Origin of the sequence: Duganella sp. HH101 (genome assembly GCF_001758795.1) — a bacterium.
Lineage (GTDB): Bacteria > Pseudomonadota > Gammaproteobacteria > Burkholderiales > Burkholderiaceae_D > Rugamonas > Rugamonas rivuli.
Genome location: NZ_LRON01000036.1, coordinates 1 through 44,744, shown reverse-complemented (window position 1 = coordinate 44,744; position 44,744 = coordinate 1). Strand labels below are relative to the sequence as shown.

General features: G+C 65.7%; 40 protein-coding genes. 13 read left to right on the top strand and 27 right to left on the bottom strand.

The window, feature by feature from the left end:
- From DUGA2_RS30935 to DUGA2_RS30925, 3 genes are all read right to left on the bottom strand, one after another.
- A partial coding sequence (locus DUGA2_RS30935; RefSeq protein ID WP_168167840.1) for a HAMP domain-containing protein occupies positions 1 to 985 on the bottom strand: 985 nt, incomplete at its 3' end.
- Between the two features lie 4 nt (positions 986 to 989).
- Complete coding sequence (locus DUGA2_RS30930) at positions 990 to 2,882, bottom strand: bifunctional diguanylate cyclase/phosphodiesterase (protein ID WP_070273144.1); 1,893 nt, start codon at positions 2,880 to 2,882, stop codon at positions 990 to 992.
- Positions 2,883 to 3,051: 169 nt separating this feature from the next.
- Positions 3,052 to 4,656 (bottom strand): CehA/McbA family metallohydrolase, encoded by a 1,605-nt coding sequence (locus DUGA2_RS30925; protein WP_070273148.1) that lies wholly within the window; start codon positions 4,654 to 4,656, stop codon positions 3,052 to 3,054.
- A 194-nt stretch (positions 4,657 to 4,850) separates the two neighbouring features.
- Between DUGA2_RS30925 and DUGA2_RS30920 the strand changes: the two genes are divergently transcribed.
- The 4 genes from DUGA2_RS30920 to recD are packed head-to-tail and all read left to right on the top strand — an operon-like array spanning position 4,851 to position 17,165.
- Positions 4,851 to 7,994 (top strand): CHASE domain-containing protein, encoded by a 3,144-nt coding sequence (locus tag DUGA2_RS30920; RefSeq protein WP_070273143.1) that lies wholly within the window; start codon positions 4,851 to 4,853, stop codon positions 7,992 to 7,994.
- 36 nt (positions 7,995 to 8,030) lie between these two features.
- Entirely contained in the window at positions 8,031 to 11,441 is a 3,411-nt protein-coding gene (gene recC, locus DUGA2_RS30915; RefSeq protein WP_070273142.1) for an exodeoxyribonuclease V subunit gamma, read from the top strand.
- Positions 11,438 to 15,199 (top strand): exodeoxyribonuclease V subunit beta, encoded by a 3,762-nt coding sequence (recB, locus tag DUGA2_RS30910; RefSeq protein WP_070273141.1) that lies wholly within the window; start codon positions 11,438 to 11,440, stop codon positions 15,197 to 15,199. The genes recC and recB overlap by 4 nt, the downstream gene beginning before the upstream one ends.
- Positions 15,189 to 17,165, top strand: coding sequence for an exodeoxyribonuclease V subunit alpha (gene recD / locus DUGA2_RS30905; RefSeq protein ID WP_070273140.1), 1,977 nt, complete (start codon positions 15,189 to 15,191; stop codon positions 17,163 to 17,165). Before recB ends, recD begins: the two co-directional genes overlap by 11 nt.
- Positions 17,166 to 17,315: 150 nt before the next feature.
- Here recD and DUGA2_RS30900 read toward each other — a convergent pair whose 3' ends face one another.
- From DUGA2_RS30900 to DUGA2_RS30890, 3 genes are all read right to left on the bottom strand, one after another.
- Positions 17,316 to 18,188: a serine hydrolase gene (locus tag DUGA2_RS30900; protein WP_008449516.1), complete on the bottom strand. Its 873-nt coding sequence runs from the start codon at positions 18,186 to 18,188 to the stop codon at positions 17,316 to 17,318.
- 320 nt (positions 18,189 to 18,508) lie between these two features.
- Entirely contained in the window at positions 18,509 to 18,733 is a 225-nt protein-coding gene (locus tag DUGA2_RS30895) for a molybdopterin-binding protein (RefSeq protein ID WP_008449515.1), read from the bottom strand.
- 82 nt (positions 18,734 to 18,815) lie between these two features.
- Entirely contained in the window at positions 18,816 to 19,838 is a 1,023-nt protein-coding gene (locus DUGA2_RS30890) for a sulfate ABC transporter substrate-binding protein (RefSeq protein WP_070273139.1), read from the bottom strand.
- Positions 19,839 to 20,209: 371 nt separating this feature from the next.
- Here DUGA2_RS30890 and DUGA2_RS30885 point away from each other — a divergent pair, with 371 nt between their 5' ends.
- Positions 20,210 to 20,683: a GNAT family N-acetyltransferase gene (locus DUGA2_RS30885; protein ID WP_229214816.1), complete on the top strand. Its 474-nt coding sequence runs from the start codon at positions 20,210 to 20,212 to the stop codon at positions 20,681 to 20,683.
- Between the two features lie 18 nt (positions 20,684 to 20,701).
- Here DUGA2_RS30885 and DUGA2_RS30880 read toward each other — a convergent pair whose 3' ends face one another.
- Entirely contained in the window at positions 20,702 to 21,499 is a 798-nt protein-coding gene (locus tag DUGA2_RS30880; RefSeq protein WP_071659005.1) for a class II glutamine amidotransferase, read from the bottom strand.
- Between the two features lie 155 nt (positions 21,500 to 21,654).
- On the opposite strand from DUGA2_RS30880, the gene DUGA2_RS30875 reads away from it, so the two are divergent.
- The 7 genes from DUGA2_RS30875 (at position 21,655) to DUGA2_RS30845 (ending at position 28,165) form a co-directional block, all read left to right on the top strand.
- Positions 21,655 to 22,479: an EAL domain-containing protein gene (locus DUGA2_RS30875; protein WP_070273136.1), complete on the top strand. Its 825-nt coding sequence runs from the start codon at positions 21,655 to 21,657 to the stop codon at positions 22,477 to 22,479.
- Between the two features lie 151 nt (positions 22,480 to 22,630).
- Positions 22,631 to 23,077, top strand: coding sequence for a hypothetical protein (locus tag DUGA2_RS30870; protein ID WP_070273135.1), 447 nt, complete (start codon positions 22,631 to 22,633; stop codon positions 23,075 to 23,077).
- A 103-nt stretch (positions 23,078 to 23,180) separates the two neighbouring features.
- On the top strand, positions 23,181 to 23,957 hold the full coding sequence (locus DUGA2_RS30865; protein ID WP_373994864.1) for a YcbK family protein: 777 nt from the start codon (positions 23,181 to 23,183) through the stop codon (positions 23,955 to 23,957).
- Positions 23,958 to 24,003: 46 nt separating this feature from the next.
- Entirely contained in the window at positions 24,004 to 24,414 is a 411-nt protein-coding gene (locus DUGA2_RS30860; RefSeq protein WP_070273134.1) for a hypothetical protein, read from the top strand.
- Positions 24,415 to 24,439: 25 nt separating this feature from the next.
- On the top strand, positions 24,440 to 25,240 hold the full coding sequence (locus tag DUGA2_RS30855; protein WP_070273133.1) for a transporter substrate-binding domain-containing protein: 801 nt from the start codon (positions 24,440 to 24,442) through the stop codon (positions 25,238 to 25,240).
- A gap of 2 nt (positions 25,241 to 25,242) precedes the next feature.
- Positions 25,243 to 25,908: an amino acid ABC transporter permease gene (locus DUGA2_RS30850; protein ID WP_070273132.1), complete on the top strand. Its 666-nt coding sequence runs from the start codon at positions 25,243 to 25,245 to the stop codon at positions 25,906 to 25,908.
- Between the two features lie 67 nt (positions 25,909 to 25,975).
- Complete coding sequence (locus DUGA2_RS30845; protein ID WP_070273131.1) at positions 25,976 to 28,165, top strand: bifunctional diguanylate cyclase/phosphodiesterase; 2,190 nt, start codon at positions 25,976 to 25,978, stop codon at positions 28,163 to 28,165.
- A 9-nt stretch (positions 28,166 to 28,174) separates the two neighbouring features.
- Here the strand turns inward: DUGA2_RS30845 and DUGA2_RS30840 are convergent, their stop codons facing one another.
- From DUGA2_RS30840 to flgB, 12 genes are all read right to left on the bottom strand, one after another.
- Entirely contained in the window at positions 28,175 to 29,215 is a 1,041-nt protein-coding gene (locus tag DUGA2_RS30840) for a hypothetical protein (RefSeq protein WP_070273130.1), read from the bottom strand.
- Positions 29,216 to 29,232: 17 nt separating this feature from the next.
- Positions 29,233 to 30,144 (bottom strand): flagellar hook-associated protein FlgL, encoded by a 912-nt coding sequence (gene flgL, locus DUGA2_RS30835; RefSeq protein ID WP_070273129.1) that lies wholly within the window; start codon positions 30,142 to 30,144, stop codon positions 29,233 to 29,235.
- A gap of 11 nt (positions 30,145 to 30,155) precedes the next feature.
- Complete coding sequence (flgK, locus tag DUGA2_RS30830; RefSeq protein WP_008449498.1) at positions 30,156 to 31,526, bottom strand: flagellar hook-associated protein FlgK; 1,371 nt, start codon at positions 31,524 to 31,526, stop codon at positions 30,156 to 30,158.
- Positions 31,527 to 31,620: 94 nt separating this feature from the next.
- Positions 31,621 to 32,076, bottom strand: a complete 456-nt coding sequence (locus tag DUGA2_RS30825) for a rod-binding protein (protein WP_070273128.1) — start codon at positions 32,074 to 32,076, stop codon at positions 31,621 to 31,623.
- Between the two features lie 8 nt (positions 32,077 to 32,084).
- The gene (locus DUGA2_RS30820; protein ID WP_070273127.1) at positions 32,085 to 33,206 is read right to left on the bottom strand and encodes a flagellar basal body P-ring protein FlgI; all 1,122 of its coding nucleotides are present in this window, start codon (positions 33,204 to 33,206) and stop codon (positions 32,085 to 32,087) included.
- A 29-nt stretch (positions 33,207 to 33,235) separates the two neighbouring features.
- Positions 33,236 to 33,907: a flagellar basal body L-ring protein FlgH gene (gene flgH, locus DUGA2_RS30815; protein WP_070273126.1), complete on the bottom strand. Its 672-nt coding sequence runs from the start codon at positions 33,905 to 33,907 to the stop codon at positions 33,236 to 33,238.
- Positions 33,907 to 34,698, bottom strand: a complete 792-nt coding sequence (flgG, locus tag DUGA2_RS30810) for a flagellar basal-body rod protein FlgG (RefSeq protein ID WP_008449492.1) — start codon at positions 34,696 to 34,698, stop codon at positions 33,907 to 33,909. Before flgG ends, flgH begins: the two co-directional genes overlap by 1 nt.
- Before the next feature lie 31 nt (positions 34,699 to 34,729).
- Positions 34,730 to 35,455, bottom strand: coding sequence for a flagellar basal body rod protein FlgF (locus DUGA2_RS30805; RefSeq protein WP_008449491.1), 726 nt, complete (start codon positions 35,453 to 35,455; stop codon positions 34,730 to 34,732).
- Between the two features lie 12 nt (positions 35,456 to 35,467).
- On the bottom strand, positions 35,468 to 36,736 hold the full coding sequence (locus tag DUGA2_RS30800) for a flagellar hook protein FlgE (protein ID WP_070273125.1): 1,269 nt from the start codon (positions 36,734 to 36,736) through the stop codon (positions 35,468 to 35,470).
- A gap of 14 nt (positions 36,737 to 36,750) precedes the next feature.
- The gene (locus DUGA2_RS30795) at positions 36,751 to 37,440 is read right to left on the bottom strand and encodes a flagellar hook capping FlgD N-terminal domain-containing protein (RefSeq protein ID WP_070273124.1); all 690 of its coding nucleotides are present in this window, start codon (positions 37,438 to 37,440) and stop codon (positions 36,751 to 36,753) included.
- 3 nt (positions 37,441 to 37,443) lie between these two features.
- The gene (flgC, locus tag DUGA2_RS30790; protein WP_070273123.1) at positions 37,444 to 37,866 is read right to left on the bottom strand and encodes a flagellar basal body rod protein FlgC; all 423 of its coding nucleotides are present in this window, start codon (positions 37,864 to 37,866) and stop codon (positions 37,444 to 37,446) included.
- 11 nt (positions 37,867 to 37,877) lie between these two features.
- The gene (gene flgB / locus DUGA2_RS30785) at positions 37,878 to 38,240 is read right to left on the bottom strand and encodes a flagellar basal body rod protein FlgB (protein WP_008449487.1); all 363 of its coding nucleotides are present in this window, start codon (positions 38,238 to 38,240) and stop codon (positions 37,878 to 37,880) included.
- A gap of 239 nt (positions 38,241 to 38,479) precedes the next feature.
- Here flgB and flgA point away from each other — a divergent pair, with 239 nt between their 5' ends.
- Entirely contained in the window at positions 38,480 to 39,127 is a 648-nt protein-coding gene (gene flgA, locus DUGA2_RS30780; protein WP_070273122.1) for a flagellar basal body P-ring formation chaperone FlgA, read from the top strand.
- On the opposite strand, the gene DUGA2_RS30775 is transcribed toward flgA, so the two are convergent.
- The 8 genes from DUGA2_RS30775 to DUGA2_RS30740 form a co-directional block, all read right to left on the bottom strand.
- Positions 39,108 to 39,869, bottom strand: a complete 762-nt coding sequence (locus tag DUGA2_RS30775) for a glycoside hydrolase family 73 protein (RefSeq protein ID WP_070273121.1) — start codon at positions 39,867 to 39,869, stop codon at positions 39,108 to 39,110. The genes flgA and DUGA2_RS30775 overlap by 20 nt on opposite strands.
- A complete protein-coding gene (gene flgN, locus DUGA2_RS30770; RefSeq protein WP_083296549.1) occupies positions 39,856 to 40,308 on the bottom strand; it encodes a flagellar export chaperone FlgN in 453 nt (150 codons plus the stop codon). Before flgN ends, DUGA2_RS30775 begins: the two co-directional genes overlap by 14 nt.
- Positions 40,305 to 40,580 (bottom strand): flagellar biosynthesis anti-sigma factor FlgM, encoded by a 276-nt coding sequence (gene flgM, locus DUGA2_RS30765; protein ID WP_070273120.1) that lies wholly within the window; start codon positions 40,578 to 40,580, stop codon positions 40,305 to 40,307. Before flgM ends, flgN begins: the two co-directional genes overlap by 4 nt.
- Before the next feature lie 40 nt (positions 40,581 to 40,620).
- Positions 40,621 to 41,670 (bottom strand): flagellar motor protein MotB, encoded by a 1,050-nt coding sequence (locus DUGA2_RS30760; RefSeq protein ID WP_070273119.1) that lies wholly within the window; start codon positions 41,668 to 41,670, stop codon positions 40,621 to 40,623.
- Positions 41,627 to 42,547 (bottom strand): flagellar motor stator protein MotA, encoded by a 921-nt coding sequence (motA, locus tag DUGA2_RS30755; RefSeq protein ID WP_070273118.1) that lies wholly within the window; start codon positions 42,545 to 42,547, stop codon positions 41,627 to 41,629. Before motA ends, DUGA2_RS30760 begins: the two co-directional genes overlap by 44 nt.
- A gap of 54 nt (positions 42,548 to 42,601) precedes the next feature.
- Entirely contained in the window at positions 42,602 to 43,339 is a 738-nt protein-coding gene (locus DUGA2_RS30750) for a FliA/WhiG family RNA polymerase sigma factor (protein ID WP_070273117.1), read from the bottom strand.
- A gap of 45 nt (positions 43,340 to 43,384) precedes the next feature.
- A complete protein-coding gene (locus DUGA2_RS30745; RefSeq protein ID WP_083296548.1) occupies positions 43,385 to 43,873 on the bottom strand; it encodes a flagellar basal body-associated FliL family protein in 489 nt (162 codons plus the stop codon).
- A gap of 7 nt (positions 43,874 to 43,880) precedes the next feature.
- Positions 43,881 to 44,744 (bottom strand): flagellar hook-length control protein FliK (locus tag DUGA2_RS30740; protein WP_141753436.1); only part of this gene is annotated, 864 nt, incomplete at its 5' end.

Here is a 44,744-nt window from a genome sequence, read left to right as displayed (position 1 = left end):
TGATGGTGTTTTTCAGTTCGAGAATCTCGCCCTTCACGTCCACCGTGATCTTCTTGGACAAGTCGCCGTTCGCCACCGCCGTCGTCACCGCCGCGATGTTACGCACCTGGCCTGTCAAGTTGGAGGCCATGAAGTTCACGTTATCGGTCAAGTCCTTCCAGGTGCCGCCGACGCCCGGCACATACGCCTGTCCGCCCAGCTTGCCCTCGGTACCCACCTCGCGCGCCACCCGCGTCACCTCGGATGCGAAGGAAGACAATTGGTCCACCATCACGTTGATGGTGTTTTTCAGTTCGAGAATCTCGCCCTTCACGTCCACCGTGATCTTCTTGGACAAGTCGCCGTTCGCCACCGCCGTCGTCACCTCGGCGATGTTGCGCACCTGGGACGTCAAGTTACCCGCCATCGAGTTCACCGAGTCGGTCAAGTCCTTCCAGGTGCCGGCCACGCCTTTCACCTGCGCCTGGCCCCCCAGCTTGCCCTCGGTACCCACCTCGCGCGCCACCCGCGTCACCTCGGAGGAGAACGACGACAGCTGTTCCACCATGGTGTTGGCGGTGGTCGCCGCCCGCAGGTACTGGCCTTTCAGCGGCACGCCGTCCACCTCCAGCGCCATGGTCTGCGACAGGTCGCCTTTCGCCACGGCGCCGATCACGCGGGCCATCTCGGTGGTCGGCCGCACCAGGTCGTCGATCAGCGCATTGACGGCGCTGACGATGGTGGCCCAGCCGCCGGACATATTCGGTACCTGGGCGCGCTGCGTCAGCCGGCCTTCGCGGCCCACCACGCGGCTCACGTCCGTCACCACCTGCACCATTTTTTCCTTGGTCTCGATGATGTCGTTCAGCGTGTCGGCGATCTTGCCCGCCATGCCGGTCCAGTCGGACGGCATGCGGGCGGTGAAGTCGCCTTTTTTCAGTGCCATCAGCGTAGCGAGCAGTCTTTTGGCGTCGATCTGCTCGCCCATGTCGGTCATGTCATTCATCGGCTTAGTCCTCGTTATTTAGGAGGGAATGGGGTTCGGTGGTGGGTGATGCCTGCCGGGCGCCGGCGTGTTCGAGCAGATCGGCGGCGGGCAGCGGCGCGAAAAACAGCTCGCCCTGGCAGCTGTCGCAGCCCAGCGCGCGCAGTGCGTCGAGCTGCTCGCGACAGTCTACGCCCAGCGCCACGACCCTCATGGACAGGGCGCGCGCCAGGTGGATGACGGCGGCGACGATGTCGCTGCCGCCTTCGTCGTTGCCGATCGACTGGATGAAGCTGCGGTCTATCTTCAGCACGTCGAGCTGCCAGCGCTTGCAGGCGGCCAGCGAGGAACGCGCGCTGCCGAAATCGTCCAGCGCGGCGAGCACGCCGCCGCTTTGCAATTGCTGCAGCAGCTGGGCCAGCGGCTCGGTCGCGCCCAGCAGCAGTTTTTCGTTCAGCTCCACGCCGATGCTGCCCGGCGCCAGGTGCTGCTTGCGGATCGCCGGCAGCAGCGTTTGCAGCAGGTCGGCGGTGAGCTGCGGCGTCGCCAGGTTGATCCAGATGCACAGCGGCGTGCCGAGGCGCGCGCCGGCGCCGGACGCCGCCACCCGTTGCCACAGGGTGGCCTGGGCGCAGGCTTGCGCGATCACCCAGGCGTCGATGCGGTCCAGCAGTCCGCGTTCCTGCACATGCGGCAGGAACGCGGACGCATCCAGCATGCCTTTGGCCGGATGGTGCCAGTACAGCTGCGCCTCGGCGCCGGTCGTGCGGCCGCTGGCGATATCGACCTGCGGCTGGTAGCGCAGCTCCAGCTGGCCCGAAGCGAGCGCCTTGCGCAGCTCCAGCGTCCATTGCTCGCGTTCGCGCTCGCGCACGTTGAGCTCTTCGTGGAAGAACTGCACCGGCCCGGCGTCGTTCTGCTTGGCGTGGTACATGGCGGTGTCGGCGTTCTTCATCAGCGCCTGGGCGTTGTTGCCGTCCTGCGGATAGATGGCGATGCCGATGCTGGCCGCCGTCTTCAGGCGATGGCTGCCGATGTCGAAGGGCAGGGCGCAGGCCAGTTCGATCTTGCGCGCCACGCGCGCGGCGTTGGCCGCCGCCGCCCGGCCTTCGATCAGCACCACGAATTCATCGCCGCCCAGCCGCGCCACCACGTCGGCCACGCGCACCGCCGCCGTCAGCCGCGCCGACACCTGGCGCAGCAGCTCGTCGCCGGCCTCGTGCCCGTAGTTGTCGTTGATCTGCTTGAACTTGTCGAGATCGAGGAACAGCAGCGCGAAGCCGGCGCCGCTGCGGTCCGAGGTGGCCACCGCGTGCTCCAGCTGCTGGATCAGCGCGCGGCGGTTGACCAGGTTGGTCAGCGCGTCGCGGGTGGAGAGCTCGTGGGCGCGCAACTCGGCCTGTTTGCGGTCCTTGATTTCCTGTTCCAGCTCGCCGTTGATGCGCTCCAGGTCCTGCAGGCGCTGCACGCGCAAGTCCTGGTTCAGGCGGGCCAGCTGCTCGCTTTTTTTGCGCAGCAGGATATTCTTCTTCGTCATCTCGACGAACACCGCCACCTTGGCCTGCAGGATCTGCGGGATCACCGGCGTGAACAGGTAGTCCGCCGCGCCTTTCTGGTAGGCCTTGAGGCGGTTGATCTCGTCCGCGTAGTGCGCGGTGATGAAGATGATGGGCACGCCCGCCGAACGCGGATGGGAGTGGATGGCTTCTGCCGTCTCAAAACCGTCCATGCCGGGCATGCTGACGTCGAGCAGGATGACGGCGAATTCGTGCAGCAGCACCTGGCGCAGCGCTTCCTTGCCGGAACCGGCCGTGATCAGCTCATATATATGCTGGTCGGCCGCTTCCGACAGCAGGCTCTCCAGCGCATACAAGCTGGCTGGATCGTCGTTGACGAGGAGGACTTTTGGGATAGGCACGGCTGGCTGATCAGTTAAGGTATCGGACGGTCGCACTGTGTCTGGAAGGTAAAAGATACTCTGGAATATCCGGGAGTCAAGCAAAATTGCACTCGACTACAAGATGATGAAACCCCTATTTTATCAATCTGACAATCGTTATGTAGAATATTTTTTACGAGCAATAAGATTATCGGAGTTCAACGTTCCGCAGCGCACGATTGCGCGGCTGCTGGCTGACCCAAATCGGCGCGCTCCACAGCATTTTTCCATCGTCCTGGGTCACGCGGGCGTAGTAGAAATGCTCGCCGGCGGCGGGGGTGAGGACGGTGCGGGCCTTGCCGCCGACGGCGGCGACGGCGCCGTTCCGCCCGGGCACGCCGTGGAAGACGGTGACGGCGGCGGCGCGGCGGCCGCCCTGGCTGAGGTAGCTGGCCCGCAGCGTCAGCTTGCCGTGATTGACGAAGCGTTCGCCCATCATGTGGCCGTTGGCGGTGAGGATGAGACGGGAATTTTTATCCATCGTGGCGAATACGCGACGGGCGCGCAGCGCGGCCAGCAGGCTGTCGACGTCCAGCGCCGTGCCACGCTCGACCAGCACGCCGGTGCGGTTGCTGTAGGAGGCGCCCCAGTTGGCGCAATGGTTGTCCTGGGCGCTGCTGAAGGCCAGGTGGTAGCCCGCCTCCAGCAGCTGGTTGCAGGCGGCTTCGTAAGTGCTCAAGCGCGGTTCGGCCTCGTCGGTGCGGACCGAAAAGGCGTTGCTGTTCATGACTTCGCACAGCAGCATGGCCTGGTCGCCGTCCGCATTCCAGGCCAGCGGCTTGCCGCCGATGGCGAACTGATCGCCCTGCGGATGGTTGAACTGGCCGACCCAGCCCCGTTCACGCATCAGCCGGTACAGCGCGGCGTAGTCGTTCCTGGGAGTTTCCGTATCGGCCAGCAGTTCGCCCCGGGCGTTGCGCTCCCAACCCAGCAGTTCGCCGCTGTTGAGGATGTTGAGGTGGCCGCCGTGGCTGATGACGCCCCATTCCTGGCCGTAGATGGCGAGCAAGCCGGGATGGTCGCGGTTCCATTCTGCCGCCGCCTGCAGGCCGCTGCGGTACAAGGCCGTGGCGGCGGCCGGATCGGCCTCGCGGTTGGTGCCGTCCGAGCCGTCGTACATGTGGTTGTGCTCGGATGTCATCAGGAAGTCCAGGCCGTGTTGCCGGGCGTAGGCATAGGCATCGGCCGGCCCCGGCGCCGCGCTCTGCGGCGCCTGCGCGCCGGTGCAATGGGCTAGCGCGCCGCCGCCGTCGCTGTGATTGGTCTGGCTGTGCAGATTGCCCAGGTAGACGGTGTAGGGCCAGGCCTCCGCCGGGTCCGCCGCGCGCAGCGATGCGGCCGGGGCCGCCGGGAGGGCGCCGACCGCCACGCTCCAGTCCTGCTCGACGGCCGGACCGCCGCCGGCGCGGGCGCGCAGCCGCAGCCGGTAGATGCCGTGGCGCAGCGCCGGCGCCGCGCGCCAGCGTATCGCCACGTCACGCTCCGGTGCTTCTTGCGGCTGGGTCCGGCGCCAGGTGCGCAGCACGCGTCCGCCTGGCGCGAGCAAGTCCAGGCGCCAGCGCAGCGTCCCGCCCGGCCGCGCATCGGGTGTGGAAAAGTGCAGCGTCAGCGTGCGCGTGCCGCCGGCGCCGGCGTGGAAGGGCGCCTCCAGCCAGGCCTCGAATTCGTGATGGTCAACAGTCGTCGCATAACCGCTATCCGGCATGCAGATGATGCTGACGGCAAATACCGTTATGATAGATACTGCGCGCATGATGGCCTCCGGCAACGCCGGCAGTTTCCGGTCTCATCATTTAGAGCGCGCCTTGCTGTATATGGTTCCCTTGAATTTCGCGCCGTATCGTTGCGAAATCTCTCCAATTGTTTCACTGGTTCCGGGGCGGCATTAATAGTATGCTGCTGTGATGCAAATTTTTCCGCAAATATATCGACCTAAAGTGATGGCGAATGCTCAAAACGGGTAATGCGACGCAAGCGGTCCGCAGTCCCCGCCTGCTGTTCTGGCTGGCGGGCGGCGCGTTGGCGCTGGCCGTCGGCGCGGCCCTGTATGGCGCCGCCGCCAAGACGGTCGACGACGACGCCAGCCAGCGTTTCGAGAACCTGGCGCGCAGCACGCAATACGGCATTTCGGCCCGCATCAAATCGTATTCCGATCTGACGCGCGGCCTGGTGGCGCTGTTCCAGACCAGCGATGATTTGACACGCCTGCAGTTTCACCAGTACGTGGCCAGCCTGGAGATTCCGCGCCACTTCCCGGCCATCGAGGCGGTGACGTGGGCGCCGCTGGTGACGGACGAGCAGCGCGACGCCTTCGTCGCCCGCGTGCGCGCCGACCGCAGCATGTCGCCGCAGGGGTATCCGAACTTCGACATCAAGCCGCCGGGCCGGCGCCCGCACTACGCGGTGCTGACGTATCTGGAGCCGGCGTCGATGGTGGACGAAAAGATGGGCGTCGACGTGGTCGTCAATCCGGCCATCGACAAGCTGGTGGCGGCCTCGCGCGACAGCGGCCAGGTCAGCGCGTCCGGCCAGCCCATCGTGATCCAGCGGCCGACGCCGCACATCGGCCTGGGCATCCGCCTGCCGGTCTACCGGCGCGGCATGCCGGTGGCCGACGTGGCGGGGCGCCGCGCCGCCTATCTGGGATCGGTGGGCATAGGCTTCAGCGTGCCCAAGCTGGTGCAGGGCGCCATCGACGAGATGACGGTGCGCCAGGTGCACCTGATGCTGTACGCCGACGGCAGCAAGGACGTCGAACAGCGCCGCCTGGTGATCGAGCATAACGACCGCCTGCTGTTCAACGATAACGGCACGATGAAGGCCGAGGCCATCCCGGCGTCCCGGCGCGCCGAGTATTTCGAGTCGGTGCTGCCTATCGATTTCAACGGCAGCCTGTGGAAGGCGCAGTTCCAGGTCCGCAAGTCCGAACTGCTGACCGGCTTCGACCTGTATTTCCCATGGATCGCGGGCTTGACCGGCTTTGCCGGCACCATGCTGTTGTACGGTTACTTCTTCGTGCTGTACTCCTCGCGCCGGCGCGCTCTCAAGCAGGGCGTGCTGCTCGACACGGTGCTCAACAACGTCGACGCCCACGTCTACATGAAGGACCAGAGGCGCCGCTACATCTACGTCAACGCCAAGATGGCCGACTCGATGGGATTGCCGGTGGAGGATATCGTCGGCAAGCTCGATCGCGAGCTGATGCCGACCGCCGTCGCCGACGCCGCGTGGGCGCAGGAGCGGCCGGTATTCGCCGACAACGTCAAGCGCTCCGGCGAGACCCGGTATGTGGGCCGCGACGGCGTGGTGCAGCACCTGTGGACCGTCAAGGTGCCGGTGGAGATAGACCGCGCCGTCACGGCCGTCATCGGCCTGTCGACCGACGTCACCGAGCTGCATCAGCTGAAGGAAGAAGCCGACGCCGCCAACCAGGCCAAGAGCGACTTCCTGTCGAACATGAGCCACGAGATCCGCACGCCGATGAACAGTATCATCGGCATGGCCCACCTGGCGCTGAAATCGGTCACGCATCCGAAGCAGCGCGATTATCTGCAGAAGATCTACCACTCGGGCCAGCACCTGCTGGGCATCATCAACGACATCCTGGATTTCTCCAAGATCGAAGCGGGCAAGATGGACCTGGAGGTATTGGACTTCTCGCTCGATGCGCTGCTGTCGAATATGTCCAGCCAATTGGGCGAGAGTGCGGCGGCCAAGGGGCTGGAGCTGGTGTATGAAATCTGGCCGGGCCTGTCGCAGCAACTGCGCGGCGATCCGCTGCGGCTGGAGCAGGTGCTGCTCAACTTCACCAGCAACGCCATCAAGTTCTCGGAGAACGGCAAGGTGTATGTGCGCGCGCGGCCGCTGGAGGAGCGCGACGGCCGTATCCTGGTGCGCTTCGAGGTGGAGGACCATGGCATCGGCATGTCGGCGGACCAGCTGGAGCAGCTTTTCCAGTCCTTCCACCAGGCCGATACCTCGACCACGCGCCGCTACGGCGGCACGGGCCTGGGGCTGGTCATCAGCAAGCAGCTGGCGGAGCTGATGGGCGGCGGCGTCGGCGTCGACAGCCAGCCCGGCACCGGCAGCATCTTCTGGTTCACGGCGCGGCTGGACAAGGGCGTCAGCATGCTGCAGCCCAGCGACGATTCGGTGCAGCCGGATGTGCTGGACAGCATACGCGGCGCCTCCATCCTGCTGGTCGAGGACAATATCTTCAGCCAGCAGGTGGGCCAGGAGCTGCTGGAGGACGCCGGCGCCACCGTCTGCGTGGCCAACAACGGCAAGGAGGCGATCGACCTGCTGCTGAAGGAGCGCTTCGATTGCGTGCTGATGGACGTGCAAATGCCGGTGATGGACGGCTACGAAACCACGCGCCTGATCCGCGCCCATCCGAAGCTGTCGGCCACGCTGATCATCGCGATGACGGCCAACGCCGGGCGCGACGACCAGGAGCGCTGCCTGAGCGCGGGCATGGACGAATTTGTCACCAAGCCGATCGCGCCCAAGCTGCTGTTCAACATGCTGTCCAAGTGGATGAGCCAGAGGGCGCGCGCCGCCGGCCTGGCGCGGCCGCTGGCGCCGCCGCCGCCGTCGTACTTCACCATGGCCGATGGCGCCGCCGTCACCGCGCCGCTGCAGCCGCAGATGCAGGCGATGGCGTCGGGCCTGCCGCCGCTGGCCGCGCGCATCGAACCGGCACCGCCCGCAACGCCTGCGGCGCCGGCGGAGCAGGAAGAAGCGGAGCTGCTCGACGTCGCCGCGCTGGCCCAGACCTTTGGCGGCAAGGCCGACAAGATGCGCAAGTACGCGCTGCTGTTCCTGGAGTCGGCCCGCGAAGGACTGCGGGAGGTCGACGCCGCGCTGGCGCGGGAGGATCTGGTCCAGCTGTCCGAACTGGGCCACCGCATCAAGTCCTCGGCGCGCGCGGTGGGTGCGATGCGCTTCGGGAACCTGTGCCTGGCGCTGGAAAAGGTGCGCCATGACGCCGATTGCGTCAACGCGCGCCAGCTGGTCGAGCGGATGCACGCCATGCTGGCGGTGCTGAACGAGCGTATGGAGCAGGAACTGCTGGCCTACGATCCCGGCTAGAGCGATAATACGGGCTTCCATCCCACGAAGAGCCCTATGCATTCGAGCATCACCCCCGGCCTGTTGATCCTGCACGGTAATCAAATGGAGCAGCTGCGCGCGGCGGTGTTCCAATGGCTGCGCAATCATCCGCTGGGCGCGCTCGAATCGGAAACCGTGCTGGTGCAGTCGAACGGCGTGGCCGAATGGCTGAAGATCGCGCTGGCCGAGGAGATGCGGGTCTGCGCCGCCACCCGCGTGGCGCTGCCGGCGCGTTTTTTGTGGGAGACCTACCGCGGCATGCTGGGGCGCGACCGGGTGCCGGTGCGCTCTGCCTTCGACAAGGGGCCGTTGACCTGGCGTCTGATGCGCCTGCTGCCTACCTTGCTGGCCGATCCCGTCTTCACGCCGCTGCGTCACTTCCTGGCCGACGGCGAGGCCGAACGCCGGCTGCAACTGGCCGAACGCCTGGCCGACTTGTTCGATCAATACCAGGTGTACCGCGCCGACTGGCTGGACGATTGGGCGCAAGGCCGCGATCAAATGCGCAACGCCCGCAACGAAGTGCAGCCGCTGCCGGAAGACCAGCGCTGGCAAGGCCAGTTGTGGCGCGCGGTGATTGCCGACGTCGAACCGCACGAGCGGGAGCTGGGCCGCGCCACCGTGCACACAGAATTCGTGCGCGTCTGCGCCGCCGGCGAGCAGCCGCTGGGCCGGCTGCCGCGCCGCATCGTCATCTTCGGCGTTTCCGCGCTACCGTATCAAAGCCTGCAGGCGCTGGCATCGCTGGCGCGCTACACGCAGGTGCTGCTGGCCGTGCCCAATCCCTGCCAGTTCTACTGGGGCGACATCATCGAAGGCCGCGACCTGCTGCGCTCCGCGCACCGCCGCCAGCAGCTGCGCAACGGCCAGGATCTGGGCGCGATACCGCTGGAGGAACTGCATGCGCACAGCCATCCGCTGCTGGCCAGCTGGGGGCGGCAGGGCCGCGACTTCATCCGCATGCTGGACGAATTCGACGAGGCCTCGGCCGCCGCAGCCGCCGCCAGCGACGGCGAGGACATGGCGCCGCTGCGCATCGATCTGTTCAGCGACGGCGAGGGCGACACGCTGCTGTCGCAGGTGCAGGCCGCCGTCCGCGACCTGCTGCCGTTGTCCGAGCATCCGCACATACCGCCGCCGGACGACGACCGCTCCATCGAATTCCACATCACCCACAGCGTGCAGCGCGAGGTGGAAGTGCTGCACGACCAGCTGCTGGCGATGTTCGCCGACGGCAGCGGCCTGCGTCCGCGCGACGTGGTGGTGATGGTGCCGGACATCGACACCTTCACGGCCGCCATCCACGCGGTGTTCGCGCAGCACCGCCGCAGCGACCCGCGTTACATTCCATTTGAAATCGGCGACGTCAACGACCGCAGCGTCAATCCGCTGCTGGTGGCGCTGGAGTGGCTGCTGCGATTGCCGCAGCAGCGCTGCCGCCAGAGCGAGGTGCGCGACCTGCTCGACGTGCCGGCGCTGGCCGCGCGTTTCGGCCTGGGCGAGGATGACCTGCCGACGCTGGGCCTGTGGATCGAAGGCGCCGGCGTGCGCTGGGGCCTGGACACCGAACACCGCGCCGGCCTCGGTCTCGGCGCTGCGGGCGAGCAGAATTCCTGGCTGTTCGGCGTGCGCCGCATGTTGCTGGGCTACGCCAGCGGCGAAGATGCGGCCTTCGCCGGCATCGAGGCGTATGGCGAGGTAGGCGGACTGGATGCTGCGCTGGCGGGATCGCTGGCGCAGATGGTCGAAGCGCTGCTGCACTGGCGCGAAGTGCTGGCGCAATCGCGCTCGCCGGCCGAGTGGGGCGTGCAGGCGCGCGCGCTGCTGGCGGCCTTCTTCAAGGCGGGCGAGGAGGGCGACCGCCTGACCTTGGCGCAGCTGGACGATGCGCTCAACAACTGGCTGGAAACCTGCGAAGGCGCGCAGTACGACGAAGCGGTGCCGCTGGCGGTGCTGCGCGAAGCCTGGCTCGGCCTCCTGGACGAGCCGACGCTGAACCACCAATTCGTCTCCGGCGGCGTGACCTTCTGCACGCTGATGCCGATGCGCGCGGTGCCGTTCCGCGTGGTCTGCCTGCTGGGCATGAACGACGGCGACTTCCCGCGCCGCGCACCCAAGGCCGACTTCGACCTGCTGGCGCAGCCGGGCATGGCGCGTCCCGGCGACCGTTCGCGCCGCGACGACGACCGCTATCTGATGCTGGAAGCGCTGCTAGCCGCGCGCGACAAACTGTATATCAGCTGGGTCGGACGCAATGTGCGCGACAACAGCGAACAGCCGCCGTCGGTGCTGGTGTCGCAGCTGCGCGATTACCTGGTCAATGGCTGGCAACTGGATCCGCATGCACGCACCACGGAGCACGCCTTGCAGCCATTCAGCCGCCGCTACTTCGAGGACGGCGGCCTGCAGACCTATGCGCGCGAATGGCGCGAGGCGCATGGCGAGGAAGCCGGCGATGCCGCAGCCGCCGAACTGCCGCCGTTCGACATCGACGACAAATTCCGCCTCAAGCTCATCAGCCTGAACAACTTCCTGCGCCAGCCGGTGCGCTTCTTCTTCCGGCAGCGCCTGGGCGTGATGTTCGGCGACGCCGCGCTGGTGGGCGAGGATGAGGAACCGTTCTCGCTGAACGCGCTGGAGCGCTATCTGCTGGAGGACACGATGCTGGACGACGGCGCCGAAGCGGAAGAACTCCACCAGGTCTACGACAAGATGACCGAACGCGCCGAACGCCTTGCGCGCGAAGGCGTGCTGCCGATAGGCTTGATCGGCCAGCAGTACCAGCATCAACTGGTGCAGGCGTTGGTGCCGGTGCGTTGCGCCTGGCTGACGCTGCGCGAACGCTACCAGCTGCCGGCGCCCAAGGTGCCGCTGAATCTCCAACTGGCCGGCGTGCAGATCGACGACTGGATCGACCAGTTGCGCAGCAACGGCAGCGAGACTGTGTGGCTGGCGCAGATGTCGTCCAAGGTGACGGACAAGCAGGGCAAGCCGCGCGGCGACAAATTGATCGCCATGTGGCTGCGCCAGCTGGCGGTGGCGGCGGCGGGCATGCCGGTCGCCGGCTTCCTGGTGGCGCGCGACGCCATCGTCAGCATGAAACCGCTGGCGCAGGTGGAGGCGCAGGAAGCCTTGCGCGAACTGGTCTGCCTGTGGCGCGACGGCATGAACCGCCCGCTGCCGACAGCCTGCAAGACCGCGCTGGCGCTGGCGCAGGGCGGCGATCCGCGCGCCGTGTACGACGGTGGCTTTGAAGTCTCCGGCGAAAACGACGATCTGTGCCTGGCCCGCCTGTGGCCGGACTTTGCGGCGCTCAGCGCCGAGCCGGATTTTGCCGATGTGTCGCAGGCGCTGTATGGCCCGCTGGCGGACTGGCTGGAACACTACATCACGATAGACGTCATCAACGGCGAGGACGCAGCATGACCATGAACGCCGCCAATTCGCTCGATCCGCTGAGCTTTCCGCTGCACGGTTCGCGCCTGATCGAGGCCAGCGCCGGCACCGGCAAGACCTGGACCATCGCCGCGCTGTACGTGCGGCTGGTGCTGGGCCACGGCGGCGATAATGCCTACCGCCGCCCCTTGCTGCCGGCCGATATCCTGGTGATGACCTTCACCCGCGCCGCCACGCGCGAGCTGTCGAATCGTGTGCGCGAGCGGCTGGTGGAGGCGGCGGCTTACTTCCGCGGCTATTCGGCGATGGGGCTGGGCGCTGGCAGCGGCGTGCAGCGCGACGATTATCTGGACGCCATTCTCGAATCCTACCCTGGCCATAGCGAGCAGCAGCAGGCCGCGCATCGCCTGATGCTGGCGGCGGAGACGATGGACGAAGCGGCGATCTTCACCATCGACGCCTGGTGTCAGCGCATGCTGCGCGAGCACGCGTTCGACAGCGGCAGCTTGTTTGACGAGGAGCTGGTCAGCGACGAGCAAGCCCTGTTCGAGGATGCCGCGCACGACTACTGGCGCCAGCAGGTCTATCCGCTCAACGCCGTGTCGCTGGACGCGCTGTTGTCGTGCTGGGGCGATGTGGGCGCGTTGAAGAAGTCCATACGGGAGCTGGTCAAACGCGCCGACATCATCGGCGACCGCAGCGCGCCCGGCGCCGGATCTCTGGCGGAATTGATTGCCGCCGTCCAGCGCGAACAGCAGGTGCAGCTTGCGGGCCTGAAGGCCGGCTGGGTGGATCGCGCCAACCGCATGGAACAATGGATCGCCACCGAGCGCGTGCTCTCGCCCAAGTGCTTCAACGGCAACAAGATGCGCGCCGACTCGCTGGTCGCATGGTTCAACGGCCTGCGCGACTGGGCGCAAGACGCCAGCATGGTCATGCCCGATATCTCGGACACCGCCTGGAAGCGCCTGACGCCTTACGGCCTCGAAGACGCGTTCTCGAAAGGCTACACCGCCAACATCCCCGACGATTTCGACGCCATCGAGCCGCTCAAGAGAGCGCTGGAGGATATCGAACCCCTGTCGCACGCGCTGTACCGCCACGCGGCCGGCGCCGTCGCCAACCGCATGGACGAGCTGAAAAAGCGCAGCCGCCAGTTCGGCTTCGCCGACATGCTGGACCGCCTGAACGCGGCGCTGCAAGGCGAGAACGCCGCCGCGCTGCGCAAGCGCATCACCGACCAGTATCCGGTGGCGATGGTCGACGAGTTCCAGGACACGGCGCCCAACCAGTACCAGATCTTCAACCTGCTGTATCGCGTGGCGGACAACGATCCCGAGACCGGCTTGTTCCTGATCGGCGATCCCAAACAGTCGATCTACGGCTTCCGTGGCGCCGACATCCACAGCTACCTGTCGGCGCGCAAGGCCACCACCGGCCGCCACTACCAGCTGGGCACCAACTATCGCTCGACCAGGCCGGTGGTGGACGCCGTCAATCACCTGTTCATGTACGCCGAGGGCCAGCCCGCGCAAGGTGGCTTCGGACGCGGCGCCTTCCGCTTCCGCGATCCCGGCACGCGTGAGAACCCGCTGCCGTTCGAAGCGGTCGGCGCCAAGGGGCGCAATGAGCGCATGGTCAACGCGGCGGGCGACGTGCCGGCGCTGGTCATCGCATGCAGCGCCGCGCAGGATCTGAAGGCGGACAGCTACCGCGAATTCTTCGCCTGGCACTGCGCCGAGCATATCGTCGCGCAGCTCAACGACGAGCGCGCGGGCTTCGACGGCCCGAAAGGTTTCGAGCGCCTGCAACCGGCCGACATCGCCGTGCTGGTGCGCGACCGCAAGGAGGCCGCGGCCATCCGGCGCGCGTTGCAACGGCGCCAGGTGGCCAGCGTGTATTTGTCGGACAAGGACTCCGTCACCGACAGCGAGGAAGCGGCCGACGTGCTGCGCTGGCTGTCGGCCGTCGCCAGCCCGCTGGACGGTGCGCTGGCGCGCGCCGCCTTCGCCACCCGCACCACCGGCCTGCCGCTGGCGGAACTGGCGTTGCTGTCGTCGGACGAACTGGCGTGGGAGGCGCGCGTCGAGCAGTTGAAGGCGCTGCATATCGTGTGGCAGCGGCAGGGCGTGCTGGCCATGCTGCGCCGCTTCATCCACGAGCTGAAACTGCCGGCGGCTTTGTTGCAGCAACCGGGCGGCGAGCGGCGCCTGACCAATCTGCTGCATCTGGCAGAGCTGCTGCAATCGGCCAGCCGGCAACTCGATGGCGAACAGGCCTTGATACGCTGGCTCGCCGAGCAGATCGAAGGCGGCGAGGGCGCGGGCGACGAGCGCGTGCTGCGTTTGGAGAGCGACGCGGAGCTGGTGAAGGTCGTCACCGTCCACAAATCGAAAGGCCTGGAGTATCCGCTGGTGTATCTGCCGTTCGCCGTCACTGCGCGCAAGGTGGAGCGGCGCAACCGCAGCTTCTTCGAGTTCAGCGACGAAGACGGCGTGCGCCAGATCGACATGGCGCTGACCGACACCGCGATGGAACTGGTCGAGCGTGCCCGCCTGCAGGAGGACCTGCGCCTGCTGTACGTGGCGCTGACGCGTGCGCGCCACTTCCTGTGGCTGGGTGTGACGGCGCTGGCTGCGCGCAAGGCGGGCGACAACACGCTGCACGAATCGGCGCTCGGCTATCTGCTGACCGGCGGCGAAGCGCTGCCGTCGGACCTGATGATGGAGCGCTGGGAGCATGCCTGCAAAGGCTGCGACGGCATCAGCATCGAGACGCTGGACATGGCGATGCAGCAGTTCACGCGCCTGAGCCGCATCGAACAACGCCCGCCGTTGCTGGAGCCCCAGCTTTACACGGGCCGCTTCGAACGCGATTGGTCGGTGGGCAGTTTCAGCTCGCTGGCGCGGCGCACCGGACCGACCGGCACCATCGGCAGCGGCGGGCCCGCCTTGCCGGTGCCGCGTGACGGCCTGCAGGAAAACCTGCTGGAAGGCGCCGGAATGCCGAGTCTCGCGCTGCCGACGCGCGTGGAAGACGCGCCGTGGCATCGCTTCCCGCGTGGCTCGGTGCCGGGTAACTTCCTGCACGAGCAGCTGGAGTGGATGGGGCAGGAGGGCTTTGCCGTCGTCGACGACGAGCACTTCGAATCGCGGCTGACGCGGCGGGTGGAGCGCGCCGGCTGGGGCAACCGCCTGGAGGACACGCTGGCGTGGCTGCGCGAGATCGCCGGCACCGCCTTGCCGTATCTGGAAGCACCGCTGAGCGCCATCGCCGCGCCGCTGCCTGAGATGGAGTTCTGGTTCCCCAGCGAGCGCCTGAGCACCGGCGCGCTGGATGGCCTGTGCGCCCGCTTCCTGCTGGGCGGCGCGGCGCGGCCGGCGCTGCCGGAGCGCCAGCTGCATGGCATGCTGAAAGGCTTCGCCGATCTGGTGTTCGAACACGAGGGCCGGTTCTGGGTGCTGGACTACAAGTCGAACGCGCTGGGCGCGGGCGACGCCGCCTATCACCAGCCGGCGCTGGTCGCGGCGATGGCCGAGCACCGTTACGACATCCAGGGCGCGATCTACATGCTGGCGCTGCACCGCCTGCTGCAAAGCCGCCTGGGCGGGCAATACGATCCGGCCGAGCATCTGGGCGGCGCGATTTTCCTGTTCCTGCGCGGTATTGCGAATCCGCAAACGCGCGGTTGTTACCTGATAGAACCCGATCCCGAGCTGCTGGCCGGGCTGGACCGGTTGCTGGACGAGTCCGGCGTAGCGCAAGCAGAGGCACCGCATGAGTATTGAAACGTCCGCAGCCCTGTTCGAGCAGGTAGACGCCCTGACCGAAAACGGCCAGCTGCGCCGCCTGAGCGGTGCGTTTGCGCGCTTTATCGCCTCGGTTGGCGCAAGTTCGCCGCAATTGATGGCGGCTTGCGTGCTGTTATCCGAACTTGAAGGGCGCGGCCACAGCTGTTTGATGTTGGACGAGCTGGCCGGCGATCCGTCTGGCCAACTGGGCTGGACCGGCGAGGAATGGCGCGCGCTGCGTGCCGCCGCAGGCGTCTGGCCGAAGAACGCTGCCGCCTGGCGGGTTCTGCTGGCGGGCTGCGACCAGGTCTGGCCGGTGGGCGACCTGGATTTCCAGCAGCCGCTGGTGCTGGACGGCGAGCGGCTTTACCTGCGGCGCTACTGGCGCGATGAAACTTTGGTCGCCGAAGCCGTGCGCGGCCGGGCGCTGGGCGGGGTGATCGCCGCCGATGCGGACGCCACCACCGCCGATGTGCGGCACTGGCTCGATGTGCTGTTCCCGCATGCGGCGCGCGGCGGCGGCACCGATTGGCAAAAGATCGCCTGCGCGGTCGCCATGCGCGGCAAGCTCGGCATCATCACCGGCGGCCCCGGCACGGGCAAGACTTACACGGTGGCGCGGCTGCTGGCCTTGTTGTTCGCCACCGCCGGCGCGCGCCAGTCCGGCTTGCGCGTGGCGCTGGCCGCTCCGACCGGCAAGGCGGCGGCCCGACTCAAGCAATCGATCGATTCGGCGCTTGACGATCTGGCGGAAAAAGTCGGCGCGGCGCTGCCGCTGCACGAGCTGGCCGCCCGCATGGGCGCGGCGCGTACGCTGCACAGCCTGCTCGGTGCGCGTCCTGGCACCCGCGCCTTCCAGCACAACGCCGGCAATCAATTGGACGTCGATGTGTTGATTGTTGATGAGGCGTCAATGATTCACCTGGAAATGATGTCCGCGCTGCTGGCGGCCTTGCCGGGCACGGCCACGCTCATCTTGCTTGGCGACAAGGATCAACTGGCTTCGGTGGAGGCGGGCGCCGTGTTGGGCGACCTGTGCCACAACGCCGAGACGGGTGGCTACGAGTCGGAAACCTTGTCATACGTACAATCGAGCACTGGCCAGCAGATCCCCGAAAGCTACGCCGGCAACGGCGGACCCATCGCCCAGCAGACGGTGATGCTGCGTGAAAGCCGTCGTTTCGGCGGACCGATCGGCGCGCTGGCGTTGGCCGTGAACGCCGGAAATGCTGCTGCATCGCTACAGGTGTTGCGCGATGGAACTGATGGCAAGGTCTTCTGGATAGATCCGGCCCAGCCTTCCGATCTGTTGCAACTGGCCTTGGCGGGCCGTTCGGGAGCGGCCGGCGGCTACCAGGCTTATCTGAAAATGATCAAATCCGGCGCTCCGGAAGACGATGAGATCGTACATCTTGCTTGGGTGAAATCCGTGCTGAACAGCTTCGAGACCTTCCGGATTTTGTGCGCGGTGCGCGAAGGCGAGTGGGGTGTTGCCGGATTGAATGATGTCATCGAACAAAGATTGCAGACGGCCGGTTTGCTGCGGCGTAGCGGCGAATGGTATGTCGGCCGGCCGGTGATGGTGACGCGCAACGATTACGGCAGCGGCGTTTTCAACGGCGACATCGGCCTGACTTTGCCCGATCCGGCGCGTCCCGGCGCCTTGCGCGTGTACTTTTCTGAAGGTGATAAAGTGCGCAGTGTTCTTGCTACACGGCTAAGAAATGTCGAAACCGCGTTTGCCATGACGGTGCATAAATCGCAAGGTTCCGAGTTCCAGCACACGGTGCTGGTGTTGCCGCGGGACAGCGGCGGCATGCTGGCGCGCGAGCTTATTTATACCGGTATCACGCGCGCGCGCGACTACTTTACGTTACTGACGCCGAATGGTCAGGTGCTGCTCGACGCCATCGCCCAGCGCACCCAACGCGCCAGCGGCCTGCGTACGCTGCTCGGCAACTAAGCTCCCTGCTTCCCTCTGTATGATGCCCTTACAAGGCATCGTCATAGCTAAATCAAGCTAAAAATTGGCTTAAAAACACCAGAATCTGGTTTGCAGGGGTAAAAAAACCGGACCCTCGGGTCCGGCTGTTGCTGCGCGGCGCTGAAGAAATCAGGCGGCGCGGCGGTGGCGTTTGGCCGGCTTGGCGGCTTTTTTGTGGCGGGTGACGGAAGCCTTCATGACTTTTGGTTCCCCATCCGGGCCGGCGACGAAGCGGCGAATATTGAATGCATCCATCAAGCGAGCCGAGTTGGCCTTGGCGTTGAGCAGCACCAGGGTGGCGTTCTTGCCGGCCGACTTGAAGCGCATGATCAGGCAGCGGCCGGCCTCTTCGGTGTAGCCGGTTTTGGACAAGCCGACGTCCCAACCCTTGGCGCCGACCAGGCGGTTGGTGTTGTGGTATTCGACCTGCCGGCCTTTGATATTGATCACATCCTTGGTGTCGGTGGTGATGCGGCGGATGTCCGGATAGGCCGATGCGGCGGTTGCCATTTTGACCAGATCGGTCGCGGTCGAGCGGTTGTTAGGCGACAAACCGGTCGGTTCCTCGATCACGGTCTGGGTCAGGCCCAGCGCCTTGATCTTGGCGTTGACAGCCAATTTGAACGCGGCAGGGCCGCCCGGGTAGGTGCGCGCCAGCGATGCGGCGGCGCGGTTGTCTGACGACATCAATGCAAGTTGCAGTGCGTCGCGGCGGGCCAGTTCGGCGCCGACCGGCACCCGCGAGGTGCTGTGCTTGAGCATGTCCACGTCGGTTTTATCGATGCTGATGGGGGCATCCATGTCCGGCTTGGAATCGAGCACCACCATCGCGGTCATCAGCTTGGTCAGCGAGGCGATCGGTACTTGAACGTTGGAATTCTTTTCGAGCAGCACTTTGCCGGTGCCGTCTTCGACGACCAGCACCGACTGCGAGCCGAGCGGTACCGCGAGCGCAGCCACGGTAAACGAACTCAGCAATACAGCGACAATTTTCTTGAGCATGTTAGGTATTCTAGGGAGAGAGGAGTGTATCGGGTGTCAAAGGCTGACACGGCGCAGTGCTAATCTAGCTATGCGGCAATATTTCCTGAGGATAGAAGATAACATTAAAGTGGTTTCTCGTCTATTGAATGTAACTCCACGATTCCATTTATTTTAATCCGGGGTCAAGTCTGACATTTGGACACGGTCTCTGCCGTAAGCGCGCTTACGGCAGAGACCGTGTCCAAATGTCAGACTTGACCCCAAAAAAAAAGCCCTGAGACGGGAGGGCTCAGGGCTTGGTTGTCCGCCGGCGGGCGGTTGGGTCCGGTTGCTGGCGATCAGTTGCTGCTGATCTTGGCGATCGAGACTTCGGTGGATTTCACCAGGGCAATCACTTCGCTGCCGACCTTCAAATCCAGGTCATGAATGGAGCGCGAGGTGATCACCGAGGTGACGATGCCGTGCTGGGTTTCCACATCGACTTCCGAAACGACCGGCCCAAAGATGATTTCCTTGATTTTGCCGCGGAACTGGTTACGTACGTTAATTTCAGAAATGGCCATCGTGCTTCCTTTGTCTGGTTGATACTACGTGTCCAGATTAAGGGCTGTCAGGCCGTTTGCAAACGAATCGATACGTATATCCTTATTTGGTCTGGTAGATCTTGTCGAATTCGCCACCGTCGTCAAAATGCTTCTTCTGCGCCGATTTCCAGCCGCCGAAGACGTCATCTACCGTGAACAGCGTAATCTGGCGGAAGTTGGCGTTGTACTTTCTAAACGCCGCCTCGGAGCGCGGACGGAAGTAGTGCTTGGCGATGATGTCCTGCGCCTGCTCGGTGTACAGGAAGTTCAGGTAGGCGGTCGCCTGCTTGCGGGTGCCGCGGCGGTCCACCACCTTGTCGACCACCGCCACCGGCGATTCGGCCAGCACCGACGCCGACGGGTAGACCACTTCGAAGTTGTTGCCGAACTCGGCACGCACCAGGTTCACCTCGTTCTCGAACGTCACCAGCACATCGCCGATCTCGCGCTGGGTGAAGGTGGTGGTGGCGCCGCGTCCGCCGCCGTCCAGCACCGGCACGTTCTTGAAGATGCGGGTGACAAGGTCGCGCGCCTGCGCTTCGGTGCCGCCTTTTTTCAGCACCGAGCCCCAGGCCGCCAGGTAGGTGTAGCGGCCGTTGCCGGACGTCTTGGGATTCGGCACGATGACCTTGACGCCAGGCTTGGCCAGGTCGGCCCAGTCCTTGATGTGCTGCGGATTGCCCTTGCGGACCAGGTAGATCAGCGTCGAATAGAAGGGCGCGGCGTTATTGGGGAACTTCTTGGCCCAGTCCTGCGTCACCAGGCCCTTGTCGGCCAGCATGTCGATGTCGTTGGCCTGGTTCATCGTGACTACCGCCGCTTCCATGCCGTCCGCCACCGAGCGGGCTTGCTTGGACGAGCCGCCGTGCGATTGGTTGATGTTGACGGTTTCGCCGGTGCTCTTCTTCCAGTCGGCCTCGAAGACCGGGTTGATATCCTTGAACAGCTCGCGCGCGACGTCATAGGAGGCGTTCAGCAGCACGGTTTCCGCGGCGTGGGCCTGCAAAGGGAAGCCCAGCATGGCGGCCGACGCGGCCAGGAAAGACGAGATAATCAGGCGGCGGGCAGGTTTTTTGTTGGTCATAATGAGCTTTCGTAATAACAGACGCCCATGGTGTAAAATTTCGCCCGGAAAAGATACGAATTTTTCGTAATATGCTTAGAAGGGCATGTAACACGGGGTTTTCATTAAAAACCGCATAACGATTTTTGAAAACATTCGTGGGCAAAAACAGGGCCAGCCACTAGGCTGCATCAGGCGTTCGCGTGTGTCCGCAACGGCTTTTGCTGCTTGGTGTATAGTCGGTTTCAGGCACTGAAGAAGGCGCGCGGCGATACGGCGTAGCGCTTCATTTTTGCTATCGGGAATATTTGTGAGCGTACATGAGTCTTGAAATCCGTAGTCTAGAAATTCGCGTTGCTGCTTCGACAGATGCGGATGCGGCATGCATGGTGCTGCGCCGCTCGATCACGGAGTGCTGCGATCTGGATCATAAAAACGATCCCGCCATCCTGGATGCCTGGCTGGGCAATAAAACGCCGCAGATGGTGGCGAACTGGTTCAGTTCGCCGACGAATTTTTCGCTGGTCGCGCTCAGCGAGGGCCTGGTGGTCGGCGTCGCGCTGCTGACCGGCGCCGGCAAGCTGGCCCTGTGCTATCTGTTGCCGGAGGCGCGCGGCCAGGGCGTCGGCAAGGCGCTGCTGGCGCGCATGGAAGAGCAGGCGTGCAGCTGGGGCGTGAAGGCGCTGCAATTGCACAGCACGGCCACCGGCCAGGAATTCTTCACCAAACGCGGCTACGTCGACGCCGGCAAGGTGCGCTCGCCGTATGGCGTCGAAACCGTGTTCTTCTGGAAGCAGCTGGACGCCGGCGCCGAAGCGCCGGACGGCAGCAAGCGCAAGCGCTTCTGCAACTGCAATCCCGTTTAACGCTTTAACGTTTTAACGCTAGCAGCAGATCTCCAGTTCCCATTCCTGGCGCCGCACCGGCGCCGCTCCGACCTCCAGCCCGTTGACAAACAACTTCAGCTCGCCCGGCGCGAACCTGGTCCATTCCTCGTTCGAGGTCAGCGGCTGCGTGGCGATGACGGCGATGCGGTCGTCCAGATGGTTGTGCTTGCTGAAGTCGATGCTGAGGTCGCAATCGATGAGCTGCGCCACCGAGAACGGGTATTCGCGCACCACCACGTGCAGGTCGGTGCTGCAATGGGCGAACAGCAGCTCGCCGTTGGACAGGATGAAATTGAAGCTGCCGTAGTCGGCGATCTCGCCGGCCAGTGTTTCCAGCGCGGCGAACAGCAGGTGGCGCGGCGGCCGGCTTTCGAAGCGCAGCGCCAGGCCGGACAGCAGGTGGCAAAAGGCGCGCTCGCTGTCGGTGTCGCCGTAGGGCGAGTACAGGCTGGGATTCGGATCGAACAGTTTGAGGTCGCCGTTGTGCGCGAACGACCAGGTCTGTCCCCACAGCGTGCGCGTGAACGGGTGGCTGTTCTCCAGCGAGACGCGGCCCTGCGTGGCCTTGCGGATATGGGCGATGACGTTCCTGGCCTTGATCGGATTGCTGCGCAGCTGGGCGGCCAGCGGCGAGTGGGTCGAGGCCAGCGAATCGGTGTAGAGCTGGCAGCCGCTGGCCGTATGCAGGGCGATGCCCCAGCCGTCGCGGTGTTCGCTGCCGCGCAGCGCGAAGCCGGCAAAGGAGAAGTCGACGGCGGCGGGTTTGCTGCTGCTCATGGCGAGTAATTGGCACATGGTGTTCAGGCATAAAGTGGCGATGTCCCACGATAGCGGCAGCACTCCCCGGGCGGAACGAATGTTTTGGCATATCCATAGCTGAAAGCATTCGTTCAGCTTTGACGCGCGCAGGCCTACGCTGTCGCTATTGCCAGCATCCGTCGAGGAGTTTCATGTCTTTCCCCATCCTGCAAAAATACCTGGCGCGTTTATCCGACGCGACCGGCGCCGCTTCCAGCATCTGGCTCGATCACGAGGGCAAGGCGCAGGGGCGGTTCTTCAATTGCACCATGAGCAGCGCCTTCCAGCCGATCCGTGAACTGGCGTCGGGCCAGGTGCAGGCCTACGAGGGCCTGGCGCGCAGCGTGTCCGCGCAGGACCAGGGGCTGTCGCTGTGGAAGCTGCTCGACCATGCGGCCAGCGACGACGAGTCCATCGAGCTCGACCGTTTGTGCCGCATGCTGCATGCGATTAATTTCTTTCGCCAGGCCGACGACGGCGGCCAGGACTTGTACCTGAATGTGCACGATCGCCTGTTGAGCGCGGTCAGCAGCAACCACGGCCACGCTTTCCGCCGCATCCTCGATGCGCTGGAGCTGCCGCTGGAGCGCGTGGTGCTGCAGTTGCCGGCGGCCTCGCCGCAGCAGGGCTGGCTGTTGAACTATGTGTCCGACAATTACCGCCGCAACGGTTTCCGTTTCGCCGTCAACGTGCCGAGCGCGCGCGAAGCCTTGCACGTGCTGGAGCGCTTGCGGCCCGATGTGTTCAAGCTCGACGCGCGCGAGCTGCATGACGGCGAGACGCTGCAGACCTTGTTGACGCGCAGCGCGCAGGCCGGCGTGGCGGTGGTGTTCAAGCGGCTGGAGTCGCCGCAGGCGCTGACGGCGCTGCGTCAGCTGAGCGAGGCGGCGGGCGTGCCGCTGCTGGTGCAAGGCTATCTGCTGGACGAGCCGCGCGCCGATTTGCCCGGCACCGGGCAAAGAGCCGTAGCCGCTTGATACGCCGTGAAAACCGATACGATCGCGGTGCATGGCCCGGTAATCTGCATCATTTTAAATTTGGATGCCACGTCACCGATGATAGCCAGATTGAATTTGTATTTTGGGAGGCGGCTGCTTAAATAAAGGTTCTCAAACGGAGGATCTGATCATGAAAACCATGTGCTTGGCAGTGGTGTTGGGGTCGCTTGCTTTTTCGCCGGCCTTGCTGGCGCAGCAGATCGACAGCGGGCAGGAACCCGTCAGCGTGCCGGTCAAAGCGAACCAGTTGCGCATTGAGCTGCCGGATTCGTACTACAAAATGTGGCCCGAGGATTATCGCGATCTGGTCGGCTACTACACGCTGTCGAACGGCCAGACGCTGTCCATCGTCGGCCGCGGCATGAATATGTTCGCCTATGTGGACCAGGACCGGCCGCACAAGATCGTCAGCACCAGCCGCGGCACCTTTGTCGCATTGGACAAGCAGCTGAAGGTGGAGCTCGACCTGAAGGCCGAAGGCGGCCCCAAAGGCTGGGTCACGATGGTGGTGCCGCCGCAGAATCTGGCGGACGGCCGTATCGTGCCTGAGCAGGTGCTGACCATCGCGATGCGCTAGCGCCGGGCGGCACCCGGTTTTTTTGCAGGAAAACGGGTGCCTTTCCTTTTTCATTTCCCTCTGCATACGCTATAGTGTCCATATCGTTTTTCACGGATAGGCTATGGCATCGCGCAGAGATTTTTTACAGCAGGGTTTGGGTTTGGCGGGAGCGGGTTTGTTATCGGTGCCGCTGATAGGATGCGCCTCCCGCACCACCGTTCAACACACGGCCGCGGCGTCCAAGCCGGCGGCCCATGCGGCCGGTTCGGGAAGCACTGCCGCCGCCACGCCAGGCTCGGTGGCCCAGGCCAAGCCGGCCGCCAGCATGGCGCGCGCCTCGGCGCAATCGGCGCCTTCCGGTTCCGGCGAGCTGGAGCCGCCTCCCGACATCTTCGACGCGCAGGCGCTGGACCTGGAGTTCTGGCTCAAGCCGCGCACCATCGATGTGATCCGTCCGGCCAGCGGCGAGCGCGCCAAGCTGCTGTACTGGCGCGATGGCGAGATCATCGAGTCGGCCTACCAGGACCTGTGCCATCTGCTGCGCGACGTCAACGGCAAGGAGACCGCGCGCATCGATCCCAAGCTGTTTGAAACGCTGTGGGGCACGCAAGCCTTCGTGGCGCGCTACGGCATCGATACGCCGCTGGAAATCCTGTCCGGCTACCGCACGCCGGCCTCCAACCAGAAACTGCGCGAAGCCGGCGTGCCGGCCGCGCGCCAGTCGCTGCACATCGAGGGCCGCGCGGCCGACATCCGCCTGGCCAACCTGAATTCCGAAGTCTTGGGCGGCCTGGTCAAGAGCTTCCGCCAGGGCGGCGTCGGCTTCTATTACCGCGCCGGCCCGCGCGGCGGCTGGATCCACGCGGATACCGGCCTGAAGCGTACCTGGAAGGGTTGAGCCCGTATCGGCTACACTAGCGGCTTGCCAAGTCAACAGGAATGCTATGCAAGACAATAACGAGCCGCCGCGCTTCCGCCCGGTGCCGTGGAGCGGCCTCGAAACCCCGGCCGATGTGGAGCTGTGGATCGCCGAGCACAATCTGAGCCTGCAGGAACATATCGCCAAGCACGAGACCGGCTACGGCGTGTGCTTCACGCTGGCCGAGGGCGGCGAAATCTATCTGCAGACCACGCAGGACGGCGCGCTGATCCTCGATGTGACGCCGGAAGCGGCCTGGGTGGCGCCGCTGATCATGGCCGCCGCGCGCGTGGACGAGGCGCCGCCGGGCCGGCTGTGGGTGCTGCCGGACGATAAGCTGATACAGTTGATGATAGGGTTGAGCGGGCTGATCGCCAGCTCCATCCTGGTCGTGGGCCACAATTTCGGCCTGCGCCGCCGCATGGGCGCGTGGTAGCGCCCGCCATTTCATAAGGAACTCCATGCACAAACGCGAATTCTCTTTCAAACTGGCGCAGGGCGCGCTGCTGGCGCTGGCCATGGCGGCCACGGCGCTGCCGGCCTCGGCGGCCGATCTGCTGGACAAGGTCAAGGCGCGCGGCACGCTCAAGGTGGCGCTGGAGGGCACATATCCGCCGTTCAACTACCGCGAGAAGGATGGCCAGATCGCCGGCTACGACGTCGATGTCGCGCGCCTGCTGGCCGCCAGGCTGGGCGTGAAGGTGGAGTTCGTCAGCAGCGAGTGGGCCAGCATCCTGGCCGGGCTGTCGGCCGGCAAATACGATGTGATCGTTTCCCAGGTCGGCATCAATCCCAAGCGCGAGCAAGCTTTCGATTTCTCCACGCCCTACATCTATTCGATGCCGCAGCTGATCGTGCGCAAGGACGAGAAGGCGGTCTACAAGACGCTGGACGACTTGAAGGGCAAGAAGCTCGGCGTGGGGCAGGGCAGCGTCTACGAGCAACAGGCCAAGGCGGTGCCGGGCATCGAGGTGCGCAGCTACGCGGCGGCGCCGGACACCATGTCCGACCTGGCGTTCGGCCGCGTCGACGCGGCGCTCAACGACAGCCTGATGTCGGCCTATCTGCTGAAAAATTCCAAGCTGCCGATCAAGGCCGGCGCCCAGGTGGGCGCGGTCGAGCGCATGGGCATCCCTTTCCAGAAGGGGAATCCGCAATTCAAGCAGGCGCTGAACCAGGCGCTGGCCGCGGCCGCCGCCGACGGCAGCCTGAAGGCGATCTCGCTGAAATGGTTCGGTACTGACGTCAGCAAGGCGCCTTGAGCATGGAGGTCCAGGCGCTGTGGGAGCTGATGCGCGAGGCCGCGCCGGTGATGCTGCGCGGCGCCGGCTACACGGTGCTGTTCGCGCTAGCGGCGATGCTGGGCGGGCTGCTGATCGGCTTCCCGGTGGCGGTGCTGCGCATCCTGCCCTACCGCGCGCTGCGCTGGCCGGCCTCGGTGTACGTCAGCCTGATGCGCGGCACGCCGCTGCTGGTGCAGATGTTCGTCATCTACTACGGCCTGCCCAGCGTCGGCATCGAGTTCACGCCGGTCACGGCCGGCATCCTGGCGCTGAGCCTGAACTCCGGCGCCTTCCTGTCGGAGAGCTTGCGCGGCGCCATCGCCGCGGTCAGCAAGGGCCAGTGGGCGGCCAGCTACAGCCTGGGACTGGGCTACTGGCCCACGCTGTACCACGTGGTGCTGCCGCAGGCGCTGCGCATCGCGGTGCCGGCCATGAGCAATACGCTGATCAGCCTGATCAAGGATACCTCGCTGGTGTCGGTCATCACCATGACCGAACTGATGTTGTCGACCAAGGAGGTGATCGCCACCACCTTCCGGCCGCTGCCGCTGTACCTGGCCGCCGCCGTCATCTACTGGATACTGAGCCTGCTGTTCGAAGCGCTGCAACGGCGCGCGGAACAACGCTTGAACCGCGCGCACCACTGAGGCGGCCCGCTGCGCTCGACAGTGTGCGCCTTAAATGCTAGTCTGAACACCTACGCTAAGGGGTGGTATGGAGAAGCATACGCACAGTACCGAATTGCACGCGGGCCGGCAGCCGATCTCGGCGGCACGCATCGACGGCCTGACCCGCATGGCTATCATCGACGAAGCGGCCGCGCCGCTGGTCCAGGCGCCGCCGGTCGACGGCCTCAGCGCCGAACAAGCCTGTTTCAACGATATCTATCTGCTGGCCCCGGTCGGCTATTTCGTGCTCAGCTTCGACACCACCATCCTGCAAATGAATGTGGTCGGCGCCGACCTGCTGGGCCTGCCACGCAACAACCCGGCGCGCCTGCCGCTGCGGCACTTCATCGCGCCGCGCTTTCATGAGGACTTCGACCGCTTCGTGCGGCAGGCGATCAACAGCAAGCATCCCGAGCTGTGCTCGCTGCAAATGGTGCGCGCCCGCAACCAGCAAGGCTTCCCGGTCACGCTGCGCGCCAGCGTCGACGCCAGCGGCCAGGCGATCCGCGTGGTGCTGGAGCTGGCCGAGGGCAAGCTGGCGGCGCTGGAGCGCAGCGAGGAGCGTTTCCGCCGCATCGTCCACAGCGCCGAGGAGGGCATCTGGGAAATCGACGCCGCCGCCCGCACCAGCTTCGTCAACCCCAAGATGGCGTACATGCTGGGCTACAGCATCGAGGAGATGCTGGACCAGCCGCTGGTGGCTTTCATGGACGACGAGGGCCGCGCCATCCTGGAGCGCAATATCGCGCGGCGCCAGTCCGGCCTGGCCGAGCGCCACGAGTTCAAGTTCCTGCGCAAGGATGGCGGCGAGCTGTGGGCCACGCTGGCCACCAATCCCATCTTCGACGCCGACGGCGGCTACCTGGGCGCGCTGGCGCTGGTGTCGGACATCACGGCCAGCCGCGCATCGACCGAGCGCATCTGGCACCAGGCCAATTTCGACGACCTGACGGCGCTGCCGAACCGGCATATGTTCCAGGACCGGCTGGGCCAGGAGGTCAAGAAGGCGCAGCGCGAAGGCATACAGCTGGCGCTGCTGTTCATCGACCTGGACGGCTTCAAGGAAGTCAACGACACGCTCGGCCACGAGCAGGGCGATGCGCTGCTGGTGGAGGCGGCGCGCCGCATCGGCGCCTGTGTGCGCACCTCGGACACGGTGGCGCGGCTGGGCGGCGACGAGTTCACGGTGATCCTGTCCGGCATCGAGCACGCGGCCGGCATCGAGCGCATCGCGCAGACCATGCTGGCGCTGCTGAACCGGCCGTTCGCGCTGGGCACGGCCCAGCCGTCGATCTCGGCCAGCATCGGCATCGCGCTGTATCCGTCGGACGCGGCGGCGCCGGAGGACCTGCTGCGCAACGCCGACCAGGCCATGTACGCCGCCAAGCAGGCGGGCCGCAACGGCTACAGCTATTTCACCGCCGACCTGCAGCTGGCGGCCCAGGCGCGCCAGCAGATCACGCTGGACTTGCGCTCGGCGCTGGCGGAGCGCCAGTTCGTGCTGCATTTCCAGCCCATCGTCAATCTGCAGAGCGGCAAGATCGAGCGGGCCGAGGCATTGCTGCGCTGGCGCCATCCGCAGCGCGGCCTGCTGGCGCCGGCCGAGTTCCTGCCGCATGCGGAGTCGGGCGGGCTGATGATGGAGATCGGCGACTGGGTGTTCCGCCAGGCGGCCTTGCAGGCGCGCCGCTGGCAGGACGAGCTGGGGCCGGGCTTCCAGGTCAGCATCAACCAGTCGGCGGCGCAGTTCCGCGGCGACACCGCGCTCTACGTCGGCTGGCTGAACTACGCGGCCGAGCTGCAGCTGGCGCCGCGCAGCATCGTCATCGAAATCACCGAGGGCGTGCTGATGCACGGCGCCGCCAAGGTCGCCGACCGGCTGCGCGAGCTGCGCGAGATGGGCTTGCAGGTGGCGCTCGATAATTTCGGCACCGGCTATTCCTCGCTGTCCCACCTCAAGCATTTCGGCATCGACCTGCTCAAGCTGGACCACAGCTTCATCCAGCACCTGGCGGTCGACAGCGGCGACCTGGCGATGTGCGAGGCGCTGATCGTCATGGCGCACAAGCTGGGCTTGCGGGTGGTGGCGGAGGGCGTGGAGACGGCGGCCCAGAGCGCCTTGCTGGCGCTGGCCGGCTGCGATTTCGCGCAGGGCTATGTGTATGCGGAGGCGATGCCGGCCGAGCAGTTGAGCGAGCTGGCCAGGCGCGGGCTGCCGCGCCTGATCGAGGATTGACGCGCCGGCCTAGCGCAGGCTCAGCAGCGAGATCACGCGCTCGCGGCTGATGCCGGCCAGCGCCGAGGTGATCGACAGCAGCGACTGGTAGCCGGGCTGCTTGGCGGTCGAGACGAAATTCTGCGCCACCTGGTCCATGCCGTCGGTGGTGTCGCTGGGCGCCGCGCTCTGCACGCGGGCGCTGACCTGGTTGAGCGCCGTGTGCACCGAGGCGATCGCCTGTTCCACCTGCGCCAGCGCCTGCACCACCTGCTGCAGCGTGGCGCGGATCGATTCCATGTCCGAGGTCTGCCAACTGTCCGGATCGACGGCCGGCGTTTCGGCCTCGGCCTTCACGCGGTTCAGCTGGCCGGTCGGGAAGCGGATGCCGCCGCCCTGCACGGCGATGGTGTCGCGCACATTGGTCCACGACGCTTCGTCGGTGGTGAACTCCAGCTGGCCGTCCTCGTTGAGACCGGCGCGCACGCCGCTGGGCGCCAGCGCGTCGTCGAAGCGCTGGGCGATCTGCTCGTCGGTCAGGCCCGGCTCCAGCACCACCGAGCGCAGGTTCTGGCCGCCGCCCAGCGAAATCGCCAGCACTTCGCGGCCGCCGTTGCGCAGGTTGGCCATGGTCATGCCGCGCACCGTGAAGCGGGTGGTGCTGGCCTTGTTGCTGAACTTGAGGCGGGCGTCCAGCGTGCCGCCGGAAGCCTGGCTGCGGTTGCGCCAGCTGTTGCTGAACTGGCGCACGCGCGCGTCCAGCGTGCCGTCGGCGCGCTGGCGGTTGGCCAGGCGGGCGCTGAGGTCGGCCTTCAGGTTGCGCAGCTGGGCCGCGCTCTGTTCGAGGAAGTCCAGCGCCTGCTGGGCGCCGGAAATGTCGCCCTGCAGCGGCTGGTCCCAATTGTTCAGGCCGCGGCGCAGCGGCGCCGCCGACGTCGGGGTCGGCGTTACCGGCGTGGCCGTGGCTGCGTTCTCGCCATGCAGCCCCAGGGAGGTGCCGTCCACCGCGGTCGCATTGCCGGCGTTGCCAGGAACAATGACGGCGGGGTTGGAGTTGGGCGAGATTTGCATACGATGCTCAGTTTACATTACAGGATGTTGAACAGCGACAGGTTGCTGATCTTGGCATAGGCCTTGTACGACGATTGCAAGGCCAGATTATAGCCGTTCAGCTGGGTCGCGGCGTCGCCGTAGTCCAATTGTCCCAGGTCCAGCATCGCCGTCTTGTTCGACAGGCTGACGTTGGCGTGGTTGCCGTCCAGCGTGTCCATGACGTTCTGGGCGCCGCCGAAATTGGCGATCTTGCCCGCCACCAGGTCCAGCGTGTTGCTGGCGCCGTCCATATTGGTGGCCAGCGCGGCGCGCAGCGTCGGCGAGCCCACCGTCAGCGTCGGCGACGACAGTTCGCTGATGGTCGTGTCCATCTGGTTGAGCAGCGCTTCCAGGCCCGAGACGTCGACGTTGGACACTTGCGTGATGCCGTTGCCGACCACGGTCTTCTGCTGGTTCTGGTTGCCGGTGAAGGTATAGCGCGCGCCGATGGCGGCCGCCGGATCGTAGCTGATGGACGGGGTGTCGGTCAGCGTGCCGGAGAAGATGTAGCGGCCTTCCTGGTCTTTTTCGTTGGCGCTGTAGAACAGGCTGTCGCGCAGCGCCGTCATCGGGTTGACCATGGACTTCAGGTCGGTGGCGGTGTTGCTGCCGTCCGAGGCCCACACCAGCAGGTCGTGGCTCTGCGTGATGTCGTTGGTCATACTCTGCAGATAGGTCTCGTTGGTCGTCAGGCGGATCTTGACGGCGGCGATGTTGGCGCGGTACTGGCCGACGATGGCTTCCTCGCGCGCCAGGCGCGACAGGCGCACATTGGTGACGGGGTCGTCGGACGGCAACTGGATCTTGTTGCCGGACGCCATCTGCGCGGTGATCTGCGCCAGGTGGCTCTGGTTGTCCTGCAGGCCGCGGTTCATGGTGGCCTGGAATTGGCTGGTGGCGATGCGCATTCAGGCTCTCCTTATCCGAACATTTGCAAGGTGGCGTCAAACAGGGTGTTGGCGACGGCGATCACCTTCATGTTGGCCTGGTACATATTCTGGAATTCGATCAGGTTGATCCCTTCCTCGTCGGTGTTGACGGCGCTGGTGGATTTCCAGTCGTCCTCGGACTGCTGGCGCACCGTGGTGGCGGTGCTGAGCTGGGCCTGGTTTTGCTGGCTGTCGATGCCCAGCTTGCCGACCAGCTGGGTGTCGGCGTCGCCCAGCAGCACATTGCCCAGCGAGGTCAGCGTGATCGGCTGGCCCTTGATGGCGACCAGCTGCTGCAGATTGCCGCTGTCGCCCGGCGTGCCGTCGCTGGAGAAGGCCAGGTCGGCGGTCTTGAAGCCGCTCGACAGTTGCAGCAGGCCGGTGGCGCTGGCCGGGTTGAACACCAGCAGCGGCGTGCCGTTGACGCCGGGGCTGGTGAAGCCGGCCGCCAGCTGGGCGTTGACCTTGGCCGACATCTGGTCGGCGATCTCGGCGATCGATTGCTGCAGCGGCTTCAGGGTGTTTTCCTGGAAGTTCGCCAGGCCGCCCAGCTGGCCGCCGACCTTGGTGTCGTCGAGCTTGAAGGTGGTCTGGGCGAAGGTCAGGTTCAGTTGCTGCACGCCGCTGGTGGTGTCGAACGCCAGCGTGCCGGACAGGTTGCCGACCACCAGCGGCTGGCCGCTCTTGAGCGACACGGTGGCGGTGCCGTCGGCATTGTTGAGCACTTCGACGCCGACCTGCGAGGCCACGCTGTCGATCAGCTGTTCGCGCTGGTCGATCAGGGCCGAGGTGTTGGAGCCGTTGGCGCCGACGGCGATGATCTGCTGGTTCAGCTTGGCGATGCCGGCGACCGATTCGTTCAGTCCCGGCAGGATGGCGGAGCGCTGCTGCTGCACCGAGATCATCTGGTTGGCCGTGACGTTGAAAATACTGTTGAACTGCTGCGCCATGGAGTCGGCGGCGGTGATCACCTGCTGGCGCAGCGGGGTCGAGGTCGGGTCGACGCCGGCCGCGTTGAGGGCCTTGAAGAAATTGTCGATCCCGTAGCTCAGGCTGGATTTGTCATCGCTCATGACTTTTTCCAGCTGGGTCAGGTAAGGCTGGGTCTGGGAATGCTTGCCGACGTCGGACGCCGCGCGCCACATCTGCTGGGACTTGTAGGAATCGCTGAAACGCAGCAGCGAGCCGACCTGCACGCCGTTGCCCGGGCTCAGGCCCGAGCCGTCGCCGGCGTTGGCCTGCAGCAGCACGCCCTGGCGGGTGTAGCCCTTGGTTTGCGCGTTGGCGATGTTCTGGCTGACCGTGTTCAGGGCGGCCTGGGCGGCCAGGGCGCCGGACAGTGCGTTGTAAGAGATGCTCATATTGCAAGGGTCTTTCCTGGTGAAGGCCGGAGGACCAGTCGCTTGCAGTGTTTACACGACGTCCACTGGCCCGTTAACTGTAAAGGGCGACCGCTTACTTGGCGCGATTAAGCGTTTTGGGAATATTTTGCGGCTCGGCAATATTCGCCGGCGCGGCGCGGCCCGGCAGCGAGGCGGCCAGCACCACCGGGGCGCTGGCCGGCGGCAGCAGCTGGCGCAGGATGGCGTCGGCCACGCCGAAGGCGCGCTGGCCGGCCAGCTGGTCGGCCACCAGGTTGTCGGCCATGTCCAGCATGTCTTCGTTGATCTTGTCCTTGAACACGCTGTCCTCGGCCGCCAGCACGCGGGTGCCGGCGCGCATCTGGTGCAGCATGTGGCCGATGAAGAAGCTTTCGAACTTGACCGCCGCCTCGGTGGCCTTGGCGCGGTACTTGGGATCGACGCCGTCGTCGGCGGTGGCCGCGGCCGGCGCCACCGGCACGCCGCTGAGCTGGTCGGCCACGCCGATGCGCATGGTGCTGCCGTCGAATTTGCTGGGGTCGAAGCTCATGGGATTCCTTAAATGACGACCAGTTCGCCTTCGATGGCGCCGGCCTGGTCCAATGCCTGCAGGATGGCCATGATGTCGTCCGGCGAGGCGCCGAGGCTGTTGATGACGTCGATGATCGCCTGCAGCTTGGCGCCGGCCGGCCATTTGAACATCTGGCCCGAGCCCTGGTCGACGCTGACCTGCGATTGCGGCGTGGCCACGGTGTTGCCCTGGGCCAGGGCGTTCGGCTGGCTGACCTTGGTCGATTCGGAAATCACCACCTTCAGCGAGCCGTGCGTGACGGCGGCGGCGCGCACGCGCAGGCCGTCGGCGATGACCACGGTGCCGGTGCGCGAGTTGAACACCACTTTCGGCGAATCGTCGCCGACGTCGATCGACAGCGCCTCCAGCTTGGCCATGAAGGCCACGCGCTGGGTCGGGTTGGCGGGCGCCACCACGTCGATGCTGGTGGCGTCGGTGGTGGTGGCGATGTCGCCGAAGCGCTTGTTGATCGAATCGACGATGTTGATCGCGGTCTGGAAGTGCGGGTGGCGCAGCGACAGGCGCACGGTCGGCTTGGTGGCGAAATCGGTGGCGATCTCGCGTTCGATCGCGGCGCCGCTCGGGATGCGGCCCGAAGTCGGGGTGTTGACCGTCACCGAGGAGCCGCTCTTGCCGGCGGCGCTGAAGCCGCCGACCACCACATTGCCCTGGGCCAGCGCATACACCTCGTTGTCGGCCGCGCGCAGCGGCGTCAGCAGCAGGGCGCCGCCGCGCAGGCTCTTGGCGTCGCCCATCGAGGACACCACGACGTCGATGTTCTGGCCCTTGCGGTAGCCGGGCGGGAACACCGCCGACACCATCACCGTGGCGACGTTCTTGGACTTGGCGTCGGTGCCGTCCGGCACCTTGACGCCGAACTGCTTGAGCATATTGATCACCGACTGGCTGGCGAACTTGACCTGGGTCGAGTCGCCGCTGCCGTTCAGGCCGACCACCAGGCCGTAGCCGACCAGCGGGTTGTCGCGCATGCCTTCGACCGCGACCAGGTTGCGCAGCACTTGCGCGGCCTGGGCCGGGCCGGCGCCGCCCAGGGCGGCGCAGAGGGCCAGCGGCAGGGCCAGAAGGCGGGAGAGCGTGCGGAAATTCATGGAGTCACCCTATCAAAAACTATGGCCGTTCAGAACGGCATCAGCGGGCCGTTGAAGAAACGCGACAGCCAGCCGGCCGATTGCGTGTCGGCCAGCGTGCCCTGCGCCGAGTAGGCGATGCGGGCGTTGGCGATGCGCAGCGACGACACCTGGTTGTCGGCGTCGATGTCGGCCGCGCGCAGGTAGCCGCGCAGGCGGACGAATTCTTCGCCCTGGTTCAGGGTCAGGGTTTTTTCGCCGGACACGCGCAGCAGGCCGTTGGGCAGCACTTCCTGCACGATGACGGTGATGGCGCCGGTCAGCGCGTTCTGCTGGGTGCTGGTGGCGTCGCCGGCGAAGCTGTTGGAGGCGCCCAGGCCGATGGCGGCCTTGCCGAAGGTCTTGCCCAGCAGATTGGGCGCGACGATGTTGTCGGCCGAATTCTTCGAGTAGCTGGTGCCGGCCTTCTTGCTGGCCTGGGTGGTTTCCTGCAGGTTGACGGTGACGACGTCGCCGACGCGGAAGGCGCGGCTGTCCGAGGTCAGCGACAGGCCCAGGTCGGCGCTGTAGACGCCGCCCGACGTGCCTTTCGGGCCGACCACGCGCGACACCGTGGGCGGCTCGTCGGACGGGCCGGGCCGCACCGGCGGCGGCTGCAGCGCGGCGCAGCCGGCCAGCAGCGCAGTCAGCAGCACAGCCAGGACGGGCAGGGCGGCTTTCATCAGCGCGCGGCCTGCGACAGGTACTGCAGCATATTGTCGGCGGCCGACAGCACCTTGGTGTTCATCTCGTAGGTGCGCTGGGCGGCGATCATGTCGACCATTTCCTCGACCACCTGGACGTTCGAACCCTCCAGCGTGCCTTGCTTGAGCTTGCCCCACTGGGCGTCGCCCGGCTTGCCTTCGGTCGGCGTGCCGCTGGACGGGGTCTCGGCGAACAGGTTCTCGCCCAGCGCCAGCAGGCCGGTCGGGTTGATGAAGCTGGTCAGGGTCAGCTGGCCCAGCTGGCTGGCGGTGGTGTTGCCGGCCAGCGTGGCGGAGACGGTGCCGTCTTCGCCGATGGTCAGCGAGGTGGCGTTGGCCGGCACGGTGATCTGCGGGATCAGCGGCAGGCCGTGGGCGTTGACCAGGATGCCGTTGGCGTCGACCTGCAGCTGGCCGGCGCGGGTGTAGGCGGTCTCGCCGTTCGGCTGGCGCACCGACAGGAAGCCGTTGCCCATCACCGCCACGTCGAGCTGGTTGCCGGTGGTTTGCAGCGTGCCCTGGCTGAAGACTTTTTGCGTGCCGACCATGTGCACGCCGTTGCCGAGCTGGACGCCGGACGGCGCCAGCGTGTTGTTGTCGGCGCGCTGCGTGCCGGGCTGCTGTTCGATCGAATAGAACAGGTCCTCGAACACCACGCGGTCGCGCTTGAAGCCGACGGTGTTGGCGTTGGCCAGGTTGTTGGCGATGGCTTGCAGTTTTTCGTCCTGCGCCTGCACGCCGGTTTTGCTGATCCACATTGCTGGATTCATGATTTCTCCCTGTTGTGTAACGTGGACCGGCTTAACCGCCGATCAGGCGATTACCGGTTTCGGCCATCGAATCGCTGGCCTTGAACAACTTCATCTGGATTTCGAAGGTACGGTTCAAGCTCATGGTGGCGACCATTTCCTCCACCGCCGAGACATTGCTGCCTTCCAGGTGGCCGGGCTTGACCACCACGGTGGCGTCGGTGGCCAGCGGCTGGCCGCTGCGCGCCACCAGCAGGCCCGCTTCGTTCTTGGTCAGCTCCGACGCTTCGGCCTTGACCAGCTTGAGCTTGTCGATGGTCTGCATGGTGGTGGTGCCGGGGCTCTGGATCGAGACCGTGCCGTCGGCGCCGATGGCGATCTTGCTGTACTCGGGCAGCGTGATCGGGCCGCCTTCGCCCAGCGCCACGTTGCCGTTGATTTTCAGCGTGCCGGTTTCATCGAGCGTCATCGCGCCGGCGCGGGTGTAGCCCTCGCCGGTCGGCCCCTGTACGGCGAAGAAGCCGTTGCCGTCGATGGCGACGTCGAGGTCGCGGCCGGTGGCCTTGAGCGTGCCCTGGCGGGTCGACACGGCGTTGGCCTGCAACTGCGACATGTGGCGGTCGTCGTAGCCGTAGCCGTTGACCGACTGCGCCGCCGACAGCTCCATATTGGCGCGGAAGCCGCCGGTTTCGATGTTCGCCAGGTTGTTGGCGTGTACCTGCTGGCCGCGCAGGGCCCGTTCGGCCCCGCTCATGGCGGTGTAAATCAGCGCATCCATTTAGGCTCGTCCTTACAGCGCTTGCATCAGCGATTGCATCATCTGGTTCTCGGTCTGGATGACCTTGGAGTTGGCCTGGTAGTTGCGCTGCGAGGTCATCAGGCCGACCAGTTCCGAGGTGATGTCCACGTTCGACTGTTCCAGCGAGCTGGTGTTGAGCGAACCAGTGGTGCCGACGCCGGCGAAGTTGACCAGCGGCACGCCCGATTCGCGCGACTGCACCCAGCTGGTGTCGTCGACCTGGGTCAGCGCGCCCTCGTCCGGGAAGGTGGCCAGCGTCAGCTTGCCGACCGGCTGCTTCTGGCCGTTGCTGTACTTGGCGATCACCGAGCCGTCCTTGGCCAGGTCGACGCCGGCGAAGGTGCCGGAGGCGTAGCCGTTGGCGCTGTTGGTCGAGGTGGTGGCCTCGCCGCGGAAGTAGGTGGTGCCGGTGTAGTCGACGACGAAGGCGTCGGTCAGCTTGGCGCCGCTGATAAAGCCTGGCCACAACACCGGATCGGCGGTGGGGATGACGCTCAAGTCGATCGGCGCCAGCTTGCCCTTGACGGCCGGATCGTTCGGGTCCGGCGTGAGCATCTGGCCGTTGAGCGGGTTGAAGGTCAGGTCGGCGGTGGCGGCGCCGTTGCCGTCGAGGACGAAATTGACCTGGATGGCGCCGGCCGAGGTGGCGCTGAAATATTGGGTCAGCGTGTGCTGGCCGCCCAGCGTGTCATAGATGATCGAGGCCTTGGACATATTGTAGGTCGACGGATCGGGCGGGGTGGTCGGGGTCACGGCCGTCAGCGCCGGGAAGGTGGTCGGGGTCCAGTCGGACGACAGATTGCCCACGTAGTTGAGCTTGTCGCTGAGCACGGCCGGGATCTGGCCGGTCGGAATCGTGATGTCGCCCTGGGCGCCCGGCAGGGTGCTCGGCGGCGTGATCGTCGCGCCCTGCACCTTGCGGCCCGAGGCGTCGGTCAGGAAGCCGTCCTTGGACGTGTTGAAGATGCCGACCCGGGTGTAGTTGATGGCGTTGCTGCTGTCCTTGACCATGAAGAAGCCGGAGCCGTTGATCGAGGCGTCCAGCGAGCGGCCGGTGTTGAGGATGCCGCCGGACAGGCCGATGTTCTGCGTGGTCGAGCCGACCTTGACGCCGGTCAGCTGGTCGCCCGCCACCAGCGACGAGAAGTTCGCGCGCGAGGACTTGTAGCCGTAGGTGCCGGCGTTGGCGATGTTGTGGCTGCTGACGTCCAACGCTTGGTTAATGGCCTGAATGCCAGACAATGCGATATCGAAACTCATGATGGATACCTTCCTTAGAGACTAGATTGGGTGGCAGAAGCGGCGGATTTACCGTTGAAAGCGGTGATGGCGGTCGGCGCGACTTCGCCGATGTTGCCGATGTTCAGGACGACGTTGCCGTTGGCCGACAGGCGCACGCTGTTGAGGCGGCCCTGCAGGTCGACCGGCGGGTTTTCCTTGGTGCTGGTGATCACCGACATGGTGTAGGTGCCGGCGGGCAGGCCCAGCGCGGTCGGGTCGATCGAGAACGGCACGCTGCCGGCCGCGGCCACGCCGAGCTGGACGTTGTGCTTGGCGCCGTCGGTGCCGGTCAGCACGATGGTGGTGGTGCTGCTGGTCGAGCTCAGGTTGATCTGGCCATTGACCTTGGTCGCGCCGTCGGTGGTCAGCGAGGAGGTCTCGGCCATGACGTCGGAGCCGACCTGGGCGCCCAGGGCCAGCACCTGCATGCTTTGCAGCACGCTGGCGTTGGCGCTGGTCAGGCTCGACAGGTTCTGCAGCGATTCGGTCTGCGACAGCTGGGTCAGCTGCTGGACGAACTGGGCCGGGTCGGTCGGCGACAGCGGATCCTGGTTCTTGATCTGGGCCACCAGCAGCTTGGTGAACATGTCCGAGGTCGCGCTGGCCGTGTTGCCGGTGATGCTGCCGCCGGTGTTGGCGGCGGTGTTGGCGTTGCCGCCGTTGTTGAGGAGGCTGACTGTCATGGCTTAACCTTCACCGAGTTTGAGGAGAGACTGTTGCATCGTGCGGATACGGCCCAGCACTTCGACATTGGTTTCAAAGGCGCGCGAGGCCGACATCATGTCTGTCATCTCGGCCACCTGGTTGACGTTGGGGTAGAACACCATGCCGTCGGCGTTGGCCATCGGATGGCCGGGCTCGAAGACCTTGCGCAGCGGCTCGCTCGATTCGACCACGTCCAGCACCTGCACCTTGCCGCCCGTGCTGCCCAGGTCGCCGATGCTGTCGGCCATCACGGCGGAAAACACCGGCTTGCGGGCGCGGTAGGTCTCGGACTCGTTGCCGGCGACGGAATCGGCGTTGGCCAGGTTGCTGGCGATGGTATTGAGGCGCACCGATTGCGCGGCCATGGCCGAGCCGGCGATTTCGGAAATATTCTTGAACGACATGTCGGCGCTCCTTATTGACCGTTGATGGCTTTGGCCAAGCCCTTCAGGCTCATGTTGACGAAGGTCAGGCTGGTCTGGAAGTCGGTGGCGTTCTGCGAGAACGCCGCCTGCTCGACGCCGATCTCGACGGTGTTGCCGTCGCGGGTCGGGTGGAAGGGCACGCGGTACATCATGGCGCTGTCCTCGTCGCCGCCGATGTCGCCGTTGGCCTCGGCCTGGGTGTTGGCCAGCGTGGCGGCGAAGTCCATGTCGCGCGCCTGGAAGCCCGGCGTGTTTTCATTGGCGATGTTGGACGCCAGGATGCGTGTGCGCTCGGCCCGCAGGTGCAGCGCGTCGGCATGCAAGCCCACCGCATCTTTGAAATTAATCGCCATGTTCTTCCCCTGTGTAGACGTTGCTGTAAAACGATGTTGCATGAGTGAAAACCGCTGTTGCCGGGGTAGAATGACGCGCGGGCGCAGCATGCACCCGTCGCGTTCCAGCTTCCCGCATCATAGTAAAGGTATTGCCCATGTTCAACAAAACTATTGTAACCGCTTTACGTGTAATGTTGCTGCTCTGCATTTCACTTTCTGGCGCTTTTTGTGTCGCGGCGCCGACCGCGGCGGAGCAGGTGCCGCTCGCGGTGGAGGCCGCCGCGCGCAGCCATGTGCAGCGCTGGGCCGACAGCAGCGGCCTGGTGGAACCGAAATTCGAGTTGAACGTCGTGCGCGGCAGCAGGCCGCTGGCCGCATGCAGACAGGCGGTGACGGTCGATGCGGTCGATACGCGGCTGCCCAGCCGCATGCGTTTTGCCGCCGTCTGCGCCGGCGCCGACGGCTGGCGGTACGAGTTCGTGGTGCGCGCGCAGATCTCGGCGCGCATTGCCGTAGTGGCAAGCGATGTACCATCAGGGAAAGTATTGACCGACGAGGACGTGTTGCTGGAGCGCCACGACATCTCCGGCATCGCCGACAGCGTGTCCGATCCGCAGGACGTGGTGGGCATGAGCGGCAAGCGCGCGCTGCGCAGCGGCGAGGTGTTGCGCATGAATTTGCTGACCGCGCCGACCGTGGTCAAGCGCGGCGACGCGGTGCGCATCGTGGCCAGGCGCGAGCAGATCGAGGTCAGCATGGCGGGCGAGGCGCTGGACAGCGGCGCGCGCGGCGCGCTGGTGCGGGTGCGCAATGCGAACGGCACCGTGATCCGTGCCCGGGTGACGGGCGCGGCGACGGTGGAACCTGTCGATATGCCCGTTTCCACTAATTCCCCGACGCCGTGAGCTGGCCGCCGCGCTGCAACTGCGCGGCCAGTTTGCTGAGTTTGTCCGCATAAGCGGGATCGGTGGCGTAGCCGCCCTGCACCAGCCCCTGGGCGAAGGCGCGGGCGTCGTTGCCGGTGTTGAGCGCGGCCTGGTAGCGCGGATTGCCGGTCAACAGCTCGGTGTAGTCGCGGAAGGCGCTGGCGGTGTCCGGATAGCTCCGGAAGCGTTCGACTTTCTTCAGCATCGCGCCGTGTTCGAATTCGGAGGTGGTGGCGGCCGCCACGGCGCCGGCCCAGTTGCCGCCGGCCTTCAGGCCGAACAGGTTGTTGGTGTCGGCGCCGCCCTGGCGCAGCGGATTGCGGCCCCAGCCCGACTCCAGCGCCGCATGGGCGGCGACGATGTCGGGCGAGACGCCCAGCTTGCCGGCGGTTTCTTCGGCCCATGGTTTGATCGAGGCCAGGAATTGCTGCTGCAGCTCGACATCGGCGCCGCCGTCGATGGCGCCGGCGCCTTGCTGGCGCAGCGCCATCGCCTGCAGGCTCATGGCTTGCGACGGCACGCTGCGCGCCGACGACGCGGCCAGGCTGCCGCCGCCCTGGGCGATGAAGGTGCTGACGTCGTGCTGGACTTGCTGGAAGGTGGACGCGAACGCGCCCGACGAGACGGCGCCGCCCAGCGCCGCGGTGGGGCGGCTGGCGGTCATGTTCGAGACGGTTGCAGCAGTGGGTGCGGTCGATTGCATCCGGTCAAGCTGGCGCATAAATCTGCTCCTCGCCATGCAGCACGCGCTGCATGATGCTGTACTGCTCTACCAGCAAGTCGCTATTGCGCTTGCCCAGACGCTTGCATTCGATAACCATTTGTTCCAGCGTCTTCCAGTCAGCTTCCATTCTCTCCCGTGCTGCATTTTTCAGCAAGGCAAAAGCCTGCATCATGGTGGCTGTTGGCCCCAATAAACGTTGTACCAGCGCCACGCGCTGCGCGCGGCGCTCCAGCATGCGGTCGACCAGGGCCGAAATCTCTTCGGCCACGCTGGCCAGTTGCGGGCCGCGATGGCGCACGGCGGCGTCGAATTGCTGTTCCAGCAAGGCCGACAGGGCCGGGTAGGCCAGCAAGTCGTCGGCGATGCCGGCCAGCAGCAAACGCATGGCGTCCTGCCGCGTCATCGGGCTGGCGCCCGGGGTGCCCGCTTCGCTCACTTCTCGCTCCCGTGGAAGCGCTGGATCAGGCCGGCCAGCTTGGCCGGGTCGAACGGCAGCTCGCCCTTGGCCAGCGCGTCGCGCAGCTGGTCGACTTTTTCCTGGTCGATTTCCGGCATCTCGCGCATGGCCTGCAGCGCCGGCTGCATCACCGCCGATTGCAGCGGCGCCTGCACCGCCGGCGCCGCCACCGCCTCGGCGGCTTCGGCCGGGGCGGACTCCGCCACGCGCTGGACGGCCATGCCGTCCGGACTTCCTGTCGAGATTCTCATGCGTGTGCCTCTACTTGGCTTGGTTTCCATACGTCGTACTTTATTTGTTGCGGCGCGGGTCGCGCAGCGGGCTTTCGCCGCCGAGCTTGCTGCGCAGCTTTTGCAGCAGGGTGGCGTCCGGCAGGGCGGTGTCGACATCCTGGGTCAGGGCGCTGCTGTTTTCGGGCATGCCGAACATCGAGGCGATCGTCTTGGCTTGCGCCGTGGTCAGGATCAGCAGCTCGATGCGGCGGTTGACGCCGGCGTCGGCGCGTTTGGTGTCGAGCGGCGCGCGGTCGGCCATGCCGACCACCTGCAGCACCGATTCGGCGTTCATGGTGCCGGCCAGCAGCTGCGAGCGGGCCGACATGGCGCGGTTGGCCGACAGCGTCCAGTTCGAGAAGGCGGCGTAGCTGCGGTCGGCGTACTGCAGCGAATCGGTGTGGCCGACGATCAGCATCTGGTTTTCCATCTGCCTGAACAGCGGCCCCATGCGGCGCAGCAGCGCGCGGAACTTGTCGGTCGGCACGGCCGAGCCGCGCACGAACATGCCCTGGCGGTCGGTGTCGTGCAGCATCACGCGCAAGCCGTAGGGCGTGATCACCGATTCCAGGTTGCTGGTCAGGCCGGCCTCGGCGCTCATCTTGGTCAGCGCCTTGGACAGCGCGGCCAGGTCGCTCGGGCTGTCGTACTTGACCTTCGGCGTCTCGACCACCGGTTCGGCTTCGCCGGTGATCTTGGTGTGCGCTTCGCCCTTGGCCTTGGCGTCGCCCGGTTCCTCGGTGCTGCCGGTGTGCGGCATCGGGAAGCGGTCGATCAGGCTGCCGCGCGGGCCGCCCACCTGCTCGGGCATGACGCCCTTGCCCTGGTCGGTCTTGGCGCCGTCGGCCTCGGTCAGGATTTGTTCCAGCGATTCGAAGTTACGGGCCGCCATCAGCCACAGCACCAGGAACAGACACATCAGCGCCAGGCAGAAGTCGGCGAACGCTACCTTCCAGGCGCCGCCGTGGTCGTCGTGCTTGTGCTTGCCGCCGCCACGCTTGACGACGGTTTGCTCATGGTTCTTGTCATGCGGCTTTAGCACCACGGCCTCCGCGACGTGCATTGTCATCGGCCGGGGCGCTGTCGCGGCCTTCCAGGTCGTTGATCCAGCGTTCCAGTTGGGCGAAGCTCGGTTTGATATTCAGTTGCACCAGGCGGCGGCCGGCGTCGATCGCCAGCAGCGGCGGTTTGCCGGCCACGTGCGTCACCAGCACCACCTTGACGGTTTCCTTGTTGGCCGCCTCGGAATTGACCAGCTGCTTGAGCACGTTGCACAGCGGGTCGATCAGGCCGTAGCACAGGAAAATACCGATGAAGGTGCCGACCATGGCGGCGCCGACGTGTTCGGCGATCTCGCCCGAGGTCGCGCCTTCGCTGACGGTGTTCATGGTGATCACGATGCCCAGCACGGCCGCCAGAATGCCGAAGCCCGGCATCGCTTCGCCGATCTTGTTGAGCGACTTGGCCGGCTGCTCCAGCTCGGTATGGATGGCTTCCAGCTCCTGCTCCAGCACGCCTTCGAGTTCATGGGCGTTGATCTTGCCCATGGCCATCAGGCGGAAGTTGTCGACGATGAAGGCCAGCAGCTTGGGTTCTTCCAGCACGCGCGGGTAGCGCTGGAACAGCGGGCTGTCCTTGGGCGCCTCGACGTGGGCGTCGAGCGCCTTCAGTCCGCCGGCGGCCAGTTGCAGCAGCTCGTACATCAGCAACAGCAACTGGCGCTGGAATTCGGAGTCGTACTTCTTCTTGGTGATGACTTTTTTAATCTGGGTCATCATTTCCTTCAGTACGTGGCCGGGATTGCCGATCACCAGCGCGCCCAGGCCGGAGCCGGCAATCACGATCAGTTCGATCGGCTGCCAGATCTGGTGAAACGCTCCCCCCATCATGAAGAAGCCGCCGAAGACGCTGCCTAAAACTATGAGTATGCCGACTATTTGCTGCATGATGATTCGCCTTTCCGCGTCATTTTTCTAATCTTGCCTTGCGCCCGCTCTGGATCAGGCGTTTTGCAATACTGCCTTCATCTTGCCCAGCGCCGCCTTGTTGAGCTGACAGACGCGGGCGTCGGTCAGGTCCAGCACGGCGGCGATTTCTTTGTAGCTGAGCTCGAATTCGTAATACATCTGCACCACCCGCTGCTCGCGCTCGTCGAGGCCGCGCAGCGCCTGCTCCAGGCTGCGCCGTATCATCAGCTGGTCTTCCGGGCTGGGGGCGCTGTCGTTGCTGACGCTGTCCTGCAGCACTTCGTCGAAGCTGGCGATCAGCTCGGCGTTCTCGTCCATCTGGTAAGCCTGGTAGGCTTCCGGCGTCAGGTTCAGGCCGGCCATGATTTCCTGCTCGCTGGGCTCATGGCCGAGGTTGCGGGTGAGGGCGCGCACGGCGTCGCGCAGCTTGTGGCTTTGCTGGCGCACCGCGCGCGGGCGCCAGTCCTGGCGGCGCAGCTCGTCGAGGATGGCGCCGCGCACGCGCAGGCTGGCGTAGCTGCCGAAGGCGCCGTCGGGCTCGCCGTAGCGGCGCAGCGCTTCGAGCAGGCCCATCAGGCCGATCTGTTCCATGTCGTCGCGGTCGATGGCGCCGGCGATCTGCGAATTGAGCTGGCGCACGATGCGCTTGACCAGGGGCGCGTACGACAGCAGGTGTTTCTGCTCGTCGGCCACGCTGTGCGCCACCGGCGCACCGCCAGGCTCGCCATAACTTTCGGCATAAGCGTCCGCATATTGCTCTATATAGGCCATGCCCGCTCCACTGGTCGCACCACTCGTCTTCATGCTTGCCGCAAGCTACTCAATAATCAGTTTGCCGATCATGACTTCGGAAAAGGGTTTTTCCCGGCCTTCATGCTCGTAGGTGGCTTCGAAAGCCTTGTTCAACTCGCCAGCGAACTGGTCGATGGTCATCACTTGCGCGGTGGCCATCGGCAGGTTGGACAGCGTGCGGACCGCCACGCTGCGCAGCATCGGCAATTGTTCCTTGGCTTCCTTCTCTTTCTTCTCGGTGGTGGTGATCACCAGGTCGGCCGACATGTAATGGGTCAGCGTATCGCCGGGCTGGCGCTTGAGCATGATGATCACCTTGTCCACCGTCAGGTATTTCGGCGGCGACTTGTCTTCCTTTTCTTCCTTCTTGGCCGGCTTCTTGGCCGGCTTGCCGTCCGCCACGGCGGCCGGCTCATCTTTACCCTTGGACATGTACCAGACTGCGCCGCCGGCCACCGCCGCACCCACCACGGCCACCAGCACCAGCGCTATGATCATTTTCATGTTCTTCATCTACTGATTACTCCCGCTCGGACGTCATGGCAAAGGTGGTCGCTTCGTCGCCGGACAGGGCGCGGCCCGGCGTGCGGCCTTCTTCCTGCTCGCGCTGCTGGCCGCTGCGGCCGCCCGTGTCGGCCTGGGCCTGGGCGCGCGACGACGACACCGTCACGGAGACGTCGGCATACTGGCGCGTCGACAGATCCTGGCGCACGCTGTCGCCGATGGTGTTGAGCTGGCGTAGCACCTCGCTGTGGTTGGCGCTCAGGTTGACCTGCAGCGAGCCGGCGCTGTGGCGGATCGAAATCTCGATGCTGCCCATGTTCGGCGGCTCCAGGCGGATCACCGCGTGGTCGTTATTGCGTTGCAGCTGGACTTGCAGGCGGTCGCCCAGCGCTTCGCGCAGCGGCTGCTGCCACTGCTCGGGCGAACCGGCCAGCTTGACCACGGCGGCGGCCGGGGTGGCGGCCGGCGCAGCCTGGTTGAAGCCGACGTTGCCGGCGACCGGCGCCGGCGTTGGCGCGCTGCTGCGGGTGATGCTGTCGTCCTTGACGGCGCCGCTGGCGGCTGCGGCCGAGGCGCTGTAGTCGGCGGCCGGCGCGCTGGCCAGGTCGGCGCCGCGCGGCAGGGCGCGCGGCAAGGCCGGCGTGAACGCGGCGCTGTCGGCGGCGAGCACCGGCGCGGCGCTTGGGGCCGGGGCAGGGCTGGCCACCGGTGCGGCCGACGATGCCGGCGCAGGGGCTGGCGCATCGGACTGGCTTTGCTGGACCTGCGCGCCGAGCGCGGCGCTGTTGGCCATGGCGTAAATGTTTTGCGGCGTACCGGCCGCTGCGGGGTTGACCGGCGCCGGCGTTGCGNCCTGGTCGGCCAAGTTCAGCAGCTGGGC

Excerpts from the sequence above, each read along its gene's own strand:
- DUGA2_RS30925 (WP_070273148.1), bottom strand. The coding sequence starts at position 4,656 with ATGCGCGCAGTATCTATCATAACGGTATTTGCCGTCAGCATCATCTGC.
- DUGA2_RS30920 (WP_070273143.1), top strand. The coding sequence starts at position 4,851 with ATGCTCAAAACGGGTAATGCGACGCAAGCGGTCCGCAGTCCCCGCCTG.
- recC (WP_070273142.1), top strand. The coding sequence starts at position 8,031 with ATGCATTCGAGCATCACCCCCGGCCTGTTGATCCTGCACGGTAATCAA.
- recB (WP_070273141.1), top strand. The coding sequence starts at position 11,438 with ATGACCATGAACGCCGCCAATTCGCTCGATCCGCTGAGCTTTCCGCTG.
- recD (WP_070273140.1), top strand. The coding sequence starts at position 15,189 with ATGAGTATTGAAACGTCCGCAGCCCTGTTCGAGCAGGTAGACGCCCTG.
- DUGA2_RS30900 (WP_008449516.1), bottom strand. The coding sequence starts at position 18,188 with ATGCTCAAGAAAATTGTCGCTGTATTGCTGAGTTCGTTTACCGTGGCT.
- DUGA2_RS30895 (WP_008449515.1), bottom strand. The coding sequence starts at position 18,733 with ATGGCCATTTCTGAAATTAACGTACGTAACCAGTTCCGCGGCAAAATC.
- DUGA2_RS30890 (WP_070273139.1), bottom strand. The coding sequence starts at position 19,838 with ATGACCAACAAAAAACCTGCCCGCCGCCTGATTATCTCGTCTTTCCTG.
- DUGA2_RS30880 (WP_071659005.1), bottom strand. The coding sequence starts at position 21,499 with ATGTGCCAATTACTCGCCATGAGCAGCAGCAAACCCGCCGCCGTCGAC.
- DUGA2_RS30875 (WP_070273136.1), top strand. The coding sequence starts at position 21,655 with ATGTCTTTCCCCATCCTGCAAAAATACCTGGCGCGTTTATCCGACGCG.
- DUGA2_RS30870 (WP_070273135.1), top strand. The coding sequence starts at position 22,631 with ATGAAAACCATGTGCTTGGCAGTGGTGTTGGGGTCGCTTGCTTTTTCG.
- DUGA2_RS30865 (WP_373994864.1), top strand. The coding sequence starts at position 23,181 with ATGGCATCGCGCAGAGATTTTTTACAGCAGGGTTTGGGTTTGGCGGGA.
- DUGA2_RS30860 (WP_070273134.1), top strand. The coding sequence starts at position 24,004 with ATGCAAGACAATAACGAGCCGCCGCGCTTCCGCCCGGTGCCGTGGAGC.
- DUGA2_RS30855 (WP_070273133.1), top strand. The coding sequence starts at position 24,440 with ATGCACAAACGCGAATTCTCTTTCAAACTGGCGCAGGGCGCGCTGCTG.
- DUGA2_RS30850 (WP_070273132.1), top strand. The coding sequence starts at position 25,243 with ATGGAGGTCCAGGCGCTGTGGGAGCTGATGCGCGAGGCCGCGCCGGTG.
- DUGA2_RS30845 (WP_070273131.1), top strand. The coding sequence starts at position 25,976 with ATGGAGAAGCATACGCACAGTACCGAATTGCACGCGGGCCGGCAGCCG.
- DUGA2_RS30840 (WP_070273130.1), bottom strand. The coding sequence starts at position 29,215 with ATGCAAATCTCGCCCAACTCCAACCCCGCCGTCATTGTTCCTGGCAAC.
- flgL (WP_070273129.1), bottom strand. The coding sequence starts at position 30,144 with ATGCGCATCGCCACCAGCCAATTCCAGGCCACCATGAACCGCGGCCTG.
- flgK (WP_008449498.1), bottom strand. The coding sequence starts at position 31,526 with ATGAGCATCTCTTACAACGCACTGTCCGGCGCCCTGGCCGCCCAGGCC.
- DUGA2_RS30825 (WP_070273128.1), bottom strand. The coding sequence starts at position 32,076 with ATGAGCTTCGACCCCAGCAAATTCGACGGCAGCACCATGCGCATCGGC.
- DUGA2_RS30820 (WP_070273127.1), bottom strand. The coding sequence starts at position 33,206 with ATGAATTTCCGCACGCTCTCCCGCCTTCTGGCCCTGCCGCTGGCCCTC.
- flgH (WP_070273126.1), bottom strand. The coding sequence starts at position 33,907 with ATGAAAGCCGCCCTGCCCGTCCTGGCTGTGCTGCTGACTGCGCTGCTG.
- flgG (WP_008449492.1), bottom strand. The coding sequence starts at position 34,698 with ATGAATCCAGCAATGTGGATCAGCAAAACCGGCGTGCAGGCGCAGGAC.
- DUGA2_RS30805 (WP_008449491.1), bottom strand. The coding sequence starts at position 35,455 with ATGGATGCGCTGATTTACACCGCCATGAGCGGGGCCGAACGGGCCCTG.
- DUGA2_RS30800 (WP_070273125.1), bottom strand. The coding sequence starts at position 36,736 with ATGAGTTTCGATATCGCATTGTCTGGCATTCAGGCCATTAACCAAGCG.
- DUGA2_RS30795 (WP_070273124.1), bottom strand. The coding sequence starts at position 37,440 with ATGACAGTCAGCCTCCTCAACAACGGCGGCAACGCCAACACCGCCGCC.
- flgC (WP_070273123.1), bottom strand. The coding sequence starts at position 37,866 with ATGTCGTTCAAGAATATTTCCGAAATCGCCGGCTCGGCCATGGCCGCG.
- flgB (WP_008449487.1), bottom strand. The coding sequence starts at position 38,240 with ATGGCGATTAATTTCAAAGATGCGGTGGGCTTGCATGCCGACGCGCTG.
- DUGA2_RS30775 (WP_070273121.1), bottom strand. The coding sequence starts at position 39,869 with ATGCGCCAGCTTGACCGGATGCAATCGACCGCACCCACTGCTGCAACC.
- flgM (WP_070273120.1), bottom strand. The coding sequence starts at position 40,580 with ATGAGAATCTCGACAGGAAGTCCGGACGGCATGGCCGTCCAGCGCGTG.
- DUGA2_RS30760 (WP_070273119.1), bottom strand. The coding sequence starts at position 41,670 with ATGACAATGCACGTCGCGGAGGCCGTGGTGCTAAAGCCGCATGACAAG.
- motA (WP_070273118.1), bottom strand. The coding sequence starts at position 42,547 with ATGCAGCAAATAGTCGGCATACTCATAGTTTTAGGCAGCGTCTTCGGC.
- DUGA2_RS30750 (WP_070273117.1), bottom strand. The coding sequence starts at position 43,339 with ATGGCCTATATAGAGCAATATGCGGACGCTTATGCCGAAAGTTATGGC.
- DUGA2_RS30745 (WP_083296548.1), bottom strand. The coding sequence starts at position 43,873 with ATGAAGAACATGAAAATGATCATAGCGCTGGTGCTGGTGGCCGTGGTG.